This is a genomic window from Nostoc sp. MS1 (genome assembly GCF_019976755.1).
Classification (GTDB): domain Bacteria; phylum Cyanobacteriota; class Cyanobacteriia; order Cyanobacteriales; family Nostocaceae; genus Trichormus.
On sequence record NZ_AP023441.1, the window covers coordinates 1,670,007 to 1,720,000 of the forward strand.

The 49,994-nt window shown below is 39.9% G+C and carries 43 protein-coding genes and 2 rRNA genes (2 of these 45 cut by a window edge); 26 read left to right on the plus strand and 19 right to left on the minus strand.

All coding sequences use genetic code 11. The annotated features are described in order from the left end of the window. The 6 genes from fbp to NSMS1_RS07385 form a co-directional block, all read left to right on the plus strand. Window positions 1-135, plus strand: the final stretch of a protein-coding gene (gene fbp, locus NSMS1_RS07360; RefSeq protein ID WP_224092219.1) for a class 1 fructose-bisphosphatase. The gene continues 915 nt to the left of window position 1, outside the view; 135 of the gene's 1,050 nt are visible here — the last part of the coding sequence; its start codon lies beyond the left edge, outside the window; it ends in the stop codon at window positions 133-135. 243 nt (window positions 136-378) lie between these two features. Continuing rightward, entirely contained in the window at window positions 379-1,524 is a 1,146-nt protein-coding gene (gene tal / locus NSMS1_RS07365; RefSeq protein WP_224092221.1) for a transaldolase, read from the plus strand. A 127-nt stretch (window positions 1,525-1,651) separates the two neighbouring features. Next, window positions 1,652-3,181 carry a glucose-6-phosphate dehydrogenase gene (zwf, locus tag NSMS1_RS07370; protein WP_224092223.1) on the plus strand — a complete coding sequence of 510 codons (1,530 nt, stop codon included), beginning with the start codon at window positions 1,652-1,654 and terminating at the stop codon, window positions 3,179-3,181. A 163-nt stretch (window positions 3,182-3,344) separates the two neighbouring features. Next, window positions 3,345-4,721 (plus strand): glucose-6-phosphate dehydrogenase assembly protein OpcA, encoded by a 1,377-nt coding sequence (gene opcA, locus NSMS1_RS07375; RefSeq protein ID WP_224092225.1) that lies wholly within the window; start codon window positions 3,345-3,347, stop codon window positions 4,719-4,721. 232 nt (window positions 4,722-4,953) lie between these two features. Further along, the gene (locus NSMS1_RS07380) at window positions 4,954-5,241 is read left to right on the plus strand and encodes a BrnT family toxin (RefSeq protein WP_224092227.1); all 288 of its coding nucleotides are present in this window, start codon (window positions 4,954-4,956) and stop codon (window positions 5,239-5,241) included. Further along, window positions 5,210-5,569, plus strand: a complete 360-nt coding sequence (locus tag NSMS1_RS07385) for a BrnA antitoxin family protein (RefSeq protein ID WP_224092229.1) — start codon at window positions 5,210-5,212, stop codon at window positions 5,567-5,569. Before NSMS1_RS07380 ends, NSMS1_RS07385 begins: the two co-directional genes overlap by 32 nt. Before the next feature lie 692 nt (window positions 5,570-6,261). On the opposite strand, the gene NSMS1_RS07390 is transcribed toward NSMS1_RS07385, so the two are convergent. The 5 genes from NSMS1_RS07390 to sufB all read right to left on the minus strand — a co-directional run bounded on the left by NSMS1_RS07390 (window position 6,262) and on the right by sufB (window position 12,019). Next, window positions 6,262-6,894 carry a Uma2 family endonuclease gene (locus NSMS1_RS07390; RefSeq protein ID WP_224092230.1) on the minus strand — a complete coding sequence of 211 codons (633 nt, stop codon included), beginning with the start codon at window positions 6,892-6,894 and terminating at the stop codon, window positions 6,262-6,264. A 175-nt stretch (window positions 6,895-7,069) separates the two neighbouring features. Continuing rightward, window positions 7,070-8,332, minus strand: coding sequence for a cysteine desulfurase (locus tag NSMS1_RS07395; RefSeq protein WP_224092231.1), 1,263 nt, complete (start codon window positions 8,330-8,332; stop codon window positions 7,070-7,072). 27 nt (window positions 8,333-8,359) lie between these two features. Beyond that, window positions 8,360-9,715, minus strand: a complete 1,356-nt coding sequence (gene sufD / locus NSMS1_RS07400; protein WP_224092232.1) for a Fe-S cluster assembly protein SufD — start codon at window positions 9,713-9,715, stop codon at window positions 8,360-8,362. Then, on the minus strand, window positions 9,715-10,503 hold the full coding sequence (sufC, locus tag NSMS1_RS07405) for a Fe-S cluster assembly ATPase SufC (RefSeq protein WP_224092233.1): 789 nt from the start codon (window positions 10,501-10,503) through the stop codon (window positions 9,715-9,717). The genes sufD and sufC overlap by 1 nt, the downstream gene beginning before the upstream one ends. Window positions 10,504-10,579: 76 nt before the next feature. Continuing rightward, window positions 10,580-12,019: a Fe-S cluster assembly protein SufB gene (gene sufB, locus NSMS1_RS07410; RefSeq protein ID WP_224092234.1), complete on the minus strand. Its 1,440-nt coding sequence runs from the start codon at window positions 12,017-12,019 to the stop codon at window positions 10,580-10,582. A gap of 266 nt (window positions 12,020-12,285) precedes the next feature. Between sufB and sufR the strand changes: the two genes are divergently transcribed. Continuing rightward, window positions 12,286-12,993: an iron-sulfur cluster biosynthesis transcriptional regulator SufR gene (gene sufR, locus NSMS1_RS07415; RefSeq protein ID WP_224092235.1), complete on the plus strand. Its 708-nt coding sequence runs from the start codon at window positions 12,286-12,288 to the stop codon at window positions 12,991-12,993. Between the two features lie 185 nt (window positions 12,994-13,178). Then, the gene (locus NSMS1_RS07420) at window positions 13,179-13,439 is read left to right on the plus strand and encodes a hypothetical protein (RefSeq protein ID WP_224092236.1); all 261 of its coding nucleotides are present in this window, start codon (window positions 13,179-13,181) and stop codon (window positions 13,437-13,439) included. Window positions 13,440-13,541: 102 nt separating this feature from the next. Here NSMS1_RS07420 and NSMS1_RS07425 read toward each other — a convergent pair whose 3' ends face one another. Both NSMS1_RS07425 and NSMS1_RS07430 read right to left on the minus strand, forming a co-directional pair. After that, window positions 13,542-14,180 carry a hypothetical protein gene (locus tag NSMS1_RS07425; RefSeq protein WP_224092237.1) on the minus strand — a complete coding sequence of 213 codons (639 nt, stop codon included), beginning with the start codon at window positions 14,178-14,180 and terminating at the stop codon, window positions 13,542-13,544. Between the two features lie 361 nt (window positions 14,181-14,541). Further along, window positions 14,542-14,868 carry a YbjQ family protein gene (locus NSMS1_RS07430; protein ID WP_190468869.1) on the minus strand — a complete coding sequence of 109 codons (327 nt, stop codon included), beginning with the start codon at window positions 14,866-14,868 and terminating at the stop codon, window positions 14,542-14,544. Window positions 14,869-15,158: 290 nt separating this feature from the next. On the opposite strand from NSMS1_RS07430, the gene NSMS1_RS07435 reads away from it, so the two are divergent. Beyond that, the gene (locus NSMS1_RS07435; RefSeq protein ID WP_224092239.1) at window positions 15,159-15,830 is read left to right on the plus strand and encodes a tetratricopeptide repeat protein; all 672 of its coding nucleotides are present in this window, start codon (window positions 15,159-15,161) and stop codon (window positions 15,828-15,830) included. Window positions 15,831-15,836: 6 nt separating this feature from the next. Here NSMS1_RS07435 and NSMS1_RS07440 read toward each other — a convergent pair whose 3' ends face one another. Beyond that, window positions 15,837-16,739 (minus strand): ABC transporter ATP-binding protein, encoded by a 903-nt coding sequence (locus NSMS1_RS07440; RefSeq protein WP_224092241.1) that lies wholly within the window; start codon window positions 16,737-16,739, stop codon window positions 15,837-15,839. Between the two features lie 588 nt (window positions 16,740-17,327). Here NSMS1_RS07440 and NSMS1_RS07445 point away from each other — a divergent pair. After that, window positions 17,328-18,437: an S-(hydroxymethyl)glutathione dehydrogenase/class III alcohol dehydrogenase gene (locus NSMS1_RS07445; protein ID WP_224092243.1), complete on the plus strand. Its 1,110-nt coding sequence runs from the start codon at window positions 17,328-17,330 to the stop codon at window positions 18,435-18,437. A gap of 47 nt (window positions 18,438-18,484) precedes the next feature. Here the strand turns inward: NSMS1_RS07445 and NSMS1_RS07450 are convergent, their stop codons facing one another. Further along, a complete protein-coding gene (locus NSMS1_RS07450; protein ID WP_224092245.1) occupies window positions 18,485-18,913 on the minus strand; it encodes a hypothetical protein in 429 nt (142 codons plus the stop codon). Window positions 18,914-19,144: 231 nt separating this feature from the next. Here NSMS1_RS07450 and NSMS1_RS07455 point away from each other — a divergent pair, with 231 nt between their 5' ends. From NSMS1_RS07455 to aroC, 10 genes are all read left to right on the plus strand, one after another. Continuing rightward, the gene (locus NSMS1_RS07455; RefSeq protein WP_224092247.1) at window positions 19,145-19,801 is read left to right on the plus strand and encodes a PEP-CTERM sorting domain-containing protein; all 657 of its coding nucleotides are present in this window, start codon (window positions 19,145-19,147) and stop codon (window positions 19,799-19,801) included. Between the two features lie 67 nt (window positions 19,802-19,868). Then, a complete protein-coding gene (gene fghA, locus NSMS1_RS07460) occupies window positions 19,869-20,717 on the plus strand; it encodes an S-formylglutathione hydrolase (RefSeq protein WP_224092249.1) in 849 nt (282 codons plus the stop codon). Window positions 20,718-21,147: 430 nt separating this feature from the next. Then, complete coding sequence (gene glgP / locus NSMS1_RS07465) at window positions 21,148-23,361, plus strand: alpha-glucan family phosphorylase (protein ID WP_224092250.1); 2,214 nt, start codon at window positions 21,148-21,150, stop codon at window positions 23,359-23,361. A 585-nt stretch (window positions 23,362-23,946) separates the two neighbouring features. After that, window positions 23,947-24,885, plus strand: coding sequence for a response regulator (locus NSMS1_RS07470; RefSeq protein ID WP_224092252.1), 939 nt, complete (start codon window positions 23,947-23,949; stop codon window positions 24,883-24,885). 453 nt (window positions 24,886-25,338) lie between these two features. Next, window positions 25,339-26,694: a radical SAM protein gene (locus tag NSMS1_RS07475; RefSeq protein WP_224092253.1), complete on the plus strand. Its 1,356-nt coding sequence runs from the start codon at window positions 25,339-25,341 to the stop codon at window positions 26,692-26,694. Window positions 26,695-27,108: 414 nt separating this feature from the next. Further along, window positions 27,109-29,238, plus strand: coding sequence for a hypothetical protein (locus tag NSMS1_RS07480; RefSeq protein WP_224092254.1), 2,130 nt, complete (start codon window positions 27,109-27,111; stop codon window positions 29,236-29,238). 5 nt (window positions 29,239-29,243) lie between these two features. Further along, window positions 29,244-30,611, plus strand: a complete 1,368-nt coding sequence (locus tag NSMS1_RS07485; protein ID WP_224092255.1) for a hypothetical protein — start codon at window positions 29,244-29,246, stop codon at window positions 30,609-30,611. A 19-nt stretch (window positions 30,612-30,630) separates the two neighbouring features. After that, window positions 30,631-32,133, plus strand: a complete 1,503-nt coding sequence (locus NSMS1_RS07490; RefSeq protein ID WP_224092256.1) for a hypothetical protein — start codon at window positions 30,631-30,633, stop codon at window positions 32,131-32,133. Window positions 32,134-32,145: 12 nt separating this feature from the next. Further along, window positions 32,146-33,255, plus strand: a complete 1,110-nt coding sequence (locus NSMS1_RS07495; RefSeq protein WP_224092257.1) for a hypothetical protein — start codon at window positions 32,146-32,148, stop codon at window positions 33,253-33,255. Between the two features lie 272 nt (window positions 33,256-33,527). Continuing rightward, on the plus strand, window positions 33,528-34,616 hold the full coding sequence (gene aroC / locus NSMS1_RS07500; protein ID WP_224092258.1) for a chorismate synthase: 1,089 nt from the start codon (window positions 33,528-33,530) through the stop codon (window positions 34,614-34,616). Window positions 34,617-34,672: 56 nt separating this feature from the next. Here aroC and NSMS1_RS07505 read toward each other — a convergent pair whose 3' ends face one another. The 4 genes from NSMS1_RS07505 to NSMS1_RS07520 all read right to left on the minus strand — a co-directional run bounded on the left by NSMS1_RS07505 (window position 34,673) and on the right by NSMS1_RS07520 (window position 39,127). After that, window positions 34,673-36,343: a phosphatidylglycerol lysyltransferase domain-containing protein gene (locus tag NSMS1_RS07505; RefSeq protein ID WP_224092259.1), complete on the minus strand. Its 1,671-nt coding sequence runs from the start codon at window positions 36,341-36,343 to the stop codon at window positions 34,673-34,675. Next, complete coding sequence (locus tag NSMS1_RS07510; RefSeq protein ID WP_224092260.1) at window positions 36,340-37,245, minus strand: alpha/beta hydrolase; 906 nt, start codon at window positions 37,243-37,245, stop codon at window positions 36,340-36,342. The genes NSMS1_RS07505 and NSMS1_RS07510 overlap by 4 nt, the downstream gene beginning before the upstream one ends. Before the next feature lie 88 nt (window positions 37,246-37,333). Next, window positions 37,334-38,263: an alpha/beta hydrolase gene (locus NSMS1_RS07515; RefSeq protein WP_224092262.1), complete on the minus strand. Its 930-nt coding sequence runs from the start codon at window positions 38,261-38,263 to the stop codon at window positions 37,334-37,336. Between the two features lie 15 nt (window positions 38,264-38,278). After that, the gene (locus NSMS1_RS07520) at window positions 38,279-39,127 is read right to left on the minus strand and encodes an alpha/beta fold hydrolase (RefSeq protein WP_224092264.1); all 849 of its coding nucleotides are present in this window, start codon (window positions 39,125-39,127) and stop codon (window positions 38,279-38,281) included. A gap of 151 nt (window positions 39,128-39,278) precedes the next feature. On the opposite strand from NSMS1_RS07520, the gene NSMS1_RS07525 reads away from it, so the two are divergent. The 4 genes from NSMS1_RS07525 (at window position 39,279) to NSMS1_RS07540 (ending at window position 43,649) form a co-directional block, all read left to right on the plus strand. Next, the gene (locus tag NSMS1_RS07525; RefSeq protein ID WP_224092266.1) at window positions 39,279-40,211 is read left to right on the plus strand and encodes a lysylphosphatidylglycerol synthase domain-containing protein; all 933 of its coding nucleotides are present in this window, start codon (window positions 39,279-39,281) and stop codon (window positions 40,209-40,211) included. Between the two features lie 307 nt (window positions 40,212-40,518). Further along, window positions 40,519-41,058: a GAF domain-containing protein gene (locus tag NSMS1_RS07530; RefSeq protein WP_224092268.1), complete on the plus strand. Its 540-nt coding sequence runs from the start codon at window positions 40,519-40,521 to the stop codon at window positions 41,056-41,058. Window positions 41,059-41,115: 57 nt separating this feature from the next. Next, the gene (locus tag NSMS1_RS07535; RefSeq protein ID WP_224092269.1) at window positions 41,116-42,351 is read left to right on the plus strand and encodes a class I SAM-dependent methyltransferase; all 1,236 of its coding nucleotides are present in this window, start codon (window positions 41,116-41,118) and stop codon (window positions 42,349-42,351) included. Window positions 42,352-42,770: 419 nt separating this feature from the next. After that, complete coding sequence (locus NSMS1_RS07540) at window positions 42,771-43,649, plus strand: NAD(P)-dependent oxidoreductase (protein ID WP_224092271.1); 879 nt, start codon at window positions 42,771-42,773, stop codon at window positions 43,647-43,649. Window positions 43,650-43,724: 75 nt separating this feature from the next. Here NSMS1_RS07540 and NSMS1_RS07545 read toward each other — a convergent pair whose 3' ends face one another. Both NSMS1_RS07545 and NSMS1_RS07550 read right to left on the minus strand, forming a co-directional pair. Continuing rightward, window positions 43,725-44,078 carry a carbon dioxide-concentrating mechanism protein CcmK gene (locus NSMS1_RS07545; RefSeq protein WP_224092273.1) on the minus strand — a complete coding sequence of 118 codons (354 nt, stop codon included), beginning with the start codon at window positions 44,076-44,078 and terminating at the stop codon, window positions 43,725-43,727. Between the two features lie 88 nt (window positions 44,079-44,166). Then, window positions 44,167-44,478, minus strand: a complete 312-nt coding sequence (locus NSMS1_RS07550; RefSeq protein WP_224092275.1) for a carbon dioxide-concentrating mechanism protein CcmK — start codon at window positions 44,476-44,478, stop codon at window positions 44,167-44,169. 208 nt (window positions 44,479-44,686) lie between these two features. Between NSMS1_RS07550 and NSMS1_RS07555 the strand changes: the two genes are divergently transcribed. Both NSMS1_RS07555 and NSMS1_RS07560 read left to right on the plus strand, forming a co-directional pair. After that, window positions 44,687-45,592, plus strand: coding sequence for an alpha/beta fold hydrolase (locus NSMS1_RS07555; protein ID WP_224092276.1), 906 nt, complete (start codon window positions 44,687-44,689; stop codon window positions 45,590-45,592). 122 nt (window positions 45,593-45,714) lie between these two features. Beyond that, window positions 45,715-46,227 carry a hypothetical protein gene (locus tag NSMS1_RS07560; RefSeq protein ID WP_224092278.1) on the plus strand — a complete coding sequence of 171 codons (513 nt, stop codon included), beginning with the start codon at window positions 45,715-45,717 and terminating at the stop codon, window positions 46,225-46,227. Window positions 46,228-46,500: 273 nt separating this feature from the next. On the opposite strand, the gene NSMS1_RS07565 is transcribed toward NSMS1_RS07560, so the two are convergent. The 4 genes from NSMS1_RS07565 to NSMS1_RS07580 form a co-directional block, all read right to left on the minus strand. Further along, complete coding sequence (locus NSMS1_RS07565) at window positions 46,501-48,123, minus strand: RluA family pseudouridine synthase (protein WP_224092280.1); 1,623 nt, start codon at window positions 48,121-48,123, stop codon at window positions 46,501-46,503. Between the two features lie 63 nt (window positions 48,124-48,186). Continuing rightward, complete coding sequence (locus tag NSMS1_RS07570; RefSeq protein WP_224092282.1) at window positions 48,187-49,479, minus strand: glycoside hydrolase family 10 protein; 1,293 nt, start codon at window positions 49,477-49,479, stop codon at window positions 48,187-48,189. Window positions 49,480-49,790: 311 nt separating this feature from the next. Next, window positions 49,791-49,908: ribosomal RNA gene (rrf, locus tag NSMS1_RS07575) — 5S ribosomal RNA — on the minus strand. A gap of 61 nt (window positions 49,909-49,969) precedes the next feature. Then, window positions 49,970-49,994: ribosomal RNA gene (locus NSMS1_RS07580) — 23S ribosomal RNA — on the minus strand (it continues 2,803 nt past the right edge of the window).

Sequence of the window (49,994 nt, forward strand, 5' to 3'; positions counted from 1 at the left end):
GGTGGTCGGGCAACTACAGGATTAATGGATATCTTAGAAGTTGTACCCACAAAACTACACCAACGCACTCCTTTAATTATTGGTAGTAAAGAGGACGTAGCCAAGGTTGAGTCTTTTATTCAGAATGGGCATTAGGAGGCAGGAGGCAGGAGGTAAAGGAGACTTTACTCAACACGCGCTAAAGCGCCGCTTCCAATAACAGCAATTACTACTCAGCACTCACTCAGCATTTTTTCAGCTAAATGTACTAGATTATCTCAGCCGGCCGATGTCATAAGTGATTAGCAAAGCAAAAATGCAGAAGTTACTGTCAATACTTTGATGTGTTTTGGCAAATTCACTTAGAACATCTTTTACGGAGTGGAACAAAATTTAGCTATGGCTACTAATCATTTACTTGAGATTAAAGAATACGGCCAGAGTATTTGGATGGATAATTTGAGCCGTGACCTTATCCAATCGGGAGAATTAAAGAATTTAGTTGAAAATCAGGGTATTTGTGGCATTACATCTAATCCGGCGATTTTTGAAAAAGCGATCGCCAACAATGTCATTTATGATGCTGATATTGAAGCTGGTGTGCGTGCAGGTAAACCCACGCTGGAAATTTATGAATCCCTAGTTTTTGCAGATATACGTAGTGCCTGCGATATCTTGCGTCCTGTATATGATGCCTCGAATAAATTGGATGGTTATGTGAGTATCGAAGTCCCACCGACCATCGCCCATGATACACAAGCCACAATTAACGAAGCCCGCCGTTATTATCAACAAATCGGGCGGGAAAATGTGATGATTAAAATTCCCGGTACTGAAGCCGGGTTGCCAGCCGTAGAACAGGTGATAGCTGATGGGATTAACGTTAACGTCACCTTGCTATTTTCTGTGCAGAGCTATATCAACACAGCTTGGGCATATATTCGGGGCTTAGAAAAACGAGCGGCTGAAGGTAAAGATATCAGTAACATTGCTTCTGTTGCTAGTTTCTTCCTCAGTCGGATTGACAGCAACATCGACGGTAAAATTGATGCTAAATTAGCTCGTGGCGTTGATGATATTAACCTAGAAGCGAGATTAAGGTCTGTTAAAGGTAAAGTAGCGATCGCCAATGCCAAGATTGCTTATCAAGAGTACAACAAAATTATTGAGAGCGATCGTTGGCAAGCCCTAGCAACCAAAGGGGCAAAAGTGCAAAGATTATTATGGGCCAGCACCAGCACTAAAGACCCTCATTACAGCGATGTCATGTACGTCGATGAATTGATTGGCCCCGATACCGTCAACACCTTACCCCCTGCGACCATTACCGCTTGTGCTGACCATTGTGAAGTCGCTAACCGAATAGAAACAGGAGTTGCAGAAGCTTACCAATTGATTGAGAGCCTCAAAGACCCAGACATCAACATTGATATTGATGTCGTCATGGACGAATTGTTAACCGATGGCATTAACAAATTCGTCCAGCCATTCCAGTCCCTCATGAACTCTTTAGAGGGCAAAGTCAAGCTATTGTCACCTGTATAGGGGCAGGGAAGAAGAAAGGGGGCAGGGGGGCAGGGAGCAGGGAGAAAAAACTCTCTAATGCCCCACTCCCCACTCCCCACTCCCTACTCCCCATTTTCCAACCTCCATCTCAAATCCACAAACTGTTATGGTTAGTCTCCTAGAAAATCCCCTGCGCGTTGGTCTGCAACAGCAAGGGATGCCTGAACCCCAAATTATAGTCATCTTTGGCGCTTCTGGTGATCTTACCTGGCGCAAACTCGTCCCAGCACTTTTCAAATTACGCCGGGAACGACGCATTCCCCCAGAAACCACTATTGTTGGCGTAGCCCGTCGAGAATGGAGCCACGAATACTTCCGTGAACAAATGCAAAAAGGCATGGAAGAGGCTCATAGCAACGTCGAACTCGGAGAACTGTGGCAAGATTTCTCTCAAGGTTTGTTCTACTGTCCTGGAGACATAGATAAGCCTGAAAGTTATCAAAAATTAAAAGATTTATTAAGTGAATTAGACCAGAAAAGAGGTACACGGGGAAACCGGATGTTTTACCTCTCCGTCGCCCCTAACTTCTTTCCTGAAGCTATCAGGCAACTAGGCGGCGCAGGAATGCTAGATGATGAGTATAAACATCGTCTAGTAATTGAAAAACCCTTTGGTAGAGACTTGGCATCTGCCCAAAGTCTCAACAAGGTAGTGCAGAAATATTGTAAAGAAAACCAAGTCTACCGTATTGACCACTACTTGGGTAAAGAAACAGTTCAAAACTTGCTGGTATTCCGCTTTGCCAATGCGATTTTTGAGCCACTGTGGAACCGTCAGTTTGTTGACCACGTACAAATTACCGTAGCAGAAACCGTAGGCGTTGAAGACCGGGCTGGTTATTACGAACAAGCCGGTGCATTACGGGATATGTTGCAGAATCACCTTATGCAGCTTTATTGCCTCACAGCAATGGAAGCTCCTAACTCAATGGATGCTGATAGTATCCGTACAGAGAAAGTTAAAGTACTACAAGCTACTCGTTTAGCTGATGTACATAACCTGTCACGTTCAGCAGTACGTGGACAATATAGTTCTGGTTGGATGAAAGGTCAACAAGTTCCAGGGTATCATACAGAACCAGGAGTTGACCCCAAGTCCTCTACTCCTACTTACGTGGCAATGAAGTTTTTGGTAGATAACTGGCGTTGGCAAGGTGTGCCTTTTTACCTACGTACTGGTAAACGGATGCCGAAAAAAGTCAGTGAAATTTCCATCCACTTCCGTGATGTTCCCTCCCGGATGTTTACATCTGCCGCACAACAAAGAAGCGCCAACATTTTGGCGATGCGGATACAACCAAACGAAGGCATTTCTTTACGTTTTGATGTGAAAATGCCAGGAGCAGAGTTCCGCACTCGTTCCGTAGATATGGATTTCAGCTATGGTTCCTTTGGGATTGAAGCTACTTCTGATGCTTACGATCGCCTATTCCTTGATTGTATGATGGGCGACCAAACATTATTTACCAGAGCTGACGAAGTAGAAGCAGCTTGGCAGGTAGTCACCCCCGCCCTTTCCGTTTGGGATACACCAGCCGACCCCGCCACCATTCCCAAATACGAAGCAGGTACTTGGGAACCAGCAGAAGCAGAATTTTTAATTAACCAAGACGGTCGTCGCTGGCGCAGGCTCTAATTGGTCATTAGTCATTAGTCATTAGTCCATAGTCATTAGTTAACTGACAACCGACAACTGACAACTGACAACTGACCCTTACGGGTTCGGCAGTTGCTACAAGTCGGCAAAGCCGCCCAACGCACTGCCTCACAACTAACTACTAACAACTAACAAATTGGCTATGACTTCCCAAGCTCCTACAATATACTCACTTCAAGCCCCAAAGGATATTTCGCTCAACGAAATCGAAGCGGAACTCAATCAAATTTGGCAAAGCTATGGCATTACTGGTGAAGATGGCGCACTACCTGCGGCTACTCGTGCTACTACATTTACTCTAGTAGTTTATGAACCAGAAGAAACCCAATATCTGTTGGCTTCTTTAGGATTTTATAATGGCCCAATTGATGGCATTTTAGGGCCGCAGACAGAAGCCGCACTGCAACAAGTACAAATCAAATACGCACTACCCGAAACTGGTACAGCCACACCAGAAACCATAGCGAAACTGCGGGAAGAATACAGCAAGCGTCAAGGCAGTAACGCTACAGGTAATGGTTCTAATGGTAATACTTCTTATAGTTATAGTTCTAGCCCTAGAATTGCTGACGAAATTGCCCTACGCAACCCTTGCCGGATTATTGCCCTATTCCCAATTGTGGGTGAAGATGAAGGCGTAAAGGCGCAAGTTTCTGCTTACTGTCCGATTCAAAAACAATCTTCCAGCACCCTCATTTGCTGCGAGTATATTACCCTGAGTGGTACAGCTGCGGCTTTGGAAAGAATTGGCGGGATGATTCCTGCTTTGTTAATTGGTGGTTTACCCAAATTCTTGTGGTGGAAGGCTACACCAGACCCCAACAACATTTTATTTAAGAGATTGGCAGCCGTTTGTAATAACGTCATCGTTGATTCTTGCGACTTTAACGAACCAGAAAGCGATTTAAGTAGTTTGCAAGAGTTGGTAGAAAATGGCGTACCTGTGGCTGACTTAAACTGGCGTAGACTGGCTGCATGGCAAGAGTTGACAGCCGAAGCCTACGATCCCCCAAATCGTCGTGAAGCCTTGGGAGAAATTGACCGCGTAAACATCGATTACGAAAAGGGCAACCCCACCCAAGCATTGTTGTTCTTGGGTTGGTTGGCGAGTCGTCTACAATGGCTACCAGTTTCCTATCAAAAGGAAAGCGGCGACTACGACATCACCCGTATTCAATTTGTTAACCAAGACCAAAAGCAAGTAGAAGCCGAGTTAGCAGGGGTTCCCGTTGCTGATGCAGGTGAGATTGTGGGTGATTTAATTGCTCTACGCCTCAGTTCCACCAATCCTCAAGCCAACTGTGGCACAGTCATCTGCTCAGAAACAGGCGGTTGTATGCGGATGGAAACCCACGGCGGCGCTCAAGCTGCGGGTTTGTTCCAACAGGTCGGTTCTTTGTCAGAACAAAAAGCAGAAGCTTTGCTCAGTCAGCAGGTGCAACGTTGGGGACGTGAATCACTTTTTGAAGAAAGTCTTGCAGTTGTGGCGCAAGTATTGAAGATAAGAGCAAATAGTTAATTTTTGCTAACAACAAGTAAGTTTTCTTCATCTTGCAAATCAAGTAGTGCGGATGAAGTGAACCCCGGTTTATTAAGTTAAGCCGGGGTTTGGAATTGCAATTACTAGCAGGAATATGTGATAACTAAATCAACAACGGAAACCGAGTATGATTTTAGCCAAGGTAAACGCGGAACAATTGAGCTTCCAACACCAGGCAAAACTCGTATTACAATTTGCCTAAATTAATTTAATGGAATTTGAGTGGGATGAGAGTAAAAATCAGGGCAATATAACAAAGCATGGTTTTGACTTTGCTGATGCCTACCGCATCTTTAATTTACCGATGCTTGTTCAACTTGATGAACGAGAAGATTATAGTGAGGATCGTTATATTGGTATTGGGCTATTAGATGGGAGATGTGTAGTAGTAGTTTACACAGAATCCGATGATGAAATAATTCGCATTATCTCATTACGAAAGGCATTATCTCATGAACGAAAATACTATGAACAATACCTCAAAAACCAGTTCGGATAGAATCGATGCTTCTGCTAGACAAGCTCAAAGAGGTGCTGCTGCAATTCAAGCGAACAATGTCTCAAGAACCGATTGGGATAGAATAGATGCTATGAGTGATGAAGAAATTGACACTTCAGACATTCCACCCTTATCAGATGATTTCTTTAGGAAAGCTCAATTGCGAATGCCTAAGTCACCTGTAAAAATTACAGTTGAAGTAGATCCAGAAACTTTTGCTTGGTTTCAAGCACAGGGAGATAGTTCTGAACAACAGATAGCTGTGGCGTTAAAAATTTATGCAGAAGCACACAAAGCGTATCCAAAATCTGAAAATAAATCTGCTTAATACTAGATTGAAAAATCATAAAATGTAGAGATAAGATTAATCTTATCTCTACAAAAGCTATATTAGTATATAGGAATCCGGTTTGATTCATGAAATTCCTCTTTCCTTAGCCTGATTCATGTTGCTAACGCCTTCAGCACCTTTGACTGCTCCAATTGCAGCAGTAGCCAAAGCAGCAGCGCCCAAAATAATTGGAATCATGAAATACTCCTAAAATATGATGTGTTTTTGAAAATACTTGAATTACAGACTATCTTGACTAAGCAGGAGTAGCCTTACAGATATGTTTCCCTGCCACAAAGACAAATAAACTTTGATTAGGAGTAAAAGCTTAAACTTTTGATAAAGTTTTCTCTAATATTTTTTAAGTGATTGACATATAATAAACAGCAAATTTACTTAGTTATATAATTTCAAAATATGAGGTGCGATCGCACCTCATAACTTAATTGCAGAGGATGAGTGATCGCCTAATTTAAACACTATTAAAATCATAATAAGGAGGATTTATGATGTCTAATACTGCTCAAGAAATATACAACCAAGTCATTCGTAACTTATCACCGAATGAAAGACTACGTTTAGCAAACTTAATTCTTAATGATTTAGTTCAAAATAATTTGTCCATTATCGATGTAAGTGATACTTGGACTGAGCAAGACAAAATTGAAATAACATCATTTTCTATGGAGTCAACTAACTTTATCCCTTACCCAATTACGGAATGACTTAAGTAAGGCAATTTCGCCCATACTTTTACTCAATTGAATAAATTTGCCTATATCACTTACAGACATTATAGGGAAGGCGAGACTGAATTTACTCTCAATATATTGCCCATCAACTAACTGATAAAACTTCAAATTTTCTCCGTCATATTTCCACAGTTCAATAACACCTAATGCTAAATAAATATTAAACTTATTAACTGAACTACTGGTTATGTCTATTTCTATAGCTAAATCAGGCGGCGGGTCTGTTTCTAAATCTAACTTATCTTTACCTCTAACTCTAAATTCATTTTGGATGTAATAACAGTTATCTGGTTCTATCCCCTGTCTAGCTAATTTCAACTTTAATGTTGTAGAACCAGCACTTTTTATTTCTAAATTTAATTCCTCAACTAAAGCAAATATTAAACGGTCAAACTGAATTTTTGGGTTTTCATGTTCAAATAGTGGGGTCATGATTTCTAACGTACCGCAGTCATAAGTAAACCTCGAACCTCTGTCTTCCCCTGTATCTTTTAACAAAGCCTCAAAGGTTTCCCAGCTAACGTTGTGCAAGACTGTTCTTTGTTCAGCAGGTGTTGACTGTATAAGCATACTTTTATCTCTGTGTCTATGTGCCTCTGTGGTTAATTAATGAAACATTTTAGTCTAGTCGCCCCACTACATTTTATGCTGACTTACTTATTTATATTAAGTTGGTATTTTGACGAAAACAAAATACCCAACTTCTCAAAGAAATCGGGTATCTATAACTGATATTTGAATGTATTTAACCAAACACGTTGGCGAAAAATTCCAGAGTTTCCTTGAGTGCTTTGATGAAAACATCAATTTCCTCGCGGGTGTTGTAGAAAGAGAGGCTGGCACGGGCGGTGGCGGCTAAACCTAAGTGGTGGTGTAATGGTTGAGTGCAGTGATGTCCTGAACGGATGGCTACGCCTTCTTGATCTAATAATGTAGATAAGTCGTTAGCGTGGACTCCCTCGGCGGTAAATGTCGCTAAAGCGGCTCTACCTTCTCCATTAGCGTCGGGTTTGGGGCCGTAGAGGGTAATTTGGGGTATTTGTTCTAATTGCTGCCATAAATAGGCTGTTAATTCGGCTTCGTAGGCATGAATTTTATCCATGCCTATATCCATAAGATAATCTATTGCTGCACCAATGGCGATCGCTTCCCCAATGGCAGGTGTACCAGCTTCAAATTTATGGGGTAATTCGGCATAAGTAGAATGATCTAAATATACCTCGGCAATCATCTCACCACCACCGAAAAATGGTGGCATTGCTTCTAATAATTCCAGCTTGCCATATAAGAAACCTATGCCTGTGGGAGCGCACATTTTATGTCCTGATGCTACCAACCAGTCACAGCCAATTTGCTGGACATCGACAGGCATATGAGGCACACTTTGACAAGCATCAACTAAGAATTTCGCGCCGTATCTGTGAGCAATTTCCGCAATCTCTGCTACTGGATTTATACAACCCAATGTGTTAGAAACATGAACAATAGAAACTAATTTAGTTTTTTCAGAAATCAGTTGTTTAAACTGCTCCAAATCGAAGGTTTGTTCTGGTGTCAGTTCCACAAATTTGAGAACTGCGCCTGTTTTTTGGGCGACAAATTGCCAAGGGACTATATTACTGTGGTGTTCCATCACCGACAGAATAATTTCATCGCCTGCTTTTAAATTGTTCATCCCCCAGCTATAAGCAACTAAGTTAATAGCTTCGCTGGCGTTGCGGGTGTAAACAATTTCTTGGCGGGAGGCTGCATTGATGAATTTAGCAATTTTATCCCTTGCACCTTCGTATGCGTCGGTGGCTTTGGCGCTGAGGGTGTGAGCGCCACGATGCACGTTAGCGTTATATTGCTCGTAATAATCCTTGAGGGTATTTAAGACGAACAGGGGTTTTTGTGATGTGGCGGCGTTGTCTAGGTAGACTAAAGTTTTGTCGTTGACTTCCTGATGTAAAAGGGGGAAGTCAGCGCGGACTTTATCTGCAAGGGTTTTGGTAGGAGTGTAAGTCATTGGTAGTTAGTTATTAGTCATTAGTCATTAGTAATTGGTTAGAGACTTGTAACTGGTGACTGTGTTTAGTAGTTTGTCTCGCAGGGAGGGGATGGGTATTTGGTTGATGATTTCGGCGGCGAAGGCGTTGACTAGTAACTTGCGTGCGTCGTTGCTGTCAATGCCTCGGCTTTGCAGGTAGAATATTTCATCGTCTTCCAACTGGCTGACTGTTGCACCGTGGGCGCATTTTACGTTGTCGGCGGTAATTTCTAGTTGCGGTTTGGTGTCTACTCTGGCTTTGGATGATAGCAGCAGGTTACGGTTTAATTGGGCGGCGTTGGTTAGCTGTGCTGGTTTAGGGACGAAAACTTTGCCGTTGAATACTGCGTGAGCGCGATCGCCTACAATACATTTATGTAGTTGGTTGCTTGTACCATAGGGATGATTGAGAGCGATCGCACTATGAGTATCAGCTAATTGATTACCAGCTACCATTGTCAAACCGTTGAGGGTGGTTTCGGTTTGTTCGCCAGTCTGCAAAACCTCTAAGTTATGCCGTGATATCTTCCCACCCAAGCTGAGGGCGTGACAAGTATAGCGACTGTAACGGGCTTGAGTTACGGCAGTTTTGCCGATGTGGAAGGCGACTTTACTATCCTTCTCAACTCTAGTATGTTCTACTTGGGCATTGTCGGCGATCGCAATTTCCGTAACGGCGTTGGTAAGGTAAACCCCCTCTACTGGGGTGACAAACTCTTCAATTACACTTACTTGTGAACCGCTTTCCGCCACCACTAAAGCGCGGGGTTGGGAAATTGTCGCCTTATCACCAGCCACAGAGATAAATAATAGATGTATTGGTGTTTCCACAATGACATTCTTTGCCACCAACACCACAGCCACATCAGATATTCCAGCCGTATTCAAGGCTGTAAATACTTCTAATGCACCTTCTGATTGTGCTAAATATTTTTGTACCAGCTCTTGCTCTCTGCTATTTAAGGTTGATAAATTACCAACAACTACACCCTTGGGTAAATCTGCAACTGCTGATAACTCAGGCGCATAAACCCCGTTGACAAACACCAACCGACTGTTAACGGCTTCCGACAAACTTAGCGCGGAAATATCAACTGGTTGTACCTTCCCAGCTTGAAATTCTACCTTCCGCAACTCAGACAAATCAGTAAAGCGCCATTCTTCCTCACGAGTAGTAGGAATAACTGAATGACGTACCCAATTTTTAGCGCGATCGCGTACTTCTTGCAACCAACCTGCTGTAGCTGGTGCACTTACCTGATTTAACAAACCCAACAAATAAGCATCCCTATCTAACAGAGTCGATGTCAAATTCACCGCTTCCGCATTAGCAATTGCACTAGGAGAAACTTGTATCGTCATTACACACCCACCTCTACAGCAGTTTCTTCTAGCAGCCAGTCATAACCGCGAGACTCTAACTCCAGCGCCAATTCCTTACCACCACGTCTAATTATCTGCCCCCGCGCCATCACATGGACAAAATCAGGAATGATATAGTCAAGTAACCGTTGGTAGTGAGTAATCATAATTGTGGCATTTTCCGGGCTGGTAAGTTGATTCACCCCATGAGCCACAATTTTCAACGCATCAATATCTAAACCAGAGTCAGTCTCATCCAAAATTGCCAACTTCGGTTCTAACAGCGCCATTTGCAGAATCTCATTCCGCTTCTTCTCACCACCAGAAAACCCTTCATTCACACTTCGATCAAGGAAAGCGGGGTTCATCTTCACCACTTCCAACTTTTCCTCAATCAAATCATCAAAATCAAAAGTGTCGATTTCTTCCAACCCTTGCGCCTTGCGACGAGAATTGTACGCCACCCGCAAGAAATCCAAATTACTTACCCCAGGAATTTCCAAAGGATACTGGAAAGCTAAAAACACACCAGCCCTCGCCCGTTCCTCTGGTTCCAACTCCAGCAAATTCTGTCCCTGGAAAATTATCTCCCCACCAGTCACGCTATAAGCAGGATGTCCCGCCAACACCTTAGAAAAGGTACTCTTACCAGAACCATTCGGCCCCATAATCGCATGGATTTCACCAGAACGCACCTCAAGATTCACACCCTTGAGAATAGGCGTACCATCAACCTCAGCCGTCAAATCTCTCACCGACAGCACAACTTCACTATTTTCAATAATCATGTTCTCTCTCTCTTCTCTCTTCTCTCTTCTCTGCGAACCTCAGCGCGAACTCCGCGCCCCTCTGCGTTTAAAGAGGTTAACCAACACTACCTTCCAACTTCAAACTCAACAGCTTATCAGCCTCCACTGCAAACTCCATCGGTAGCTGATTAAACACATCCTTACAGAAGCCGCTAATCATCATAGAAATAGCATCCTCCGAAGAAATACCCCGTTGAGCAAAGAAAAATAACTGATCTTCCCCAATCTTGGAAGTAGAAGCCTCATGCTCTACCTTACCAGTGCTATTCTGCACTTGAATATAAGGGAAAGTATTAGCGTGGGCATTATCGCCAATTAACATAGAGTCGCACTGCGAATAGTTCCTTGCACCTTCGGCGGTGGGGTTAATCTTCACCAAACCCCGGTAACTATTACTAGATTGACCAGCAGAGATACCTTTAGAAATAATTGTACTACGGGTATTTTTCCCGATATGAATCATCTTCGTCCCGGTGTCGGCTTGCTGCATATTATTTGTCAGCGCCACCGAGTAAAATTCACCAACGGAATTATCCCCAACTAACACACAGCTGGGATACTTCCAAGTAATGGCGGAACCAGTTTCTACCTGTGTCCAAGAAATCTTCGAGTTCACACCTTTGCACAAACCGCGCTTGGTGACGAAGTTATAAATTCCACCTTTACCATTTGCATCACCAGCGTACCAGTTCTGCACGGTGGAGTATTTAATCTCCGCGTTATCCAAGGCGACGAGTTCCACAACAGCCGCATGTAACTGGTTGCTGTCGTACATAGGTGCAGTACAACCTTCCAGGTAAGAAACATAACTACCTTCTTCAGCGACAATCAAAGTCCGTTCAAATTGTCCTGTATCGCCGGAGTTGATGCGGAAGTAGGTAGACAGTTCCATTGGGCATTTTACGCCTTTAGGAATATAGACAAAGGAACCATCACTAAATACCGCAGCGTTGAGGGCGGCGAAGTAATTGTCTGCAATAGGAACTACACTACCCAGATATTTCTTAATCAATTCTGGGTGTTCCTGCAAAGCTTCGGAAATGGAACAGAAGATTACGCCGTCTTTGGCAAGCTTTTCTTTGAAAGTGGTAGCAACAGATACGCTATCAAAAATCGCATCTACGGCGACGTTTGCTAAACGCTTCTGTTCAGATAGAGGAATACCCAACTTCTCGAAGGTTTCTATGAGGGTAGGATCAACTTCATCTAAACTGTTGAGTTTTTCTTTCTTCTGCTTCGGCGCAGAATAATAAATGATATTCTGATAGTCTATTGGCGGATACTTGACGCTGGGCCAAGTTGGTTCCGTCATTTTTTGCCACTGGCGAAACGCTCTGAGACGAAACTCCAGCATAAACTCCGGTTCGTTCTTTTTGGCGGAGATTACGCGGACGACATCCTCATTCAGTCCACGCGGAATTGTGTCGGCTTCAATGTCTGTGACAAAGCCGTACTTGTAAGGTTGGTTGACTAAGGTTTTTACAGTGGCACTCATCGGTAGTGTTCTCTCGTGTTCGGTTCTGAATCTCTTCGGCAGTCGCTTTTGGGGGGAACCCCAAGGCCGCGCTGCCTCTTTAAGGATGGAGACGGGCTGTGTTCTTGCCGATTCTCATCTCGTATTACTGAGTGGTGTCACGGCTGTTAGAATGGGGGTGGAGAGTAAAACAACATTGTTGTTGTTTAATGTATCTTCATTTTAAGCTAGATTAACAACAACAATGTTGTCAAAGTCAAATTTTCTTAAAAAATTTTTGGAAGAAGATGGCGACTACTCAGCAAGTTTCAACAAAACAAGAGATTTTAGAGTATCTTCTAAAACACTCACAGGCAACAGCCCTAGAATTGGCTAGTGCTTTGGAAGTCACTCCCCAAGCTATTCGTCGTCATCTTAAAGATTTAGAGGCGGAGGAGTTAGTTGTATATACTAATACAACACAAGCTGGCATAGGGCGACCACAGCACGTTTATCAATTAAGCCGCCAAGGGCGAGAACGGATAAATAAAACAGTCAGCGATGGGCTACGCCCCACCGGAGGTGATCGCCACGGTGATTTTGCCGTATCTTTATTGGATACCATCGCCGAAACCGTGGGACATGACCAATTTAAGACAATTTTACAAAAACAGTGGCAACGCAAAGCTTTAGAATACCGCGATCGCGTCGGTAAGGGTTCGCTGCGAGAAAGAGTAGCTAACTTAGTTGAACTGCGAAAAGCTGAAGGTTTCATGGCCGAATATCACCCTGTAGATTCCCCTAACGAATCAGAGGATGAGAGATTTATCTTCATGGAACATAACTGTGCAATTTCCAACGTTGCGGAATCATTTCCCAGCGTTTGCGGACATGAACTGGAAATGTTTGCAGCCGTCCTTCCAGACTGTTTAGTCGAACGTACCCACTGGCTAATCAACGGCGAACATCGTTGCGGTTATTTAGTGCGATCGCGCAATCAACCATCTCACACATAAATTTGCTTTCCAAATCAGTTTAGGGCAGGAATCCCAGCCGATTGGTAAACGGTTTTACCAATTCGCTCTATTATGGGTTTTAGGCATTAATAATAAAAATATTTTTTAGGTTATACCCTTATACTTGTATTCGCATTCTCAGCTAGTTATATAATTATCCAAGCTTGGCTTTATAATATATTTTTATGGATTTACCATCACAGCAACCCTCAACTCAATTCCTCACATTAGAAGAATCGGCTAAAGTAGATGCTGCCCTTCTCTCTTCTCCAGAAAAATTTTTAACAAGATTAACTATTTCTTCCCTAAAACTCCTGAAACATATCGCTCAAGAATACGGTATTGCTATAGAAGATTTGACAACCCAACAAGTTATCGATTGGTTTGAGAAAGATAGCAAAATTAGAAGAGAACAAGGAATAGAAGCATCATATTTAAAGTGGTAAAGCTTGAAAGTATTTTATATAAAATTTCTCAAATATATTTTTAAATACTAAAAAGCACCTTTTATGAGGTGCTTTAAAACAAGATTATTAAGCTTATATTTATTAAGCGTTGTAATGCTGATTACTGCGAGGACTACGCACTCCAGCCGCAGCACCGATCATTGAAGCGATTAAACCTAATAAAGAACCGAATACAAACCACCACAAACCTCTAGAAGTTGCAGATGCAATCTCACGAGCTTGCTGTGCGTCTACGTTGGGTACGTTTTGAGGTAAATTAGCGCCTTGTTGTTGCGCTTGGTTGAGGACTTCTCCAGCGTTGGAAGCAGCAATACCAAAAGCACCAGATACACCACTAGCTAGTAGCCAAGAGCTAAGTGCTAAAGTAGTTGCCCAAAGAATTGCACCATTAAGTAATGCTGTATTCCGGTTCATGGGGCCACAAGCACGAGCTGTTACCCAACCGCCTGTAAATAAAGAAATTAATAATGCAATAGTTGACCACAAGCCTACATTGTTAGCAACACCAGGTGTAATACTTCTGGGTGCGCCTGAGTTAGCAACTGTGCCAGCACCTATAGCGGCAAATAAGGCGCTTAAAATTAATTGAGTAGCTAAAGCAACTAACACACCAGAAATAATTGGCCCCCAGCGAACACGGTCATGGTAGTCACCTACTCTTCCGACTACCGTAGATTCAGGCTGAATAACATCGTCGCCCACACGATTTGCGTATGACATTTGGGTATTTACTCCTTATTACTTTAACTTGTTCAGCAAAGTTATTTTTAGGTTATTTATTTTTATGCTTACGTTAAAATTAAATGACTATTTATGGTTTTTAATATCTATCACCAGAAAGAGTTGTATACTCTATCTGGAGTAAGAATAAATATATTAATTTCTACTAAATTAAGTCTAATTTAACTAGAATAAACTAGTTAATTTTTGAGAAAGAATAAACATTCAATCTATATGATTTTTTTAATAAAGTTATGAATAATAAATTTATTCTAATGGATGGGTAAGTTTGAACACAAAAATACCCATCAATATTTACTAAAATAATGTCCACCAATTATAGGTAACTTAAATGAACCTCTTAACGGACTCTTACAGCTGTACCTGTAGCGGTAATTAGCATTAAAACACCTGACTGGTCAACATTAATTGTGCCTGTGTCAATTTCAATGCCAATGACAGCATTAGCCCCTAAACGCTGGGCGCGTTGTTGTAATTCTTCTATTGCTTTACGTTGTCCTTCTTCAAAGAGACGTTCATAACTAGCAGTGCGTCCACCGATAACATCACGAATACTCGCAAAAAAATCTCTGAGGAAATTACTACCGTAAACAACTTCTGCGGTCACAATACCTAAGTACGAATCAATTACTGCGCCTTGAATTACATCAGTGGTAGTCAAAATCATAATTCATCCTTATAAATGACTTGTTGATTGGCGTTACTTCTACTGTATCAAGTTAGTTTTGATGGGTTGTAACTAGCAGAAAAATGTTTGAAAAATAAACTATAAAGTCTAGATTGTGGACATTTTTTATTGAGTTTCAGTATAAACTCTAGTTTTTCTGTGTTGAAGAAATTTGTGGTATTTACGGATTATTAATATTTTATAAAAACACAGAAACACAGTTTTCAAAAAGCCAATTTTTTGTTTTAATGAACAAGCAAAAAGTTCACTATAATTTCAGGAAATTTACTGTGTACAAACGCATATCATTCGTGTTGAGTGTGCTTTTATGGGGATGTGTTACTGCTATACCCTCAGTAGCGCAAGCTCAGATTTTGGTAGTACAGGCTAACAATGCAGAGTTAAAAAGATTGTTAGAAGAAGGTAAGAGGCTAGTGGATGCTGGTGATTATAACGGGGCGATCGCAGTTTATCAACAAGCAGCAGCTTTAGAACCGAAAAATGCTAAAATTCATTCAGGAATTGGGTATTTATACGCACAACAGGGAAATTTTCCAGTAGCACTAGCAGCATACCGTAGAGCGATCGCCATTAACCCAAATAATAGTGATTTTTTCTATGCAGTAGGTTACATCAAAGGCAACATGGGTGATACCAAGGGCGCAAAAGAAGCTTACCGCCGCGCCATCCAAATCAACCGCAACAACGTTAGCGCTTATGTAGGTTTAGGTGTCACCCAATCTCGTATGGGAGACTACCAAGCAGCTAGTTGGGCATTTGCACAAGCCATTAAGCTTGATAAAAACAATGCCCAGACCTACGAGTTTATGGGACAAATGTATAAACAACGTCGGCAAACTAAACAAGCCAGCAACCTCCTACAAAAAGCCCGTGACTTGTACCAAAGACGCAATGATGCCAATGGTGTGGCAAGGGTAGAGGCGATGCTCCAACAGCTATAGTTGGAGTTAATTTAACTGCCTTCCTGTTAACTCGACAAAAATATCTTCTAAGTTAGAGGGGCGTACCATCATACCAGTTTTATCCGGCTGTTGATTTAGATAATTGTTTGCCTCTTCCAAAGTGGGGAAAAATAAATATTCCCAACCTCGTGAACTATCATTACCCGCATCGGTAACACTCAACTGTTTCGTTACTAAACCTTCACCGTGAACAGAACGCAGTTGCTTTAAAGTTCCTAAAGAAATTAACTTGCCACCATCCATAATACCGATGCGTCCTGGTTTAGCAGAGCCAAAAGCGTCACATAAAAATTCCACCTCATCCATGTAATGAGTCGTTAATAACATCGTCATTCCTTGTTTATTTAAGTCCCTAATAATTTCCCACAGACGGCGACGAGTTTGAGGATCTAGTCCCACTGTGGGTTCATCTAAAAATAAAATTTGTGGTTGATGTAATAAAGCCCTGGCTATTTGCAGTCGTCGTTTCATCCCCCCAGACAAAGTTTTTACCAAACTGTCCCGTCTGTCTACAAGTTCAACATATTCCAACCATTGATTAATTAATCGTTGTCGCTGTGGGTTAGCAATATGATGTAACCTGCCATGCAGTTCCATATTTTCCCACACGCTCAAATCACCATCGACGCTAATTTGTTGCAAAACAACGCCAATATTTCGCTTTGCTAACATCGGTTGACGCACCACATCATAACCAGCAACTTCCACCCTTCCTTGGGATGGTTTTGTGAGTGTGGTTAGCATCCGAATTGTTGTAGATTTACCTGCACCGTTGGGGCCAAGAAGAGCGAAGATTTCTCCAGCTTCAATATTGAATGACAAGTCATTAACTACAGGAACCTTGTTGTAAAGCTTGTAAACGTTTTCCAGAAGAACAGCAGCCGTCATAAGTAAATTAGTAACACCATTTCCTTATTTACACTATCACTCAAAACTATTACTTTAATATCGGTTGAAGGTGATTATGTAGAAAGTAATAGGAAACAAGGACAAAAAACAGTTCCAGAGGACATTTTCTCGCAAAAGTTAATAACTATTCTATGCGCTAATTTATATAGCAATTACTGTAAATAGTCTTGTTAAATGAACTATTTTTTTGAGAATCAAACCAAAAATTGAAAACCAAAATTCTTTTGCTTCAAATGCGTAATATATATCTTTATAAATAAGACTTTTCTAGCTTCTTTAGTATGCAGCTAAAACGATCGCTCGACTGTTGAAGCCAGTATGGTAAAGTAATCATGTTTGATACACAAATTTATGGCTCATCTGTTAGGCTGTCGCCGTGCTAGGGTAACGGTGGGGGCTGGAAACCTTAGCAGTACTGGAATGATTAGCAACAAGGGAGAAAACATTACCACACTTTCAAGCTAAGAGAAATATATCTCTTTAGCTTCCCACTTCTCACCTTTCCAGGTACGATACTTGCAGCACAGGTGTTTTTTTAATTTTTAACTTATTTAGGAGAGCTAGCGCGTGGAAGTGAAAGCAGCAGTAGCTTACGGCGCGGGTAAGCCGTTAACGATTGAAACAGTGCAACTGGAAGGGCCAAAAGCTGGGGAAGTATTGGTTGAGATTCAAGCCAGTGGAGTTTGCCATACCGATGCTTACACTCTTTCAGGAGCCGATCCCGAAGGTTTATTTCCCGCCATTTTAGGACATGAAGGCGCGGGTGTGGTGGTAGATGTAGGCGCAAGTGTCACCAGCGTCAAGCCTGGAGATCATGTAATTCCTCTGTACACCCCAGAATGTCGTCAGTGTGAATATTGTTTAAGTTTTAAAACCAATCTCTGTCAAGCAATTCGTGCTACCCAAGGGCGCGGTGTTATGCCTGATGGTACTAGCCGTTTTAGTATCGATGGGCAGATGATTCATCATTACATGGGAACATCGACATTTTCCAACTACACAGTATTGCCAGAAATTGCTGTTGCCAAAATTCGTAAAGATGCGCCATTTGATAAGGTTTGTTACATTGGCTGTGGTGTAACTACAGGTATCGGCGCAGTCATCAATACAGCCAAAGTAGAACCGGGAGCTAATATCATAGTATTTGGCTTAGGAGGTATTGGTTTAAACGTCATCCAAGGGGCGCGGATGGTGGGAGCTAATATGATTGTTGGGGTAGATATCAACCCTAGTAAACGTGATTTGGCTGAGAAATTTGGGATGACGCATTTTGTTAATCCTAATGAAGTGGAAGGTGATTTAGTACCTTATTTGGTGGAGTTAACAAAAGGCGGTGCTGATTACACATTTGAGTGTATTGGCAATGTAAAAATAATGCGTCAAGCACTGGAATGTTGTCACAAAGGTTGGGGTGTAAGTGTCATTATTGGTGTTGCTGGTGCAGGACAAGAAATTAGCACTCGTCCATTTCAATTAGTCACTGGGCGTGTATGGAAAGGTTCAGCTTTTGGCGGTGCTAGAGGGCGTACAGATGTGCCAAAAATTGTTGATTGGTATATGGATGGGAAGATAAATATTGATGATCTAATTACTCATGTAATGCCTATTGAGAAGATTAATGATGCTTTAGATTTAATGCACAAAGGTGAATCAATTCGTAGTGTAGTAACTTTTTAGGGTAATAGGTAATAGGGTGAAATTATTGTCAATCACCAATTACCATCTTAATCAGATTCCTTCTCAACTTCACTCATCACCCGCTTAACAGCATCCGTCCATTCTACGTGTTGCTTAACTTCTTTTGCTGCTTTTTCTTTTGATTCTTCAGCTTCTTGTTTTTCTTTCTCACTCAGTCGATCCCACACTTCTTTAGGTAGATAGCGTTTAGTTACTTTACCATCACGGGCGCGGGTTTCGCCTTCTTCGGTCTGCCAATCTTGCTCAGACCATTTTTCTAAAGACTTGGCTGATTCATCTTTTTGGGATTCTTTATAACCGCCACCTTGTTTTTCATATTCTCGCACTAACATTTGGCTTTTACGTGCAGACCATTGTCCAGGTTTACCACCTTTATCTGATTCTTTTATTTCTTCTTTGATTTCTTCGCGTAATTCAGGATCAGTATATTTTTCTTCCGGTTTTTTCTTAGTCATATTCTTGTTTGCCTCTATACTTTGTAGGTGTTTGGCAATTAACCAACACTTTTTCCAAGTTAGAGGCTTTGATTAAGACTTCCGTCTGTCAATTGGCAGAATTGGCATATATATTAGGTTACAAGGAAAAGGAAAAAGTGAATAAAAAAGAAGGTAAAATCAGTTCTTGATAGCAATCTGAAATTAGTTGACAGACCAGTCGGTATTGAATGTTAATTTGAGGAGTGAGCTATGCGAACCATAATAAAGTCTATAATTTTTGGTAGTATAGGTTTGTTTTTGGCAACAAGTATAACTGAGCCTACCTCTGCGGCTGTTATCTCTGGTAGCTTTAAGACCCCACCAGGAATTTTTGAAATAATTGACCCACCTCTTGGTAAATCTCAAGGTATTTTATCAGGCACTTTCAAAGGTGTGGATAAAAATGGAGATGGATTTATTACGGTTGAACTTCGTCCTGGCGATGGTTTTCTTCCAAGCTATAATGAGCTAACCGAATTTGAAATAACTAGCTCTAACTTTGAGGTTATTGATACTATTTTAGGCCCAGGTAGAATTCTGAATTTTACCTTATCTTCGGATCAAGGAAATTTCGTTCTGGGTTTTAGACAAGAAATTAGCAGTGGAAAAATATTTGAATTTTCATTTACAGAAGGTTTTCCTAGCAATGCAAGCAAGGACTTCAATTTGAATAGTTCAGGTTTAAGGGTTAGCTATAGAAGTAATCCTGCTAATGCTTCTGCTTTCTCTGCTGTATTTAATTCTTCTAACCCCATTCAAAATGTTCCCGAACCCTTTACTATGATTGGAGCAGTTGCATCTGTGGGCATAGGATTTCTATTTAAAAAAGAGCATTCAAAAAGGCTGGTGAAAGTAAAAGGTAACTAAGTTAGATAACTGTACGTTTAAATAGCGATCGCTCTACCAATCCCATAAGTCTTAAATATAATGATTTATGACTAACATCAAACTCATCTCAGAATATAAAAGCTTTGACGGTAAACTCGGCTTTTATTCTCACGCTTCTTCTGCTTGTAACGGGGAAATGCGCTTCGCTGTTTATCAACCACCACAAGCAACTGAGAAACCTGTACCAGTGCTTTATTTTCTCTCTGGTTTGACTTGTACGGAAGAGAATTTTATGGTGAAAGCTGGGGCGCAGCGTTACGCGGCTGAGTATGGTTTAATGTTGGTTACGCCAGATACTAGCCCACGCAATACTGGAATTGCAGGTGAGGATGATGAGTGGGATTTTGGTACAGGTGCAGGTTTTTATGTAGATGCGACGGAAGCGCCTTGGCGATCGCATTACCAAATGTATAGTTATATTGTGCAAGAATTACCTGCTTTAATTGCTGCTAATTTTCCAATACAATCAGACAAACAAGGTATTTTTGGTCATTCAATGGGTGGACATGGGGCCCTGGTTTGTGCTTTGCGTAACCCCAATATCTTCAAATCTGTTTCGGCTTTTGCACCTATTGTTGCACCTATGCGTTGTCCTTGGGGGCAAAAAGCTTTTAGTCGTTATTTAGGCAGTAATCAAGAAAGTTGGCGTGATTATGATGCTAGTGAATTAGTGCAGAAATTTGGTTATCACAGTCAAATTCTCATTGATCAAGGTACAGATGATAAATTTTTGGCTGAACAATTGTTAACAGATAAATTTGCTCAAGCTTGTGCAGTAGTTAACCAACCGCTTAATTTACGTTACCAAAGTGGCTATGACCACAGCTATTATTTTATCGCCAGTTTTATAGAAGACCACATCCGCCATCATGCGATGGGCTACGCCCCGCCGTAGGCGATCGCGTTGGCAAAGGGAGTAGGGAGTAGGGAGTAAGGGAAGTTGTTTCTGCATCTCATGACAAACTGAAATATTTTGAGATATTTTTTTACAATTGAATAAATAAATTTAAATACTAAGAATTAGATTGATATAAAACAACATCAAAAATACTTAGGAATAATGGTAATCTCAACAAGACATAGGAATAAACATCATTGATGTTGGGTAAATTTTGATGTTAAAAAAATCCCCCAAATTCAGGTGCTAGTTAATTACTGGAGACTCAACAAAAATCAACCTGAATGGGAATTACTGGGGATAAACGATGAGTGAAATAGAGAAAAAACAAAACATTTACTAATTCTGTCTTCTCATCTATGACAGCAAGACAAAATTTTATCTATCTCCAATCCTTCAACCTTTAATTTGCAAAGTGTAGAATTTTATGTCTCAGAAGAGTGCAAATACAGCAGCCTTACATTTAAGTGAAAAGCTACCTTTTTCCCTCAAACGCCTAGCAGATTTAGCTTATAACTATTGGTGGAGTTGGAGCGGCGATCGCCTAGCATTATTCCAAGCCATTGATCCCCAAGAATGGGAACACTGCGGACACAACCCAGTAGCAATTTTAGAGTCGGTCAGTTACGAACGGCTTACGCAGTTAGCAGAAGATCCCTTTTATCTCAAACAGGTTGCAGCTTTAGCTAAAGAGTTTGACCAATACATTAACCAAAAAGATACATGGGTGAGTCGAGTTGCACCACAAGTTACCCATGAGAACCCCATTGCTTATTTTTGTGCAGAATTTGGCATTCATGAATCTCTAGCAATTTATTCTGGGGGCTTGGGAATTTTGGCTGGGGATCACCTGAAATCATCCTCAGATTTGGGTGTACCGTTGGTGGGGATCGGCTTACTGTACCGCCAAGGTTATTTTCGTCAACGCTTGAGCCGTCAAGGTTGGCAAGAAGATTACTATATCGATAATCCCTTCCACCGGATGCCCATTGAACTAATTAAGAATGAGCAAGGGGAACCACTAACAATTCAATTGGAAGTGCGCCAGCGCCAAGTAAAAGTGCAGATTTGGCGAGTGCAAGTAGGGCGCGTCAGTTTATATTTACTAGATAGCGATCGCCCAGACAATGATCCCATTGACCGTTGGCTAACTGGACACTTGTACGGTGGTAACATAGAAACCCGCATCGCCCAAGAAGTAGTCTTAGGAATTGGCGGTGTGAGGGCGTTACAAGCCTTGGGAATCAAACCTTCCGTCTACCACCTCAACGAAGGTCACGCCGCCTTCTGTACCTTAGAAGTTGCCCGTTTAGAAATCGAACGCACAGGTAAATCCTTCTACGACATTGAAGCCAGTGTGCGTAATAGTTGCGTATTCACCACCCATACACCCGTTCCCGCCGGACACGATGTCTTCTCCCCAGACTTAATTGACTCCTTCTTTGCCCAGTACTGGCCACAATTACGCCTTTCCCGCGAACAATTTTTAGCATTAGGTGCAAGACGGCTGGGTGATCCTTGGGAACCCTTCGGGATGACAGTGTTAGCACTGCGGATGTCTCGCGCTTGTAACGGTGTGAGTGAATTGCACGGTCAGGTATCCCGTAAGATGTGGACAGTGCTTTATCCCCAACGGTCAGAGGATAAAGTACCCATTGGCTATATTACCAATGGCGTACACGCACCCACTTGGACAGCCCCACTTTTAGCAGACTTGTACGACCAATATTTGGGTGCAGACTGGAGAACTCGCGCTGTTGATCCCCAAATGTGGGCAAAGGTAGACGAAATTCCCGATGAGGAACTGTGGTCACGCCACCTGATTCTCAAGGAAAGATTAGTTGCCTATACCCGTTATAAAGTTAGGAAAGCACGGGAACAACGGGGTGAAGATTCAAGATTAATTCAAGCGAGTGATAGTTTACTTGACCCCAAAATCCTGACCATTGGCTTTGCTAGACGCTTTAGTCCCTACAAACGTGGGGATCTGATCTTACGTGATGCACAACGGGCGCTGAAGATTTTTAGCAACCCTGAACGTCCTGTGCAGATAGTATTCGCAGGGAAAGCCCATCCAGCCGATGAAGAAGGTAAGCGGATTATTCAACGCTTAATGGAGTGGTGTCATAATTCCGGCATTATCAACCGCGTCGCCTTTATTGAAGACTACGACATTTACACCGGACAAAAGCTAGTGCAAGGGGTGGATGTCTGGTTAAATAATCCCCGCCGTCCTTTGGAAGCATCTGGGACAAGTGGACAGAAAGTCTGCTTTAACGGTGGGATCAATTGCAGTGTCCTTGATGGTTGGTGGTGTGAAGGTTATCAAGCCACGCCAGAAGGTAAAGGAACCAATGGTTGGGCAATTGGGGAAGATGCCAATACTAGCGACCAAGAATTGCAAGACCGCATTGATTCGCTATCGCTGTATCAGTTATTAGAAGAGGAAATTGTGCCTTTATACTATGATCAAGATGCACAAGGTATTCCTCACCGTTGGGTGCAAATGATGAAAGCATCGATTAAAACGAATGCACCTTTATTTAATACGGATAGGATGATTGCTGATTACGTTTCTCAAGTGTATGTGCCGGAAATAGCTACTACTGTACAGCCGATTTTGGCGAAAGTTCTACTGTAGTTTTTAAAGACAGAGGGAAGGAGTTCGCGCAGCGAAAAGCTCTGGAGAGGATTTCCCTATCTGCGAGGCGCTACGCGAACCGTAGGAAACTTTTTAAGATAGAGGAATACGGAGGATTTTTAAGTTTCCTGGTTTGGGAAGGGGTGGTTTAACTGCCCCTTTTTTTTGCTTAAGGAAGTCTAGAAAATAAATTATGCCTTTTGAACCCAGCACAACTTTTTCTTCCCCCTGCTCCCCTGCTTACACAGTGATAGAATATTTTTTTAGTTGTAAATGTGTTATTGCTCCAGTTGTTCAACCATCAGTTACAAGTCAAAAATGTAAACTTTAAATTTAGTATTAAATAAAACTATTATTAAATAAAGCATGTATCAATTTGATTGAAGAAATTAAATGAAACTTGGTTACATAACATCTGTAACTACATTCTTCAAAAAGCTTATGGAGTACATAATCTATCAATACAATTAGCACATCATCATTTTGTAACCCTTAAAATATGTGGGTGACTAACAGGCTCAGTAATAAACCTGATGCAAGTTAACATTCACTGAGATTAAGAAAACTCGTTGGTGTGTGATCTTGATGTCTAACTGTACGGTGCTGATTGTAGAAGATGAGCCAGAATGGCGAGAATTACATAAAAGCCAGTTAGAAAAAGCTGGACTCTCTTGCTACGCTACCAACAATGGAATTGATGCTATTGATTATGCTCAAAGGAACAACATTAAGGTAGTCATAATTGATGAAATTCTACTTGTTACTCCTGGACAAGACGGAGAATTACAACGCTTGCAAGGAAGAGGCGTTATCCGTGAAATTATCAATCGTGGTTTAGATACTAAGTTTATATTCATCACCGCCTCACCTTATAACAAAGGTAATCTCAATGAACCAGGATTTTGGCGGGAATTTGTATCTTTGAAAATTCTACCTGGAGTAATTGAAGTCATTAATAAGCAGGAAATAGACCACAACTGTGAGGAAACTTATGAGCGAATAATTAATATTGTGAAAAAGCTCAATCAAGAGACTCATAAGATAAACCAGATTAATTGGAGGAAAACTCCATTTGCATTGTTTTTTCAATTAGTTAGAAATCTTCGTGTCGATGCAAGTATTATTTTGTTCAATTTCAACATTCATTTAGATGGGAGAAAAGATATGGATACAATAAACATTGACTTATCTAAAAGTAAAGGTATCGTTAACCTTCGCACTCAAGTTAATGCCGAGCAAACTGGGGTGGAAACTAATTACTTTACAAATCCAAATGTAGTAGAAACTGCCCAGGAAATGGAGGCTGTACTCGATGATGTATGGTCAAAGCATCCTATCAAAACTGCAACGCAACAACGGTTATTTGCAGTGGAGTTTGAGAAAGCTGTGGAAAAGAAGCCAGCGCTCAAAGCGAAAATTATCTCGGCTGTTAAATCTGGTGGAGTGGAGGCGTTGAAACAAGCTTGCAGCCATCCAGCAGTGGATATTGCACTGGCAGCTTACGATGGGTGGAAGAATCCTTAATTGCTTAACATCAGCTTCTTACCCTAAAAGATAGCCTAAATTGTGGTAGTGTGTCAGACTTGACCATCTACCACAAGACTAAATCAGCAGTTACAAATGTGCATTCTTGAGGTTAATGGATCAGTATACCCTAAGACTGGCTCGGAGCATGAATGCAGAGGCAAAATTAGCAAGTCAGTTCTTGTAACTAGGTTACAAGAATTTATCTGCGCGATCGCTTACATCTCTGATAGGGTAATAACTAAAGAATTTAAGACTAAAAATAATTCTGTTGTAACTTGCTTAACTGTTACATAATTGTCGTCTCTCAATTAGAGGTTATAGAAGCAGTGGACAAGTATACAATCATCTTCCTGACCACAGGCGATCGCTATTTATCAAAATTAGAACTTAATTTCAATTTACCAAAATAATTTGATTTAAGGAGGTGTAAATAAGGAGGTTATTATTCTTATGTCATTAGCAGCTAGTAAAGGGGGAATATATGGCAAGGAAAATGACATTATTGGTGAAAATATCAATATAGTCAGACAATGGTTATCTGTAGGTCAAAAACAAATTAATAGTTATCAACTTTATCAACTTTTACGAACAAAATCACGACCTATACAGTTAGAAATAGGTATTGGTAACACTTGTGGATTAGAATGCAAACATTGCTTTTTAGGTTACGAAAGTGGCGCTATGAGTAGCCCATTAATACCTATGCCTATCTTATTAAACACTGTTACAAAAATGGTTGAAAAAATGGGTACAAGACTAATTGCAGTCACAGATAGAGATGCTCTCATACCCCAACGCTCTATCCCATTTTTTGAACATCTAGCCAAACTGCGTACACAATATTCTCAAATAAAAATAGGAGGAGTTACTAATGGCTTAACAATTGATAAGTATGCTGATGATTTGGAACGTATTAAATTAGATTATTTGGATATTTCCTTAGATGGTTTACGTGGTGAACATGACAAAATTAGAGGTGAAGGCAAATTTGATTTAACCTTAAAAAATCTAAAAATTGCTTTAAATCGCCAGTTAGCTGAAAGAGTAATTGTTGCTACCACACTCCACCGTTTCAATGATGATTCCGTTATTAGATTAATTCATAAATTGATTATTGAGGAGGGAGTGCAATGGTTTGATATCGGCCCATTGATGGCTGTAAAAATGCAAAAATACCAGCTACAGCAAAGAGATATAGTAGACTTTTTGGACACCCTATCTCAGTCCCTTGCACCAGTCAAAATATCAAAATCAGTTACAATCTTTATAGAGATTTGTGCTTATTGTGCTGCCTTTATTCCAGCATTAATAGATAGTGGTTGGTTAATTCCAGAAAATATTCGCCAAGATGAATATGGACATTTATATCAAAATATTTCAATTAATGAGTCTATAACTATAACTCTTAGACCAGAATTAATTCCAGAATATTGGCGACATACTCTGCGAATTTCATCTGATGGTTATGTAATTGGAGGATGTGAACCTTTAACCCAAAGATATTATTCTCAGATGGCTATCAGCAATATTCAGTGGGAAGATATCGAAAATATTTACCTCAAAGCCTTAGAAATAAACTCACCTTTTTATCATGCGATTATGAGTTATGACCAATCAAAATGCCGTGATAAAGCTTGCTTTGCTCACTGTTTAGGTGGAGATGCTTTTTTAGCTAAGTCAGTATATAACGATTATAACTTAAAAGACCCTAACTGTACTTGGGACGAGTATCAATATCAAAATGTATTAAACCAAAAAAAAGATTCTACTTTTTATAAAGTATTACAAAACAGCCCAATTAAATGAGATTGAGATAAAATTTCAACCCTAAATTTTCGCTTCTAGCCCGTAGTTCTAACAAAAAATATCACATTAAAATGAGGAGTTATTATAAGACTCATACTTGGTTTTGGAAATGTATGTAGACCGATCGATGCACTGCCCAAAGCCACTTGCTTTAAATAGGGTAATCATCCTACTCAGAATTTTATGGCTACTCTCCCGTAAGGGATACAGAAATTAAATTGGATTACTATATATGTGCAGACACTCATTTGATATGTTTTTGATCACCCATAGCAATCATCAGATATATAAAACCATTGTTAAATATAAAGAGAAATTAAATATAATGAACAATTTTTAACTTTGATTAAAAAAAATAGTCAAATTGTAAAATCAAAAATTAGGGATATAGTTTAATATTTGGCTAAATACTTTATGACTTCTAATCCATATTTTGTTAGCTATGTAGAAAAGATTCAAGAATCTTTAGCAGTTTTCTCTATGACTGATTCTGAAGCCGCTAAATATGTCCAATTAAATGATTCTATTAACAATTATCAACCTAAGTTTTTAATTTTTGAAGTTTTATTTAATTATAGATATCAAGAAAATGGTAAAACAATTGTCAGAAGAAAATTTGACCCTCATGTCTCTGACAAATTATTAAATACTTTCAAGCCAGAATCAATATTAGATGATTTAAGAAGATTATACGATAATGCTAAACATCGAAATTTAGATTGGCAGTCAGTTAAGTGGAAAACTCCAGAATCTGATAAGTTTGGTGTATCAAATTTAGCAAACGATATGAAGCGTTTAGATGAAATTTTTTATAACAAAATAGAAAATTTAGATATAGGCGAAATTCCTTCACAATCTGAATTAGATGAAATACAATCTATAATTACCAAGTTGATTAAAAGATATGAAATAGAATTTATTCCCACTAATTTTGGAGCTAGCGCTCTTATTTATGAAGCTTGGAAATTAGGGAATTTATGTCCATTAGGAAATTATGAAGCAGATTTGCAGAAATTTCAGCGAATGATTGATGGATTATTTATTTGTGATAATCAACGCAACACTAAAGATATTTTGCTGACAATGGCAAATAATTTAGGTCTTGCACATTTAACAGAAATTGAAGGGAGTAAATTGAAAAATGGCAAGACTTGGACGCGGAAGTTATACGATAATCCTTCTCAAGCTTGGTTTGCTTGCGTAGAAAAATCTTTAATTCATAAAATTACATACAAAGATGATATTCAAGATACGGCGGATAATTATCTAATTCACTATCCAATAATAATTGATAATTATTGGTTTGTAGGTATGGCATATTTATTTGCTAAATGGGATAACTCTGTTAATGCAAGAAATACAGAATCTGATAAGCCAGAAGTATTTAAAAGAGATAAATTTTTTAAGTTATATAATGTTATTCAAACAGTATCCGAAACATTAAAGTTCTCTTTGAAGTTTGATGCTTTATCAAAAGTACAAGATAATCTAAATAGCCAGTTAGAATTGTCTGATTTATTCCTAGAAACAGTCAAAGATTATTTTGTAAGTTTTAATGTGTCTAAAACTGGAGAAAATCAGAATAAATCTGCAACTAACGAAATTCTAGTTTATTCTAAACATGGTGTAGATATTTATGGGCCTAAATGGTTAACAAGTCAACATAAAACTTTAATTGAAAAAGAATTAGATGGACAAAGAAAAGTAGTAGGAATTGATATTCCTGGTTTATATGAAGAAGTAGAATCAAGGAAAAAAGAAGCAGAAAAGATCCAAATTCAAATTCAAATGCAGGGTAAAGAAGAACAATCTCGACAAATAGCACATCAAGCAGCAGGTTTGGTGGCTGAAATTTGGGATGATCCAGAGAAAGAACGGCTGAAATTAAGAACTAGATCATCTCTTTGGCAACTAAAATCTTTAATAGATATTTGGGGTAACTTTGACCTCAAACCATCCAAAAATATTTCTGAAGAACCAGAACCTGATTTCCCTGAGTGGGAAACTTACCCTAATAAAGAAGTTTTATATGAATTAATTAATATTAGTCTACGTCATGCTTTAAGACGTGCCACTTATACTCGCACCTCAGTAGAAAAAATTGATGTGCAGACACAACAATTTGATATAAAAACAGTTGATAGAGCTTTAGAGATATCAGGAGCTTCTGAAGCATCAGCTGTCTTTATTAATGAAGTATTAGAAAAACCTATAGAAGAGGCTATTGAATGGTTAGATGGAGATTGTCCAGAATGGTTAAGATGGCGAGGGTTTGCTATTTGTTTTCATCATTGCTTTTGGCAAGCAGCGTATCATGCTTTTCGTGCTAAATGCGCTGGACAATTAAGTCCATATTTATATATACAAGTCAGTCATGACAAAGTAGTCATTAAGAATCGCAAAATCATCAACTCATTAAAACGTGAAGAACCAAGAGATTTAACATTTTTTGTGTCTTTAAATAAGCGAATGCAAGGCATCTTCAATATTGAAGTGCCAGAAATCAAAGATTATTTTTGGTATACAGTTATTAGGAAAAGTTAGTTCTTATGGCAAATCTAGTTGAATATTTCAGCCAGGATAGATGCGTGGGAAATGTTTGGCATAAAGCCGAAGGAGAAAGAATAATAATTGTTGTTGATGATTCTTTTAAATTAGTAACCCATGCTGAACCTCCGAATGCACACGGCTACGGTTTAAAAGTTATTTTTGATAAACTTAGCCGTTATGATGATACACGAGCTATTGGTTTTTTTGATTTACCTCAATCAACAGAGATGGAGGAGATTCAACTAATTGCTAATACAATACAAGCTTGGGTTATTGGACTAGAAACTCAACAATACAAACTCTATTTACTAGTGGACTATTTTCATGGACAAGAGACTACAAAAAGTAAAGCACATGGTTTAAAATTTGTTGATTATTGGTATGAAAATAAACCGCTAAAAACCGAGAAAATTGCTCATTTAAGTATAGGTGGTGGAGACTTACCTAATCCTTATAAACTAGAGTGTTTTCGGAAAAATTCCATTCATGATCACAAAGAGGACTATAAGCTCCTACCTGAAGACTTTTTACATTGGTTAGATATTTATGAACATCCGCTTTCTAGATTGTGGCGTTACTCTAGTAGATGGTTTTTAAATGATGAAACAACAACTCTAATAAAGCATAACTTCGTAGAAGTCAGGAAGTTTCTGTTTAATTCAGAGAATGATAGAGATGTTTATCAAGCTGACCAATATAAAATAAAAATTGCTCATGCTTTACAGGTAGAAATACCTAATAATTGGTGGGAGAATGAAACATCAGCGCATAATATTCATGAGTCACTAAAATGTCTAGCTGGAGCTTTTTTTTGTGGACAAACAAGTAATAATGCTAGACGTAATCTTTCTGTTGGTGCGGCTTATTTAATTGCATTGATGGCTCATCAGAAAGTTTATAGAAATACGGAAGTATTTATGAATGATGCCGATACTTGGATTAATTGTTCACAAGCTAGCAGTCCAATTTTTGCTTTACAGGATAAAGAAACTGCACGTAAATCAGCGATCGCACTCTATGATCTGTTTATTTGTTTATTTACCCCACGAAGGCAAAATGATTATCAGGAATGCTCATTAAAAAAATCTTTGGTAAGGAGTGTATGCTTTTACGAAGCAGGTAGGGTTCTCAAAATTCAGCTTAACTGGAATGCTCAAAATCAATCATCCGACCGTCAAGAGAGTTTAGCTCAAAGTATCAAAACAATTCTTAACCAGGACAATATCAATACTTATGAAGTTGCCCAAAACACTAGAACTGCTGTTTTGAATTTACTGTTGAATATGGCAATTAGTGAAACTGGCTTCATGAGTCCTGGAGTTATCTATATGGAAGCAGATACATTAGTAATTGCTTCTACAAAGTAATGTAAAACTAAAATAAATTATGAACACTTTATCTTTAAATCAGCCTTATCTAACCGCTTGCGTAATTTGCAGAGATACAAGAAGTTCGCTCTGGGCAAATATTTTATTACATCATTTTGCTGAAGTTTATATCATTGCATCCCATAGTGATTATCGAAAGTTGAACCATTGTGATATGGAGGGAGTAATTATCCCAGAGAGCAAATTGCCTAAATCAGTAGATGCAGTATTTTTTCACTCTAGTGATGAACTACTTTGGAAAAATAGTCATGTAAATTCTCAATATATTTTTGAGTTTAATACTCCTGGTACGCCTGAAGTTAAGCAAGGGATACTACCAATATTACGTCAAACAGCACCTAACTTTGCCATCAAGACAAAAGATATTGAAGAGGTAGCTAATTATATTACTGGAAAATCTTTGAATTTACCGCTAATCTGTTGTAAAAATTTAGAATTATTGCCTGCTATATCACTACTTTGTCAAGCTTATTTAGCAGTCTATTCTCAGCAACCAGAGGTATGTAATTCATCATGGTGGCTTCAAGGTTTAGGAATTTTTGAGTATAACCAAAACTCAAGCGATCGCCTGATAAGTTTATTAGATAGTGAGTGGCAGATAACTAGAAAAAATCATCGTGATAAACAAGAAGTTGTCACTTTAATTAATTATATTTTACCAACAAATACCCCACAAGAAATTAGTCCAGATGTGGTGGTAGCCGCATATCAAGCCCTCAATACTCAGCCATGTTTAAGAACTATTGATTTATCTCTGGATAAATTACCCCCTGTGCATTTTAGAGCCATCTTTGCAATTCCAGGTAGCCAGACAAGTGCTGCTACATCTATGGTTCTTTCTACCATGCTTCAGGTTCCCACATTATTTATTGATGAAAATAAATATCGGCATAATTGGAAGGTTTATAAAAAAGCCGTTATTGTCTTGACACAGAACCAATTGTCATACATCCCAATGCTGAGACTCGAAGGATTTAGCGGTGCTGTTTTAATATTAAGTACTACTCATTTTTCGCTCTTAAAACAGCAGTATAGAGTGCTGCGATTTGGAGAAGGTTCTCATGATTGTTTTGACCCTCATGAAGTGCTTTCTCTTTTGCTAAAGAAGATAGCAGAGCTATTACCTTTAGAACCTGAAAATTTACAATTTTTGCAAAAAGAATTAAAAGCTGTACAAAAAATGAGGAATACACAAATTACAGCATGTCTAGCAAATATTAAACAGCTTAAAAAGTTATCTCCTGAAGATGAGTTAACCATTAAAAAGATAGAAAATTCCATAGAGCAATGGAGAGCATCTGCTCGTGTAGCTTGTCATACAGTCGTCAATATTGACAATGAAAATAAACAGTTACAACAGCACTTTCAAACAGCGCTCAATAATATTAACATTCAGGATAATGAAAAAAGATATCAAGCAATAGCAAGACTAGAAGCTGCATTTAATCATTTGCAAGATTTGTTACAAGCTACTGGTGAAAAATTTATTTCTTCTTATTAAAAGGGTGAGAATGTGAGTGATGTAGGTATTTTAATATTAGATGATGATGAACGTTGGCTAGCGCTACACGAAAGGCGATTAATAAGAGCAGGCTTTAGCTGTTATTCCACCCAAAATGCAACAGAAGCTATCAAAATCGCTAAGACTAACCCATCTGTTAAGTTTGCACTAATTGATGAAATTCTTTATGTTCCTCCTATCCCTGTTGCTGAGGAGCAAAGAGAACTCCAGCGCTGGCAAGGAAAAGGCGTGATCAGAGAAATTAGCGCTCAACGTTCTGATATAAAAATTATCGTGGTAACAGCAGCACCGATGTCACGGAGTGATGGTAATAGCCAACTATTGATAAAAGAAACAGCAAAGTTGCGGCGACAGCAAGGAGTTATTGATATCATTCACAAATCACAAATCGATGAAGATCCAGATGATTCTTATGATTGGCTGATAGATTTACTTAAACGTCCTGACTTTTCTGACAAAGCTAGTGTCACCACACCAAAAGTTTTAATTGGGTTGGGGTTCACACAAGAGATACATCAAGCTATGGCTGAACAGATGAATATACCTAGAAAGCCATATTTACCCATAGCTCCTTTGTTAAAAAAGGTGGGAAACAAATCAAAAACCCTAGATGAAATTTGGAACAAGGCCGAAGAGAAATCTATACTATTAGAAATGCCTGGCTCTAAAAAACTTGATCCTATCTTGGGAATTAAAGAACGGTCAAATGCTTTCAAAATATTAGCTTTTCTGGCAAAAAAATCTGAGCTACAGCATGAAGTGATTATTTGTGAGCAAGATTATGATTGTTCACGACGCAAATCAAAAATGTATGTAGACAATATTCCAGAAAATAATCGTTTGTCTGTTCAAGATTTTGCTTTTGCTCATAATACAGATGGTAGACGGCACTTGCGTTATGGAGTGCAACTTGAAGGGGTAACTAGCAAAAATTCTCCTCTGAAAGTAGCAATATCCAGATTACGTGAGCAATTAAGTAGATTCAATGTAGGCCGTGCCGACAAGTTACTACCATATGAACCAGAGCATAAAGGTTATCAACCCGGTTTTGAATTAGGTATTGTTCTTTACTCTACCAAAAAAGAGAAAGCTAAGAAATAGTTCAGTTGGGGGAATGACAGCAAGCAGTTTCTAATACGGTGCAGATAAGCTAGGTAAGCTGGGAATAAACACTCTCCTTTCTCCAACATTCCTACTTACCTCAAGAGATAACTTTGTTAACCGAACCGTATTGATTCTTCTGTCTCATTCCCTCTGTCTTTGATTGTCAATAAATTTTTTTGCTGAATATTACAAAAGAAAGTACACGCATAAAAATTAATTTTGGCAAAAACTCTAGGTACAATACATAAGCCGCTTCTTTCCTCAACATCATGGGTAATACTTTTGGACATCTATTTCGCATCACTACTTTTGGTGAGTCACACGGTGGAGGTGTGGGGGTTGTGATTGATGGTTGTCCCCCACGGCTGCCAATTTCTGCTGAGGAGATTCAACTGGAGTTAGACAGGAGAAAGCCAGGACAGAGTAAGATTACAACGCCTCGTAAAGAAGCTGACACCTGTGAGATTTTGTCTGGGGTATTTGAGGGTAAAACTCTGGGAACACCAATCTCGATTTTGGTGCGGAATAAAGATACTCGTCCGCAAGATTACGATGAGATGGCGCAAAAGTATCGTCCTTCCCATGCTGATGCTACCTATGATGCTAAATACGGGATTCGTAACTGGCAAGGTGGGGGTAGATCATCGGCGCGTGAGACAATTGGCAGAGTAGCCGCAGGTGCGATCGCTAAAAAAATTCTCCGTCAAGTTGCTAATGTAGAGGTTATCGGCTACGTCAAGCGCATTAAAGATTTAGAAGGTGTTGTTGATCCCAATACTGTCACCTTAGAACAAGTGGAAAGCAACATCGTGCGCTGTCCCGATGGGGAATTAGCAGAACGCATGATTGATTTAATTGAACAAACTGGCAGACAAGGCGATTCTATTGGTGGTGTGGTAGAGTGCGTAGCGCGGAACGTACCTAAAGGTTTGGGTGAGCCTGTATTCGATAAATTAGAAGCAGATATCGCCAAAGCTGTCATGTCACTCCCCGCCAGCAAAGGCTTTGAAATTGGCTCAGGTTTTGCCGGGACTGTGTTAACAGGATTTGAGCATAACGATGAATATTACATTGATGAAAACGGCGAAGTTCGTACAGTAACTAACCGTTCTGGTGGGATTCAAGGTGGTATTTCTAACGGTGAAAATATTATTTTGCGAGTAGCATTTAAACCAACAGCCACAATTAGAAAAGAGCAAAAAACAGTCACTCGTGAAGGTGAAGAAACCTTACTCGCAGCCAAAGGCAGACATGATCCCTGCGTTTTACCCCGTGCAGTCCCAATGGTAGAAGCAATGGTGGCTTTGGTTCTTTGCGACCATTTATTACGCCACCACGCTCAGTGTCAACTTTTATAGGAGCAGAGGTACAGGGGAGAAAAAACAATTGTCAATTGTCAATTGTCAATTGTTAATTACGCTCCTGGTTGGAAATAATCAAGGAGGCGATCGCCTGAATCTGCGCGAATCAATGCTACAACCACATCGGGTAAGGAGGTTAAGCTGGGGTAAACCAAATAACGTCCTTCCCAACGTGGATGAAATTTCTCTTTATAGGAATGTAAGCCTTGAAAATTGTAGAAACGGTTTAAATGTTCGTAAAGATAGCGCAATACCTTCTCTAAACGCCTGGATTCTGGTTGTTCACCCACCCCAGCCAATGCAGATAAGCCAAAGTTAAAGCTGTCGTAACCTTGGTCTTTAAAGTGTTGCAGTAGGGAAGTGAATAAAAAATCCATCGTCCCATTTTCCATTGATTCTCGGTGACGCATCAAATCAATGGTGGCTTCGTTCAGTTGATATTCTGGTAAGAGATTGGTAAAAGCATCGATTTGCCCATTGGGATTCATAATGACAGCAATCTCACACTCCCGTAGGTAAGCTTCATCAAACCAACCCAAAGAAAAGCGTTTTTCTGAACCTTGCACCATCCTTAACCATTCATCACTCACGGGTTTGAGTTGCTGCAATAATTCATTAGTAATTGGTGGTTGATGGAAATTAATTTGATAACCTAATTTAGTCAAACGGTTAATTGATGGACGAAAGTTTTTACCAGCTTTCCCTTGCAAAGTAAAACTCTTGAGATCCACGATCGCTTCTTCACCAATCTTGAGAACCCTAAACCCTAAAGAAGTGTACATTTCCAAGTCATCGGGTAAAGTTTGGTAAAAAGCTGGATACCAATCATTACGTTGACAAAACTCCCAGAAACTAACGATAGTTTCCATTCTGTCTTCAATGGGGCCGATGGGATCACCCAAGGCGATCGCACCCCTACCTTTAGGAACATAAGCAATAACGCTACGACCAGAAGGACTAAAATAATAGCTTTTATCACTCAAAAGAGTCAAAGCTGCCAAGGAAGAACGTCCATAGTCTTGAACAATTTCCTTTGCTTTTCTTTGCTCATTTGCAGTAGCAGCATTACGTGATAATACTGGTTGTAAAAGCATGATCACTGCAAATGTCATTGTACTGGCAGCAATGATATAAATAGAATTAGCAAAAAATTCTCCAAATTTACTCTTTGGCTGCAAACCCCAATTATCTTCTGTAAAAAACATTGCCAAGGTTTGTACTACGGCTTCACCCCAATTAAAATTTTCGGTGAATTTGCCATCTAACAAATAGAATCCTACTGTGCCATAAGCTAAGGTAAATAACAATGCACCTATTAATATCCGCACACCTTGCGCTACTGAAGGACGGTCAGATTGTGCTGTAAAAACATGGCGCATCAAGATTAACTGTACTAGTAAAATTCCCGATAATATACTTTCTTCGTAATCCCATCCTTTTAATAAATGACTTATGATAGAAATAACTAATATACCTATAGTTAAGATCCAAGCAACTCGTTTTCGCCGTAATAAATTAGTAGCAAGTGTTAATAGAATAAATCCTGTTAACGCGGCAAATATATGACCGCTAGCACGAATATCAAATGGTAAAAATTCTTTTAGCCAATGATTTCTACCATATAAATTAGGTGTGACTGATGATAATAAGTTAACTACTCCAACTACAGCAGTTAGAATAGCTGCACTCCAAAGTCCTAGTTGAGTTTTAGATATACTACTCATTTTGGTTGTGAATTATTAAACTGTTCTCCTACATAAGCCAGGGAATCTTTAAGATGTTTGTGAAAGTAGTTCCACCCTATATCAACACCTGATAAACCATGTCCGCCTGGAAATGAGTAGAAAACATTAGCAATACCTAACTGATTTAAAGTTTGATGAAATGCTTTTGTAGAAGCCAAAAAATCCGTATCGTTTACCCCTGCATCTAAATAAATTCGCAAGCGTTTTCTCTCATCAGGTGATAGCTTTTTGACGATTTGTTGAGGACTATTTTGTGGGCCACTATTATCAATAAAATAACCACTATGGCTAAAAAAGATATTAAAGTTGTTGAGATAGCGTAACCCGATATTTAATGCTCCCCATCCCCCGGAAGATAGACCTCCCAAAGCCCAAAATTGGGGTGATTCGAGCGTGCGGTAGCGTGACTTCACTACTTGTACTAACTCCGAACCAATCAACGTTCCTATTTTACCGTGAGGCCCATCAAAATAGTCGGGGTCATATAAAGGACTCGAACCGCGATTATCGTTACCATCAGGTGTAATCACAATTGATGGAGGTAACTTTTTACTCTTATATAATTCAGATAATATATTGAGTATGGCATATTTATCAACATAGGCACGGGCATCATCATGACCACCGTGTAATAGAACTATAACAGGATAGCGCTTTTGAGGATTTTTACTATAACCTGGGGGTAAAATCACGCCATAATTGCGAACTGTACCCATTGCTTGGGAATTGAAGGTTTCTAACTGAAATTTTAGACCAGTATTAGTTTCTTCTTGGGGTGGATCTAATTGCGGAGCGCCTAATACAAATACATAGTAGTAGCCACCAGCAATTAAGATGGAGATCGCACCTACTATACCCATGAAAATCTTAGAAATTTTCATATTTTTTTAATAAGTTTTGTTAGTCAATGGAGTCAGACAGCCGTTATTCCCTATCATTTCTTGTGTTCAGCCAAATCTATTAAGATTATCAGTGATTGGGCAGATTTTTAGATGTGCTGGCTGTTTGTGCAGCTTTAAATTGTTCACCCACAAAAGTTAAAGAATCTGCTAAGTGTTCTCGCCAATATTGCCAAGTGTGACTTCCAGGATATTCACGAAATACGTGGTCAATATTTAAGCGTGCTAGTTCTTGACTAAAATTTTTGCCTTCATTGACTTCATCACGATCTGAGCTACCTGTATCTAAATAAATTCTTAATCTTTTTTTAACTTGTGATGGCACATTTTTGATATAAACAATTGGGCTATTTGCTGGGCCACTTTTATCTTGAAAATAACCACTATGACTAAATAAAATCGAGAAGTTGTTAAAATTATGTAAGCCTATATTAACAGCACCCCAGCCGCCAGAAGATAATCCGCCAATTGCCCAAAAATCAGGATTGGGTAGAGTACGGTAGCGACTTTTAACTACTTGTACTAACTCATTACCAATCGCTGTAGAGACATTACCATTAGGGCCGTCGAAATAATCAGGATCTCTATATGGACTAGAACCACGCTTATCGTTACCATCTGGGGTAATGATAATACTAGGTGGTAATTTGTCTTTAGCATAAAGCTGTTCTAGGGTTGTCAGAGCTTTTCCTTTGCCTCCCTTAAACCAATCGGTAGGTTCACCATGACCACCGTGGAGAAGAAAAACTACTGGATAACGTTGCTGTGGGTTTTGTGCGTAGCCAGGAGGTAGAGAAACTCCATAGGTACGATTTCCCCCCATGATTTGGCTGTTGTAGGTTTCTATTTGAAAGCTGAGGCGGTTAACTACATTCTCATTGCTGGGTGGCGACTGTGCTGTAGAAGGGGTTTTTAGTGGTGCTTGCGCTGTAGCAGTTAATGTTAAAAGGCAGAAGGAAACACTAGTCAAGAATAATATTTGCAGTTTTTTGTTGTTCATAGAAACCCACGCAAATTATATTGTTATTGTGTTTGAATTGTGAACTGATATAACTTTTTGAGTTAGCCAATTAGCGATCGCTTCATTCACTAACTCAGCACACTCAGCCATTACCAAATGTCCCGCATTGGCGTAATGTAAATGAGTCCCATCATCAAAGTGACTCACTAACTCATCCCCCATCTTGAGGGTAAAGCTAGGGTCTTTTCCCGCAGTAATGATTAAAGCGGGAATATGCAGATTCTTCGGTAAAGGATGACGAATAAAAAAGTTATAGTCCCAAAAGATTTCTAAACCTTTATAGGCATCAAAATCTGTAGGTGCTGGGTTTTCAGCAAAAAACCTTTCCATCACACTGTGACGATAGGAAGTTGAGAGAAATTTGTTAACTGTTTGTACCCCAGGCAAATGCAGTAAATATCTGCCACCCCAAGCCATAAATTTCATCAAGGGAATTTCCCACCACGGCGCTAAATCGTGAGTTCCCCCAGCAATAGCAACAATTGCTTTTACTGGATAATGTTGTATAAACTCTAAACCAATAGGAACCCCATAACTGTGGCAGCACAACACAGGTAAATCAATTCCAAAGTGTTGCAATAATCGGTGTAAATCTCGACAATGCCGCCCTATAGAATAACGAGAGTAACGACTAGACTCACCATTTCCTGCCAAATCATAGGCTAAAACTTCCCAGCCTTGAGTCTGAGCAAATTCATACTGCATTCTAAAATTAAATCGGTTTCCCGTACCTCCGTGGATAAAAACCATTGGGGGATAAGCACCAGAACTATGACAAACTTGTAAATTTACGCCTCGACGTAGGTGAAATTTTTCTCCAATAAGTGCATCATAATGAGTCATAAGCAGTAGGGAATTAAAGGTAGGGCAAAAGGGAACAACAATTGCTCACTGACTAGCGACTAACTTCAATAGCTTACGAAATACATTTGTCAATGGTGTGTCAACTGGATGGAAAATTGACGGCTACTTTTCCCTTTATTCCCAAACCTTTATGTTTAAGAATTTTCGATTTAATTTCAGCTATTTATTGAGTTTGTTATTATTGGGACTTTGTATATGGGCGATCGCTAATGAATTACGAGCCTATAATTATCAGGATATTCTGCACTCATTAGCTTCCATTCCCAAACGGCGATTGAGTTGGGCGATTGGGTTAACTATTCTTGGTTATTCAGTAATGGCGGGGTATGATATTTTAGGTTTTTACTACGTTGATCGCACCCTATCGTGGAATAAAATTGCTTTAACTAACTTTATTAGTTCCGCTTTCAGTAACACTATCGGTTTTGCTTTATTGACTGGCAGTGCTATCCGTTACCGATTCTATACTGGTTGGGGAGTGCCAGTAGTAGCGATCGCCCAAATAATTGCCTTTGTGAATTTTACCTTTTGGTTAGGAATGCTTACCCTTGCTGGTTTAATTTTCCTGACTAATCCTTTACCAATTCCTACCCAACTACATTTACCTTTTTCTACAGTACGTCCCTTAAGCTTTATTTTTATCTTTTTACTCGTTATCTACCTATTAGGTAGTATTTTCATTCGGCAAACATTAACAATTCGTGGTCATGTCTTCCGTTTTCCCAACTTCTCGCTATCTGTAGCTCAAATTGCCATTTCCAGCCTTGACTGGGTTTTTGCCGCCGCAGTTCTGTATGTCATCCTGCCTGTTAATTCTAGTTTATCTTACCCTGATTTTTTAGGAGTTTACTTGCTAGCGATGCTGGCAGCAGTTATTAGTAATATTCCTGGGGGGTTGGGAGTATTTGAAACTGTTATCTTGCTCTTACTTTCTTCTAAAATTTCGGCAGCAGTAATTTTAGGCTCACTGTTAGCTTATCGCGGAATTTACTATTTTCTTCCTGTATTACTAGCTGGAGGCTTATTAAGCATTTTTGAACTGAAATATAGAAAGAATATCTAATAATTAAAAAAAGTTTAATATTTTTGGGTTAGGTATTGCCTAATGTTACTTGCTTTGAGTTGGAAGACAAATTTAAACCAGGGCTGCCTCTACTTGTATTTGTATTAGAACAACATCGAATTAGATTTTATAACTGTGTAAGGATTAGGTGAAATGAATATTGAATATAAAAAGCATGAAACCCTTATTACATAAGCTTTAAGCTAATCAATTACTGATTTTACCTAGCCAACGCTACTGTTCAACTAAAGCCTAATAAATTACTATATAAATGTGAAAGATTCGCCCGATTTATCAATCTAGAACTGTGCAACTTCACTCTCAAGCAGAATTTGATCCTCACTCGAATAACCCTGCTGAAAAGGGTTTACAAAGAGTTCTCCAGCGTCTTGTCCAAACAATGCAAAGAGACGCACTAGTTCGACAAACAACGAACAACCTGAGAGAATCGCTACAAGTTGATCGGGTGGTGTTGTATTATTTTTATTCGCAGTGGCACGGACAAGTTACATTTGAAGCCTTAAGTTCTGAAGAATTTTCCATATTAGGCTCAAGTGGGCCAGATGAATGCTTTAATGATGAATATGCAGCATTGTATTTAGCAGGACGTACAAGAGCGATCGCTGATATTGAATCAGAACCAATCAACCCTTGCCACCGCGACTTCCTCCGCACTCTGCAAGTCCGCGCCAATCTAGTTGTACCAGTTTTAGTACCCAAAGGATTATGGGGACTATTAGTTGCCCATCATTGCCAAGCGCCCCATTTTTGGAAAGAATCAGATATACAACTCATGCAATCAGGGGCGCAAACTTTAGCTACATCGCCCTACATTTTGGCAAGCTGAACTAGGTGGAGGACAAATCAATTTAAAATTACGCCTGATAGTGAATTTAACTTATCTATGAACCCCCCTTCACCGCTACAACAAGCCATAGCCCAGCGCATTGCTACCAGTCCCCAAGCGCGAATAACCTTTGCAGAATATATGGACATGGTGCTATACCATCCCGAACACGGTTATTATTCAAGCAATGCAGTCAAAATTGGCTTCAAAGGTGGTGATTTCTTCACCTCAGTTAATCTCGGCGCTGACTTTGGTGATTTACTAGCAGAACAATTCCTCCAAATGTGGGAAATTTTAGGACAACCAGTCCCCTTTTATTTGGTAGAAATGGGTGCAGGACAAGGATTATTAGCTTTACATATCCTCAAATATATTCAGGCGCAATATCCCAAGTTATTTGCCGCCTTGCAGTACCTTATTGTCGAAAAATCCCCAGGCTTAAAGCAAGAACAACAGCACCGCTTACAAGAATTTCCCGTGCAATGGTGCAATTTAGAAGACATAGCATCTAACTCAATTATTGGCTGCTTCTTCTCCAATGAGTTAGTAGATGCCTTACCAGTGCATCAGTTCACCTTAGAAGCAGGGGAGTTGCAAGAGATTTATGTAACCTTGCGGGGAGTGGGGAGTGGAGAGTGGGGAGTGGGGGAAGATAGGGGAGATACCAATCTTATTTTGTCTCCTAATTACGAATTAACAGAAATTACCGCCTCACCCTCAACCCCCAAACTTGCAGAATATTTTGAGTTAGTAGGAATTAATTTAACCCAAGGTGGTTATGAGGATGGCTATCGTAGTGAAATTAATTTAGCAGCCCTTGATTGGTTGAGTATAGTAGCAGACCGCTTGCAAAGAGGGTATGTGATAACAATTGATTATGGCTATCCTGCCAGCCGTTATTATAACCCCAGGCGATCGCAAGGAACCCTACAGTGCTACTATCAACACCGTCACCATGACAACCCTTATATCAATATCGGACAACAAGATATCACTGCCCATGTTGACTTTACCGCATTAGAGAAATGGGGTGATCGCTGCGGTTTAGCCAAGCTTGGTTTTACCCAACAAGCTTTATTTTTAATGGCTTTGGGCTTAGGAAACCGTATTGCTGCCCTTTCCCATCAACAAATCTCTGTCTCTGAATTACTAAATCGCAGACAAGCCCTACATCAACTAATCGATCCCACAGGACTAGGTGGCTTCGGAGTTTTAATTCAAGCCAAAGGGCTAACAAAACAAGAAACATCTCAACCACTCAAGGGTTTGACTATACCGGAGTTAGCCAGATGAGGGAGATGAAGGCGATGAGGAAGACAAGGGACAATCAATAACGACTATGGACTATGGACTGTTGACTAATGACCGATGACCAATGACTAATGACCAAATAATTAAAACTCTATATTTAAGAATGCTCAATCAGCTAGATATAGACTAGCATAACAGTGATTACTATGAGTCGAGCATCAGAGGGGAGTTATAAATATGTCTACTCATGACCTAATAGTGCTAGTAACATTACTTAGTCCTGGCATCTTGCTTTCAGTTGTCATTATGGCAACATTTGCCGCAGGCGGCTGATCGCTAGATTCAGGCGTAGGGGGTAGAGAAACAACGTAAATCTGTTAACTGTCAACAGTTGATTAACTACTCCCTAACCACAGAAAATCAAACGATGACAAAGCGTCTGAATCAAAGGAACGTAAAACATGAAGGTGGCATTTCTGGGAACTGGACTAATGGGACTACCAATGGCCCAAAGATTGTTAGCAGCAAATATAGAGGTAGTCGCCTATAACCGTACCCCAGAAAAACTAGCCCCACTACAAGCAGCAGGCGCGGAAGTAGTGACACATCCCCGCTATGCCATTCGAGAGGCTGAATGCGTCATCCTTATGTTGACTAACGCCGCCGCAATATACCATGTTTTGCTTTCTGATACTTCCTGGCGGACTCTGGAAGGGCGTACTATCATCCAGATGGGAACAATTACCTCTACACAAAGCCAAGAAATTCGAGATTCTATAATTGGTGGTGGCGGCGAATATATAGAAGCACCAGTGTTAGGAAGTATACCAGAAGCAGAAGCGGGAACGCTGACGGTGATGGTAGGTGCTGAACCTCGACAATATGAACGTTGTCTAGATTTACTCAAGAATTTTGGCCCAGAACCGTTACTGATAGGGCCTGTAGGAACCGCATCTGGTTTGAAATTAGCTCTAAATCAGTTAATAGCTTCATTAACTACCAGCTTCGCTCTAAGTTTAGCCTTTGTACAGCGTCAAGGCATTGATGTAGACAAATTTATGGAAGTTCTGCGGGGAAGTGCGCTATATGCCCCTACCTTTGATAAAAAGCTGCAAAGAATGCTGGATGGCGATTATAGCAATCCCAATTTTCCGACAAAACACTTACTCAAAGATACAGATTTGTTTATTTCCGAAGCCCAATATCTAGGTTTGGAACTCAGCAGTATTGAAACTGTGCAGAAAATTTTACAAACAACGATGAAAATGTCATTCGCAAATGAAGATTATTCTTCCATATTCTCCATCATTAAAGATTGGGGAGAACCAAGTGGCGGTTAGGAAATAAGGGTAGAGGCGTATATATTTGCGCCCCTACGACGAGTACAAATGTCTTTATTACCTGTACCCTACCCTCTATCGCCCGTTGTTAGAACGAATGATAGGATTTTCTACAGAATCCCGATACTGTTGAACTGCATCTGTGTAACCAATAGGTAGCACAGCTTCAACGTTTTCATGAGGACGGGGAATAATTACCCAAGATTCTAAAGTACCACCATAAACATTCTGTGCAGCTTCCACACCAGCCGCCATTGCTGTCTTAACTTCGGAAACATCGCCACGAATATTAACTGTAAAACGAGCGCTACCAACTCGGATATAGCCTACGAGGGTAACACGACCAGCTTTCACCATAGCATCTGCTGCTGCTAACACAGCCGGAAAACCCTTAGTCTCTAACGCTCCCACTGCCTGTAATGACGACATTTAGTAATCTCCTGTATGAATAATTAATTTACGTGGCGTACCAGTTTATTGTACGCAGGCACGCTACATAGGCTAATAGCAAAATTGCTTAGAAAACCCTAAAAGGATCTGATTTTTCGGTAAAGTGAATGGGAAGGATATCTTCCACATTTTCTGGAGGATTAGGAACTATATAATGAGTGATAACTTCACCACCATGTGCTTGTTCACCAGCCTCAATTCCCGCCTCAACGGCTCTTCTTACTTCAGCAACGTGTCCGCGCACAGCCACTAACATACGAGCGCTTTCTGCCTGACCATAATATACTAAGGTGACTGCGGCAGATTTTACCATCGCATCTGCTGCCGCAAGCACAGCCGGAAATCCTAAAGTTTCAATTACGCCAACCGCCATTGGCATGGCATTAGCTCCTGATAAAAAAAGTTAAGTGATATTAATTGTACGAGGCTTTCGACCCCATTGTGATACCAAGGGGGAAATTTCTTTTGGGAGATGAGGGAGATGAGGGAGACAAGGAAGCAGAGGAGAAAAAATAACTGTCAACCCTTCTCTACGAGACGCTACGCTCAGGGTAAACTGTCAACTGTCAACTGATAAACTAGAATCCATGTTTCCAAATTTTTTACCAGCCACAGTCGAGCAACTTACCGAAGCTGAGTCGATCGCCTTAGCTAGAAGTATTCAAACTCACGCGATCGCTACTCCCTTAAGTAATCAACCAATCACTACAGCCTATGTACGTCAAGGGATTGGGAGTACACCAATTTTATTAATTCATGGCTTCGATAGTTCTGTATTAGAATTTCGTCGTCTTATACCACTGTTAGCACAAGAGAATGAAACTTGGGCGGTGGATTTGTTGGGTTTTGGATTTACAGAAAGACTTGCTGGGATACAGTTTAGCCCTGTGGCTATAAAAACTCATCTATATTACTTCTGGAAAACTCTGATTAACCAACCTGTAATTTTGGTGGGTGCATCAATGGGGGGTGCGGCGGCGATTGATTTTACGCTCACTTACCCAGAAGTAGTAGAGAAGTTAGTGTTAATTGATAGTGCTGGTTTGCGGGGGGGTTCACCGCTAACTAAATTTATGTTTCCCCCATTGGATTATATGGCGGCTCAGTTTTTAAGGAGTCCGAAAGTGCGCGATCGCGTGGCTCGTGCTGCTTACAAAAATCCTAGTTTTGCCACCCTTGATGCTCTATATTGTGGTGCATTACATTTAGAAATGCCTAGCTGGCCTGAAGCTTTAATTGCATTTACTAAGAGTGGTGGCTACTCTGCTTTTAGATTTAAAAAACTGGCTGAAATTGTCTCACCTACTCTAATTTTATGGGGTGATAACGATAAAATTTTAGGTACTGAAGACGGCAGAAGATTTAAAAGAGCGATTCCTCATAGCCAACTCATCTGGATTGAAGATTGTGGTCACATACCACATTTAGAACAACCGAGTATTACTGCTCAACATATCCTTAACTTTGTAACTGAAAAGGTTGGAAGTTACTAATTATCATTTCTGTATCTATAAATTTGTTTAATAGAGCGATCTCCTAGTATCTAGTTACCATAAAATTTTGGAACTTCTTCACATCGAATGCCATCTTTATGGATAAAGTGGGGAGTTAGACTATGCTTAAATTATCAAAAAAATCTGTATCAACATTAACAATATTCAGCTTATATTGTATTAACTTAGTAATATTTACAAATCCTGTAATGGCAGGAGAAGCAATTCTAGATAGAAATTGTCGCTATTACGTGAGAACGCCAGAAAATCTTAAAAAAGTACCTCCCCAAAATCGTGCGACTGTCTACTTCACATCTGGATTTAATACAGGTAAACAAAAATACTTTTTACAAGTGCTAAAGTTTCCCAATTCTACAAGTGTTTTCTGTTTAGTCAATCCTCATACTAAAACAAATCAAAAAATAAATAAAATCCAACTAATTCAAGATAAAAAAATAGAAAAAATAGAAAATTTTCCCGACAAACCAGCAAGTTATATAGTTAGAGCAGAAGGGGATAAAAAAGAAAATTTATTCCGAGTTATTTATCAACTAAATCTCAGTAATCCTTACGATCCAAAGTTGTCACCGCTAGTCAAAATATATAATAAAAGCTATATAAAAACTGCCAAATAACCTAATAAGTAGAAGGACTAAATTAAACTTAACTTGATAGCGCCGGGTTTCGACTGCGCTCAACCCTCTTCTAATAAGGTTAACGAGCATTGAGCGTAGTCGAAATGCGTCTTATAAGTAGCTCAGTGTTAAAAATTATCGCTATGGCAAGGCAGGAGGCAGGAGGCAGAAGGCAGGAGGGAAGAGGGTTATAGCCTTGTTTACCTTTCTTAACTTAGCTTTGTTTTTTCCCACCGACTTACTTAAATAATTGTGTCCACCTACTTAGTCCGCTTAAAATGGCGTTTTTACGTGTAAATGAATAGTCGCTCCTGAGTGCGGATGCTGAAAGCGAAGTTCTCTAGCGTGCAAGTATAACCGACTTACCCCAGTCGTGCAACCATAAAAGCGATCGCCTAAAATTACCACTCCTAATCCTTGCATATCCGCCGCATGAACTCGCAATTGATGGGTGCGTCCTGTGAGTGGGAAAAATTTAATCCGGGTGTAGTCTCCTTCTTTTGCGATCGCACGATACTGTGTCACACTAGGTTTACCACGTTGCCAGTCAACTTGCTGATAAGGTCGATTTTTGGGATCTCCCCACAATGGCAAATCAATTATCCCTGCGTCCGTACCAACAACTCCCGCAAGTACAGCTTCATAAACCTTGTAAACTTGTCGCTGTTGAAACTGCTGGCTAAGTAAACTATAGGTTTGTCTATCTTTTGCTAGTAAAAGAATCCCAGATGTATCCTGATCCAAGCGATGTACAGCTGCAAGCATCTTCCCATCAGGTAACAAATGACGCAAACGACTAACAACACTATCTTGGCTGTCAAGATAACGTCCAGGAACAGATAACAACCCAGTCGGTTTGTTTACAGCAATCAGCCATTCATCCTCATAAATTACATTACTGCCAAAATCTAGAGTAGAAGAGTGAGATTTCAAACCCGACAACAAAAACCCCATCAAAGGTTGACATCGTTCCGTGCAAGCACCGTAAAACTCACCCTGAATTTTATCTTGAGAAGATGAACCCCACCAAAATTCAGCCATTGCTAGGGGTTTAAGTCCATGAGTTGCCGCATAATGTAGTAGTTTAGGCGCACAACAGTCTCCTGTTCCTGTTGGTAAACCACTCGGCATTAATTGCTGTAATGATACCGATTGTCCCAGAAAATTCATCAGGCTGTAAGCAGCGTGCATTTGCGTCTGTAATTGCCGAGATAGAGATTTTCGCTTTTGCTTGAGGTGTTGTATCCTAGCGTTTGCTGTAGCGATCGCTTCCTCTAATGGTTGCAGCACCTTGTCTCGTTCTTGCTTCAATCGCCGTTTTTCCATCCCATCCTGACGGCTTTCTTCCTCAAGTTGTGCCAATGCCGTAGTCAGTGCAGTTTGTGAGATTTCGGATAATAACAAACGCTTTTGTTGACGTTGATACTTGCGTTGACGATGGCGATCGCTCATTACTTGCAACTGCTGCTCAAATTCCTGATAAGCAGTATCATACAGTTGCCTTTCTGGCAGTTGGTTGAGAGTAATCAACTCCTGCTTAATAGCATCTAACTCAGCCAAAGTCTGCGCCTCATCCAAAGCAACTTGCTCTCTCCCTGGAATTGGTGGAACCCAACAATCAACTACACTTTGACCATTGAGCAACCCAGAGAAAGCCTTCAGTACCCGTCTTTCGCCAGTCGGCATTTCCACTAGTAAGATGCCATACATTTTTCCTTCACGAGAGTATAGCTCATCATGAGCGAGTTCCTGCATTAAATCACGAGCGATTGTCTCTGCTAAAAGTGTACGAGGCAACCTCAACAAATCCCCAGATTGCAGACAATACCCTTCATACCAATAGTTAGCAGACAAATCATCACCCATCAAATGTGACAACCTATCTAATACCTCCATCAAAGCTATGATGACAAATCCAATAGATAAGATAGTTCGTAGTAAGGACTTTAGTCCTTAACATTACTCAATTCTGGCACGAAGCGCCGGATTAGGAAAAAGAGCCTGAAATCCGGCTTGTCGTTCATCTAATTGTTCTCGATCATAATCCCAAAGACTACTGTAGTAGAAAAAAGCTACTCCCAGCCCACGTTGCCGTGTAGTTCGTACCTGAGAATTAATCTGTGACATAGGGACAGCATTATTGCGTAACCCTGTCATAATCCCGATACCAGTAGGTATAACTTTTTGTGCTTCTTGAATTTCTGGACGAGAAATAATAGAGGTAAAACTTGGCAAATTAGGACGATAAACTTGGACAATAAGTTCATCTACAATCTTTAATCGTATCCAAGCCAACCAATCTTGTAATTGAAACTTGTAAGCAAAATCGTAATAGTTGGGAGATATAGAGAAAATTACGTTAGGCTTTCTGGCCTTTACAGCTTGGTTTAGCCGTACCATAAATGCCGTAATTTTATCAGCACGCCAGCGCACCCATGCCGTCTCTTGAGGATTAGAGGGTGGTGGATTTTTAGTTTCTTTAGTATATAAAGATACCGTATATTTATCGTAACCAAATTCATGAGGTAAACTCATGTGATCATCAAATTGAATACCATCAATGTCATACTTAGTAACAATTTCTAGCACAAGGTCACTAATTAAACGTTGAACATGTGGGTGAAAAGGATTCAGCCAAACCACCTCACCAGCAGCACTCATTGAAGTTTGTCCACCATTACGCTTTTGCGTTAACCACTCTGGATGGTTCATAGCTAATTCAGATGTTGGAGGAGCCATAAAACCAAACTCAAACCAAGGAATAGCTAATAAACCTCGACGATGCGCTTGGTTAATCACATCCGCAAGAATATCATGCCCATCCTTACCTTTAAATACAAAAGGTTGGATACCAGCCTTTTGTGCTACAGCACTAGGATACATGACATAGCCAGAGTTCCACACCACGGGGTAGACTGTATTGAAATTCAACCGCCGTAGTTTACTCATGGCATCCTGCACCTTAACGCGATCGCGAAGGATGTCAAAATCATTGTTAGTCATCCAAACCCCACGAATTTCTTGCCGAGGTATTTGTGCAGCAGCAGGAATAAAGTTATCTACAAGTAATACTGTGACAAAAGATATCAATACTAAAATAGGGAAAATACTCTTGAGCAAAGTTCGACGATAAGTATTTGGCCATCTAAATCGCCACTTCTGAATAAAACAGCTTAAATTCATCCGTTTAAAAGATGATTTAGCTAACCAGACACGCCATCCCATGAATTTGTCATAGAACTTACTAGCCATAGAGTCTACCCGCTTTATTGCTTACTAAAGAATGGTTCATTAGTAGTAATTCAATGCGGTGCATCGAAATTTCTGCCTCAATAAAAATTGAAGCATACTTAGCACAGTAAGTATAGTTAATACAGATATTTTTTATCAGTACCTCACAAAAATCTACATTAAGAAGCACTTAACTTTAAATAATTTGAGATAATTTAATACTAAACTAACAACCTTATAATTACGTAATACAATTGTATAATTAAATATAACTTGACCTAAAATAAAACCCCCTTTCACACAGGAAAGGGGGTTTTATTTTCAAAAAAAGAACCTGGCACCGAGCGATTGTGGCGGGAGGCAACCCTCCAACTATCGTAGCCGTAGCAGCGTTTCACAACTGAGTTCGGGATGGGATCAGAGTGGTGCCACTGCACCATAGGCACCAGGAAAACTTAGTGGGTACAAAACCCTGAAGACTGCCAGAAACGCGATATTTGCCAATGATGATGAGGTCAAGCCCTCGGTCTGTTAGG

Bases quoted from the DNA above. Each gene is read 5' to 3' on its own strand.
- tal (WP_224092221.1), top strand. From the start codon at position 379: ATGGCTACTAATCATTTACTTGAGATTAAAGAATACGGCCAGAGTATT.
- zwf (WP_224092223.1), top strand. From the start codon at position 1,652: ATGGTTAGTCTCCTAGAAAATCCCCTGCGCGTTGGTCTGCAACAGCAA.
- opcA (WP_224092225.1), top strand. From the start codon at position 3,345: ATGACTTCCCAAGCTCCTACAATATACTCACTTCAAGCCCCAAAGGAT.
- NSMS1_RS07380 (WP_224092227.1), top strand. From the start codon at position 4,954: ATGGAATTTGAGTGGGATGAGAGTAAAAATCAGGGCAATATAACAAAG.
- NSMS1_RS07385 (WP_224092229.1), top strand. From the start codon at position 5,210: ATGAACAATACCTCAAAAACCAGTTCGGATAGAATCGATGCTTCTGCT.
- NSMS1_RS07390 (WP_224092230.1), bottom strand. From the start codon at position 6,894: ATGCTTATACAGTCAACACCTGCTGAACAAAGAACAGTCTTGCACAAC.
- NSMS1_RS07395 (WP_224092231.1), bottom strand. From the start codon at position 8,332: ATGACTTACACTCCTACCAAAACCCTTGCAGATAAAGTCCGCGCTGAC.
- sufD (WP_224092232.1), bottom strand. From the start codon at position 9,715: ATGACGATACAAGTTTCTCCTAGTGCAATTGCTAATGCGGAAGCGGTG.
- sufC (WP_224092233.1), bottom strand. From the start codon at position 10,503: ATGATTATTGAAAATAGTGAAGTTGTGCTGTCGGTGAGAGATTTGACG.
- sufB (WP_224092234.1), bottom strand. From the start codon at position 12,019: ATGAGTGCCACTGTAAAAACCTTAGTCAACCAACCTTACAAGTACGGC.
- sufR (WP_224092235.1), top strand. From the start codon at position 12,286: ATGGCGACTACTCAGCAAGTTTCAACAAAACAAGAGATTTTAGAGTAT.
- NSMS1_RS07420 (WP_224092236.1), top strand. From the start codon at position 13,179: ATGGATTTACCATCACAGCAACCCTCAACTCAATTCCTCACATTAGAA.
- NSMS1_RS07425 (WP_224092237.1), bottom strand. From the start codon at position 14,180: ATGTCATACGCAAATCGTGTGGGCGACGATGTTATTCAGCCTGAATCT.
- NSMS1_RS07430 (WP_190468869.1), bottom strand. From the start codon at position 14,868: ATGATTTTGACTACCACTGATGTAATTCAAGGCGCAGTAATTGATTCG.
- NSMS1_RS07440 (WP_224092241.1), bottom strand. From the start codon at position 16,739: ATGACGGCTGCTGTTCTTCTGGAAAACGTTTACAAGCTTTACAACAAG.
- NSMS1_RS07450 (WP_224092245.1), bottom strand. From the start codon at position 18,913: ATGACTAAGAAAAAACCGGAAGAAAAATATACTGATCCTGAATTACGC.
- NSMS1_RS07455 (WP_224092247.1), top strand. From the start codon at position 19,145: ATGCGAACCATAATAAAGTCTATAATTTTTGGTAGTATAGGTTTGTTT.
- fghA (WP_224092249.1), top strand. From the start codon at position 19,869: ATGACTAACATCAAACTCATCTCAGAATATAAAAGCTTTGACGGTAAA.
- glgP (WP_224092250.1), top strand. From the start codon at position 21,148: ATGTCTCAGAAGAGTGCAAATACAGCAGCCTTACATTTAAGTGAAAAG.
- NSMS1_RS07470 (WP_224092252.1), top strand. From the start codon at position 23,947: ATGTCTAACTGTACGGTGCTGATTGTAGAAGATGAGCCAGAATGGCGA.
- NSMS1_RS07475 (WP_224092253.1), top strand. From the start codon at position 25,339: ATGTCATTAGCAGCTAGTAAAGGGGGAATATATGGCAAGGAAAATGAC.
- NSMS1_RS07480 (WP_224092254.1), top strand. From the start codon at position 27,109: ATGACTTCTAATCCATATTTTGTTAGCTATGTAGAAAAGATTCAAGAA.
- NSMS1_RS07485 (WP_224092255.1), top strand. From the start codon at position 29,244: ATGGCAAATCTAGTTGAATATTTCAGCCAGGATAGATGCGTGGGAAAT.
- NSMS1_RS07490 (WP_224092256.1), top strand. From the start codon at position 30,631: ATGAACACTTTATCTTTAAATCAGCCTTATCTAACCGCTTGCGTAATT.
- aroC (WP_224092258.1), top strand. From the start codon at position 33,528: ATGGGTAATACTTTTGGACATCTATTTCGCATCACTACTTTTGGTGAG.
- NSMS1_RS07505 (WP_224092259.1), bottom strand. From the start codon at position 36,343: ATGAGTAGTATATCTAAAACTCAACTAGGACTTTGGAGTGCAGCTATT.
- NSMS1_RS07510 (WP_224092260.1), bottom strand. From the start codon at position 37,245: ATGAAAATTTCTAAGATTTTCATGGGTATAGTAGGTGCGATCTCCATC.
- NSMS1_RS07515 (WP_224092262.1), bottom strand. From the start codon at position 38,263: ATGAACAACAAAAAACTGCAAATATTATTCTTGACTAGTGTTTCCTTC.
- NSMS1_RS07520 (WP_224092264.1), bottom strand. From the start codon at position 39,127: ATGACTCATTATGATGCACTTATTGGAGAAAAATTTCACCTACGTCGA.
- NSMS1_RS07525 (WP_224092266.1), top strand. From the start codon at position 39,279: ATGTTTAAGAATTTTCGATTTAATTTCAGCTATTTATTGAGTTTGTTA.
- NSMS1_RS07535 (WP_224092269.1), top strand. From the start codon at position 41,116: ATGAACCCCCCTTCACCGCTACAACAAGCCATAGCCCAGCGCATTGCT.
- NSMS1_RS07540 (WP_224092271.1), top strand. From the start codon at position 42,771: ATGAAGGTGGCATTTCTGGGAACTGGACTAATGGGACTACCAATGGCC.
- NSMS1_RS07545 (WP_224092273.1), bottom strand. From the start codon at position 44,078: ATGTCGTCATTACAGGCAGTGGGAGCGTTAGAGACTAAGGGTTTTCCG.
- NSMS1_RS07550 (WP_224092275.1), bottom strand. From the start codon at position 44,478: ATGCCAATGGCGGTTGGCGTAATTGAAACTTTAGGATTTCCGGCTGTG.
- NSMS1_RS07555 (WP_224092276.1), top strand. From the start codon at position 44,687: ATGTTTCCAAATTTTTTACCAGCCACAGTCGAGCAACTTACCGAAGCT.
- NSMS1_RS07560 (WP_224092278.1), top strand. From the start codon at position 45,715: ATGCTTAAATTATCAAAAAAATCTGTATCAACATTAACAATATTCAGC.
- NSMS1_RS07565 (WP_224092280.1), bottom strand. From the start codon at position 48,123: ATGGAGGTATTAGATAGGTTGTCACATTTGATGGGTGATGATTTGTCT.
- NSMS1_RS07570 (WP_224092282.1), bottom strand. From the start codon at position 49,479: ATGGCTAGTAAGTTCTATGACAAATTCATGGGATGGCGTGTCTGGTTA.